51 protein-coding genes and 2 pseudogenes (1 of these 53 running past the window's edge) are annotated in these 57,671 nt (G+C 61.3%); 34 read left to right on the top strand and 19 right to left on the bottom strand.

The window, feature by feature from the left end; genetic code table 11:
* Window positions 1–668, bottom strand: the 5' portion of a protein-coding gene (locus K3A84_RS19765) for an NAD(P)/FAD-dependent oxidoreductase (protein WP_225011214.1). 484 nt of this gene lie to the left of the window's left edge; the window shows 668 of its 1,152 coding nt (coding positions 1–668); the start codon lies at window positions 666–668; its stop codon lies off the left edge, out of view.
* 67 nt (window positions 669–735) lie between these two features.
* Between K3A84_RS19765 and K3A84_RS19760 the strand changes: the two genes are divergently transcribed.
* Window positions 736–1,155, top strand: a complete 420-nt coding sequence (locus K3A84_RS19760; RefSeq protein WP_225011213.1) for an acyl-CoA thioesterase — start codon at window positions 736–738, stop codon at window positions 1,153–1,155.
* A gap of 183 nt (window positions 1,156–1,338) precedes the next feature.
* Window positions 1,339–1,515, top strand: coding sequence for a hypothetical protein (locus K3A84_RS19755; RefSeq protein WP_225011212.1), 177 nt, complete (start codon window positions 1,339–1,341; stop codon window positions 1,513–1,515).
* 107 nt (window positions 1,516–1,622) lie between these two features.
* On the opposite strand, the gene K3A84_RS19750 is transcribed toward K3A84_RS19755, so the two are convergent.
* The 4 genes and pseudogenes from K3A84_RS19750 to K3A84_RS19735 form a co-directional block, all read right to left on the bottom strand.
* The gene (locus K3A84_RS19750) at window positions 1,623–2,018 is read right to left on the bottom strand and encodes a recombinase family protein (RefSeq protein WP_318248342.1); all 396 of its coding nucleotides are present in this window, start codon (window positions 2,016–2,018) and stop codon (window positions 1,623–1,625) included.
* 32 nt (window positions 2,019–2,050) lie between these two features.
* Window positions 2,051–3,206 (bottom strand): annotated as a pseudogene (locus tag K3A84_RS19745) (IS3 family transposase).
* Between the two features lie 61 nt (window positions 3,207–3,267).
* Complete coding sequence (locus K3A84_RS19740) at window positions 3,268–3,402, bottom strand: Arm DNA-binding domain-containing protein (protein ID WP_318248341.1); 135 nt, start codon at window positions 3,400–3,402, stop codon at window positions 3,268–3,270.
* Window positions 3,403–3,974: 572 nt separating this feature from the next.
* The gene (locus tag K3A84_RS19735; protein ID WP_124809297.1) at window positions 3,975–5,066 is read right to left on the bottom strand and encodes an IS110 family RNA-guided transposase; all 1,092 of its coding nucleotides are present in this window, start codon (window positions 5,064–5,066) and stop codon (window positions 3,975–3,977) included.
* Between the two features lie 130 nt (window positions 5,067–5,196).
* On the opposite strand from K3A84_RS19735, the gene K3A84_RS19730 reads away from it, so the two are divergent.
* Entirely contained in the window at window positions 5,197–5,820 is a 624-nt protein-coding gene (locus tag K3A84_RS19730) for a S24 family peptidase (RefSeq protein WP_124809296.1), read from the top strand.
* 47 nt (window positions 5,821–5,867) lie between these two features.
* Here K3A84_RS19730 and K3A84_RS19725 read toward each other — a convergent pair whose 3' ends face one another.
* From K3A84_RS19725 to K3A84_RS19715, 3 genes are all read right to left on the bottom strand, one after another.
* Window positions 5,868–6,965, bottom strand: a complete 1,098-nt coding sequence (locus K3A84_RS19725; RefSeq protein WP_164975688.1) for a HigA family addiction module antitoxin — start codon at window positions 6,963–6,965, stop codon at window positions 5,868–5,870.
* A gap of 14 nt (window positions 6,966–6,979) precedes the next feature.
* Window positions 6,980–7,315: a killer suppression protein HigA gene (locus tag K3A84_RS19720; RefSeq protein ID WP_124809294.1), complete on the bottom strand. Its 336-nt coding sequence runs from the start codon at window positions 7,313–7,315 to the stop codon at window positions 6,980–6,982.
* 152 nt (window positions 7,316–7,467) lie between these two features.
* A complete protein-coding gene (locus K3A84_RS19715) occupies window positions 7,468–8,772 on the bottom strand; it encodes a DUF6946 family protein (RefSeq protein WP_225011210.1) in 1,305 nt (434 codons plus the stop codon).
* A gap of 247 nt (window positions 8,773–9,019) precedes the next feature.
* Here K3A84_RS19715 and K3A84_RS19710 point away from each other — a divergent pair, with 247 nt between their 5' ends.
* Complete coding sequence (locus K3A84_RS19710; protein WP_124809293.1) at window positions 9,020–9,856, top strand: tetratricopeptide repeat protein; 837 nt, start codon at window positions 9,020–9,022, stop codon at window positions 9,854–9,856.
* Between the two features lie 61 nt (window positions 9,857–9,917).
* Here the strand turns inward: K3A84_RS19710 and K3A84_RS19705 are convergent.
* From K3A84_RS19705 to K3A84_RS19680, 6 genes and pseudogenes are all read right to left on the bottom strand, one after another.
* Window positions 9,918–11,175 (bottom strand): annotated as a pseudogene (locus K3A84_RS19705) (IS701 family transposase).
* An 87-nt stretch (window positions 11,176–11,262) separates the two neighbouring features.
* The gene (locus tag K3A84_RS19700) at window positions 11,263–12,141 is read right to left on the bottom strand and encodes a helix-turn-helix domain-containing protein (protein WP_081663831.1); all 879 of its coding nucleotides are present in this window, start codon (window positions 12,139–12,141) and stop codon (window positions 11,263–11,265) included.
* A gap of 61 nt (window positions 12,142–12,202) precedes the next feature.
* A complete protein-coding gene (locus K3A84_RS19695; protein WP_051170537.1) occupies window positions 12,203–13,411 on the bottom strand; it encodes a CaiB/BaiF CoA transferase family protein in 1,209 nt (402 codons plus the stop codon).
* Complete coding sequence (locus K3A84_RS19690; RefSeq protein WP_029995528.1) at window positions 13,408–14,562, bottom strand: iron-containing alcohol dehydrogenase; 1,155 nt, start codon at window positions 14,560–14,562, stop codon at window positions 13,408–13,410. Before K3A84_RS19690 ends, K3A84_RS19695 begins: the two co-directional genes overlap by 4 nt.
* A 29-nt stretch (window positions 14,563–14,591) precedes the next feature.
* A complete protein-coding gene (locus K3A84_RS19685) occupies window positions 14,592–15,752 on the bottom strand; it encodes an acyl-CoA dehydrogenase family protein (protein ID WP_029995529.1) in 1,161 nt (386 codons plus the stop codon).
* Between the two features lie 20 nt (window positions 15,753–15,772).
* On the bottom strand, window positions 15,773–16,564 hold the full coding sequence (locus tag K3A84_RS19680) for an IclR family transcriptional regulator (protein WP_029995530.1): 792 nt from the start codon (window positions 16,562–16,564) through the stop codon (window positions 15,773–15,775).
* Between the two features lie 161 nt (window positions 16,565–16,725).
* On the opposite strand from K3A84_RS19680, the gene K3A84_RS19675 reads away from it, so the two are divergent.
* From K3A84_RS19675 to K3A84_RS19655, 5 genes are all read left to right on the top strand, one after another.
* Entirely contained in the window at window positions 16,726–18,180 is a 1,455-nt protein-coding gene (locus K3A84_RS19675) for an NAD-dependent succinate-semialdehyde dehydrogenase (RefSeq protein ID WP_029995531.1), read from the top strand.
* Window positions 18,177–20,246, top strand: a complete 2,070-nt coding sequence (locus tag K3A84_RS19670; RefSeq protein WP_223806615.1) for an FAD-dependent oxidoreductase — start codon at window positions 18,177–18,179, stop codon at window positions 20,244–20,246. Before K3A84_RS19675 ends, K3A84_RS19670 begins: the two co-directional genes overlap by 4 nt.
* Window positions 20,247–20,268: 22 nt before the next feature.
* On the top strand, window positions 20,269–21,474 hold the full coding sequence (gene pcaF, locus K3A84_RS19665; RefSeq protein ID WP_029995533.1) for a 3-oxoadipyl-CoA thiolase: 1,206 nt from the start codon (window positions 20,269–20,271) through the stop codon (window positions 21,472–21,474).
* 168 nt (window positions 21,475–21,642) lie between these two features.
* Entirely contained in the window at window positions 21,643–22,545 is a 903-nt protein-coding gene (locus tag K3A84_RS19660; RefSeq protein WP_029995534.1) for an alpha/beta hydrolase, read from the top strand.
* A 61-nt stretch (window positions 22,546–22,606) separates the two neighbouring features.
* On the top strand, window positions 22,607–24,250 hold the full coding sequence (locus tag K3A84_RS19655; protein ID WP_029995535.1) for a flavin-containing monooxygenase: 1,644 nt from the start codon (window positions 22,607–22,609) through the stop codon (window positions 24,248–24,250).
* Window positions 24,251–24,580: 330 nt separating this feature from the next.
* Here the strand turns inward: K3A84_RS19655 and K3A84_RS19650 are convergent, their stop codons facing one another.
* Window positions 24,581–25,951: an IS1380 family transposase gene (locus K3A84_RS19650; RefSeq protein ID WP_124809292.1), complete on the bottom strand. Its 1,371-nt coding sequence runs from the start codon at window positions 25,949–25,951 to the stop codon at window positions 24,581–24,583.
* Window positions 25,952–26,428: 477 nt separating this feature from the next.
* Here K3A84_RS19650 and K3A84_RS19645 point away from each other — a divergent pair, with 477 nt between their 5' ends.
* From K3A84_RS19645 to K3A84_RS19615, 7 genes are all read left to right on the top strand, one after another.
* On the top strand, window positions 26,429–28,942 hold the full coding sequence (locus K3A84_RS19645; protein ID WP_225011209.1) for a TonB-dependent receptor: 2,514 nt from the start codon (window positions 26,429–26,431) through the stop codon (window positions 28,940–28,942).
* A 272-nt stretch (window positions 28,943–29,214) separates the two neighbouring features.
* Window positions 29,215–29,967 (top strand): electron transfer flavoprotein subunit beta/FixA family protein, encoded by a 753-nt coding sequence (locus K3A84_RS19640; RefSeq protein WP_124809290.1) that lies wholly within the window; start codon window positions 29,215–29,217, stop codon window positions 29,965–29,967.
* Window positions 29,968–30,067: 100 nt separating this feature from the next.
* Window positions 30,068–31,000, top strand: a complete 933-nt coding sequence (locus K3A84_RS19635; protein ID WP_124809289.1) for an electron transfer flavoprotein subunit alpha/FixB family protein — start codon at window positions 30,068–30,070, stop codon at window positions 30,998–31,000.
* A gap of 482 nt (window positions 31,001–31,482) precedes the next feature.
* Window positions 31,483–32,184 (top strand): DUF4158 domain-containing protein, encoded by a 702-nt coding sequence (locus K3A84_RS19630; RefSeq protein WP_255631073.1) that lies wholly within the window; start codon window positions 31,483–31,485, stop codon window positions 32,182–32,184.
* Window positions 32,185–32,371: 187 nt separating this feature from the next.
* Window positions 32,372–32,710, top strand: coding sequence for a hypothetical protein (locus K3A84_RS19625; RefSeq protein ID WP_124809287.1), 339 nt, complete (start codon window positions 32,372–32,374; stop codon window positions 32,708–32,710).
* Window positions 32,707–33,351 carry a hypothetical protein gene (locus K3A84_RS19620; RefSeq protein WP_124809286.1) on the top strand — a complete coding sequence of 215 codons (645 nt, stop codon included), beginning with the start codon at window positions 32,707–32,709 and terminating at the stop codon, window positions 33,349–33,351. The genes K3A84_RS19625 and K3A84_RS19620 overlap by 4 nt, the downstream gene beginning before the upstream one ends.
* A 9-nt stretch (window positions 33,352–33,360) precedes the next feature.
* Window positions 33,361–34,167 carry a DUF7017 domain-containing protein gene (locus K3A84_RS19615; RefSeq protein WP_124809285.1) on the top strand — a complete coding sequence of 269 codons (807 nt, stop codon included), beginning with the start codon at window positions 33,361–33,363 and terminating at the stop codon, window positions 34,165–34,167.
* A gap of 844 nt (window positions 34,168–35,011) precedes the next feature.
* On the opposite strand, the gene K3A84_RS19610 is transcribed toward K3A84_RS19615, so the two are convergent.
* Entirely contained in the window at window positions 35,012–35,230 is a 219-nt protein-coding gene (locus K3A84_RS19610) for a helix-turn-helix transcriptional regulator (RefSeq protein ID WP_124809284.1), read from the bottom strand.
* On the bottom strand, window positions 35,223–35,711 hold the full coding sequence (locus K3A84_RS19605; RefSeq protein WP_124809283.1) for a hypothetical protein: 489 nt from the start codon (window positions 35,709–35,711) through the stop codon (window positions 35,223–35,225). Before K3A84_RS19605 ends, K3A84_RS19610 begins: the two co-directional genes overlap by 8 nt.
* Before the next feature lie 371 nt (window positions 35,712–36,082).
* Between K3A84_RS19605 and K3A84_RS19600 the strand changes: the two genes are divergently transcribed.
* Genes K3A84_RS19600 through K3A84_RS19515 form a run of 18 tightly spaced genes read left to right on the top strand, consistent with a single transcriptional unit; the run spans window position 36,083 to window position 53,798 of the window.
* Window positions 36,083–36,397, top strand: coding sequence for a hypothetical protein (locus tag K3A84_RS19600; RefSeq protein ID WP_066559731.1), 315 nt, complete (start codon window positions 36,083–36,085; stop codon window positions 36,395–36,397).
* Window positions 36,398–36,431: 34 nt separating this feature from the next.
* Window positions 36,432–36,719: a type IV conjugative transfer system protein TraL gene (gene traL / locus K3A84_RS19595; RefSeq protein ID WP_070157786.1), complete on the top strand. Its 288-nt coding sequence runs from the start codon at window positions 36,432–36,434 to the stop codon at window positions 36,717–36,719.
* Between the two features lie 12 nt (window positions 36,720–36,731).
* Window positions 36,732–37,295 carry a type IV conjugative transfer system protein TraE gene (locus K3A84_RS19590; RefSeq protein WP_129405225.1) on the top strand — a complete coding sequence of 188 codons (564 nt, stop codon included), beginning with the start codon at window positions 36,732–36,734 and terminating at the stop codon, window positions 37,293–37,295.
* A gap of 8 nt (window positions 37,296–37,303) precedes the next feature.
* The gene (locus tag K3A84_RS19585) at window positions 37,304–38,044 is read left to right on the top strand and encodes a type-F conjugative transfer system secretin TraK (protein ID WP_129405224.1); all 741 of its coding nucleotides are present in this window, start codon (window positions 37,304–37,306) and stop codon (window positions 38,042–38,044) included.
* Complete coding sequence (locus K3A84_RS19580; protein ID WP_225011208.1) at window positions 38,044–39,387, top strand: TraB/VirB10 family protein; 1,344 nt, start codon at window positions 38,044–38,046, stop codon at window positions 39,385–39,387. The genes K3A84_RS19585 and K3A84_RS19580 overlap by 1 nt, the downstream gene beginning before the upstream one ends.
* Entirely contained in the window at window positions 39,384–40,253 is an 870-nt protein-coding gene (locus K3A84_RS19575) for a DsbC family protein (RefSeq protein ID WP_129405223.1), read from the top strand. The genes K3A84_RS19580 and K3A84_RS19575 overlap by 4 nt, the downstream gene beginning before the upstream one ends.
* Window positions 40,253–40,876, top strand: coding sequence for a hypothetical protein (locus K3A84_RS19570; protein WP_129405222.1), 624 nt, complete (start codon window positions 40,253–40,255; stop codon window positions 40,874–40,876). The genes K3A84_RS19575 and K3A84_RS19570 overlap by 1 nt, the downstream gene beginning before the upstream one ends.
* Window positions 40,873–43,425, top strand: coding sequence for a type IV secretion system protein TraC (gene traC, locus K3A84_RS19565; protein WP_225011207.1), 2,553 nt, complete (start codon window positions 40,873–40,875; stop codon window positions 43,423–43,425). Before K3A84_RS19570 ends, traC begins: the two co-directional genes overlap by 4 nt.
* Window positions 43,425–43,808: a hypothetical protein gene (locus K3A84_RS19560; RefSeq protein WP_212608993.1), complete on the top strand. Its 384-nt coding sequence runs from the start codon at window positions 43,425–43,427 to the stop codon at window positions 43,806–43,808. The genes traC and K3A84_RS19560 overlap by 1 nt, the downstream gene beginning before the upstream one ends.
* The gene (locus K3A84_RS19555) at window positions 43,801–44,187 is read left to right on the top strand and encodes a TrbI F-type domain-containing protein (protein ID WP_212608992.1); all 387 of its coding nucleotides are present in this window, start codon (window positions 43,801–43,803) and stop codon (window positions 44,185–44,187) included. Before K3A84_RS19560 ends, K3A84_RS19555 begins: the two co-directional genes overlap by 8 nt.
* Complete coding sequence (locus K3A84_RS19550) at window positions 44,184–44,705, top strand: S26 family signal peptidase (protein ID WP_212608991.1); 522 nt, start codon at window positions 44,184–44,186, stop codon at window positions 44,703–44,705. Before K3A84_RS19555 ends, K3A84_RS19550 begins: the two co-directional genes overlap by 4 nt.
* Window positions 44,702–45,331, top strand: a complete 630-nt coding sequence (gene traW, locus K3A84_RS19545) for a type-F conjugative transfer system protein TraW (RefSeq protein ID WP_212608990.1) — start codon at window positions 44,702–44,704, stop codon at window positions 45,329–45,331. The genes K3A84_RS19550 and traW overlap by 4 nt, the downstream gene beginning before the upstream one ends.
* The gene (gene traU / locus K3A84_RS19540) at window positions 45,328–46,341 is read left to right on the top strand and encodes a conjugal transfer pilus assembly protein TraU (protein ID WP_030538253.1); all 1,014 of its coding nucleotides are present in this window, start codon (window positions 45,328–45,330) and stop codon (window positions 46,339–46,341) included. Before traW ends, traU begins: the two co-directional genes overlap by 4 nt.
* The gene (locus tag K3A84_RS19535; protein ID WP_212608989.1) at window positions 46,338–47,093 is read left to right on the top strand and encodes a type-F conjugative transfer system pilin assembly protein TrbC; all 756 of its coding nucleotides are present in this window, start codon (window positions 46,338–46,340) and stop codon (window positions 47,091–47,093) included. The genes traU and K3A84_RS19535 overlap by 4 nt, the downstream gene beginning before the upstream one ends.
* An 11-nt stretch (window positions 47,094–47,104) precedes the next feature.
* Window positions 47,105–48,835, top strand: coding sequence for a conjugal transfer protein TraN (locus K3A84_RS19530; RefSeq protein WP_404823191.1), 1,731 nt, complete (start codon window positions 47,105–47,107; stop codon window positions 48,833–48,835).
* A gap of 56 nt (window positions 48,836–48,891) precedes the next feature.
* Window positions 48,892–49,656 carry a conjugal transfer protein TraF gene (locus tag K3A84_RS19525; protein ID WP_225011234.1) on the top strand — a complete coding sequence of 255 codons (765 nt, stop codon included), beginning with the start codon at window positions 48,892–48,894 and terminating at the stop codon, window positions 49,654–49,656.
* Complete coding sequence (locus tag K3A84_RS19520) at window positions 49,646–51,082, top strand: conjugal transfer protein TraH (RefSeq protein ID WP_168853135.1); 1,437 nt, start codon at window positions 49,646–49,648, stop codon at window positions 51,080–51,082. The genes K3A84_RS19525 and K3A84_RS19520 overlap by 11 nt, the downstream gene beginning before the upstream one ends.
* A gap of 13 nt (window positions 51,083–51,095) precedes the next feature.
* On the top strand, window positions 51,096–53,798 hold the full coding sequence (locus K3A84_RS19515; protein WP_225011205.1) for a conjugal transfer protein TraG N-terminal domain-containing protein: 2,703 nt from the start codon (window positions 51,096–51,098) through the stop codon (window positions 53,796–53,798).
* A 2-nt stretch (window positions 53,799–53,800) separates the two neighbouring features.
* Here K3A84_RS19515 and K3A84_RS19510 read toward each other — a convergent pair whose 3' ends face one another.
* Complete coding sequence (locus K3A84_RS19510; RefSeq protein WP_225011204.1) at window positions 53,801–54,007, bottom strand: hypothetical protein; 207 nt, start codon at window positions 54,005–54,007, stop codon at window positions 53,801–53,803.
* 120 nt (window positions 54,008–54,127) lie between these two features.
* A complete protein-coding gene (locus K3A84_RS19505; RefSeq protein WP_225011203.1) occupies window positions 54,128–57,526 on the bottom strand; it encodes a TM0106 family RecB-like putative nuclease in 3,399 nt (1,132 codons plus the stop codon).
* Window positions 57,527–57,671 lie beyond the last annotated feature (145 nt).

Below are 57,671 nucleotides of genomic sequence, written 5' to 3'. Positions count from 1 at the left end.
TCGCTTGCCCACAGCCCCGCGCAGTTGATCACACGCCGCGCCACCAGCGCCGGAGCCTCCTCGCCGCCGACATGGATCGCCCAGTTCGCACCCGAACGCCGGATCCCGGTCACGTCGGTATGGCAGGCCAGCACTGCGCCATGCGCCTCGGCCTCGCCCAGCAGCGCCATCATGTAGCCGTGCGAATCGATGAGCCCCGTAGAGGGCGACAGGATCGCGCGCTCGCACAGGATGTCGGGTTCCAGCGCGCGCACGGCCGCGCCATCGACCCATTCCAGATCGTCCACGCCGCTCGCGCGCGCATTGCCCAGGATCTTTTCCAGCCCCGGCACCTGCGTGTCCTTCGTCGCTACGATGAACTTGCCGCAGCGCCGGTGCGCGACCCCGCGCTGCCCGCAGAAGGCGTAGAGCCGTTCGCGCCCCTCTATGCACATCCGCGCCTTCAGGCTGCCCGGCGGATAGTAGATCCCGGCATGGATCACCTCGGAATTGCGGCTCGACGTTTCCATGCCGAACTGCTGCGCGCGTTCGGCGATCACCACGTCCATGCCCGCCAGCGCCAGCGCGCGCCCCACGGCAAGGCCTATCGCCCCGGCTCCGATCACCAGCGCATCGACTTGCGCGTCTGCCACGTTCAATGACCCTTCTGCCAACTTGAAACGCTTCAAGTTTCGTCTAGATACGCCTTCAGATGGCCGGCACAAGCGGTTTCGGCCCCGGCGAAAGGGATAGGCAATGGCGCGCTCGGACTATGGCTACTTTACCCCGATCGTCACTCGCTGGGCCGATTGCGACGCCTATGGCCACGTCAACAATGCCCAGTATTATAGCTACTTTGATAGTGCACTGACGACGATGCTGATCGACCGTGGGGTGCTGCGCTCGACTGACTGGGATTCGATCGGCCTGTGCATCGAAAGCCAGTGCCAGTTCCACGCCAGCCTCGAATTCCCGGCCACGCTCGACGTCGCCGTGCGCATCGGCAAGCTGGGCGGCAAGTCGATCCGCTATGAACTGGCGATTTTCGAGCAGGGCGCCGAACAGCCTTCGGCCACCGGCTATTTCGTCCACGTCTTCGTCGATCCCGCCACGCGCCGCCCGGTGGAACTGACGCCGGGCCAGCGCGAAGCGGTGGCCGATCTCGTCACAGGCTAATCAAGCTGTGAAATGAGCCCCGATGAGGCATCGCAGCAGGCCCCCAAACATGCTGGGCTGGGGGCCTTTTCGGCACTCGTCTGTGCACGACGAAGGACGGGAACGCCCCGATATTCCGGGGCTTTCGCCCCGTCATGGTCTGTCTTGGAAAAAGAAATGGTGCCAGAAGAACACCCGCGTTCTGTGGCTGATCATTCTTATCCGACGATCCTGATGAGCCTGCGCTATGGTGGGGCTTCGTCATTCGAGGAGGCTCCGGAGATCGTGATGGAGGGCGGGGAACGCTGCGGCGACAACGACCATGAGGATGATCACGATTGCCCGCTGTGCCGGGGCGAGATGTCCGATGAGTTCGTCTAGATGATCAAGTCAGCGGCTTCTGGACCGGAGGGGCCGGGGATGACCTTCGAGGAGTTCAGCGAATGGCTGGACGACTTCGTTGCGAGCTTGCGCCCGGCAGATTGAGATCAGGCTGCCATTCGGGTTTTGAGCCGGTGAACGGTGCCGACGCCGACGTGGAGCTTCTTTGCCGTGGCATTGATCGAGAGGCCTGACTTCAACGCCGCTTCGATCCTCGCCACCTTGTCAGGATCGAGAGCTGGGCGTCCGGGCTTTTTCTGACTTCGAGCAAGGCCAGCCATGATGCGACTGCGGATCATCTCTCGCTCGAAGTCGGCAAAGACCGACAGCATACCGAACATCGCACGTCCGCTCGGGGTTGAAGTATCAAGGGCCTGCTGATGCAGGTAGAGATCGACACCCTTCGCGTTGATCTCATTGAGGAACCCGATAAGATTTTGGAGTGAGCGTCCGAGCCGATCAACGGCCCACGTCGCGACCAGATCGATCTCACGCCGTGCCACTGCCCTTGACCTGCCCCCGGCTGGTCCCGCGGTCATAACGAGAGTCTGCCGGTTTGATATTCGTGCTGCTCCACCGGCACAAGCGCGTCGGGTGTGACGCTTCCATCATGCAGGAACGCCCGACGCGCTTGTGCCGGTGTTCGGTTCCCCAGGGATGAGTGCGGCCGGACGTTGTTGTAGTCGTAGCGCCAGACGGCCAGCTTGCGCCGGGCGTCAGCCAAGCTGTCGAACAGTTCCTCGTTCAGGAACTCGTCGCGCAGCGACCCATTGAACGATTCAATGAACGCATTCTGCTGCGGCTTGCCGGGATCGATGTAGTGCCACTCGACCCGGTTTTCGCTGGCCCACTTCAGGATCGCCCGGCTGGTGAACTCGGTCCCGTTATCGCTGACGATGCAAGCCGGTTTGCCATAGAGCCGCACCAGCGTGTCGAGTTCGCGTGCCACCCTGACGCCCGAGATGCTCGTGTCGCCCACCAGGCAAAGGTTCTCGCGGCAAGCGTCATCGTTGATCGCCAGGATGCGCAGCCGACGGGAAGCGCCGAACGTGTCGGCCACGAAGTCCATAGACCAGCGGTCGTTCGGCCGCAGCGGCACCGGCATCGGCGTCCGGCTGCCACGAGCACGCTTGCGCCCGCGCCGACGGCGCGCACCGACAGACCTTCCTCCCGATACAGCCGGTAGAGCTTCTTGTGGTTCATGATGTGCCCCTTGCGTTCCAGCATGACGCCGACACGGCGATAGCCGAACCGCCGACGCACGCCGGCGATCTCGCGCATCGCCTCGCGGATCACAGCATGGTCAGGCGGACGTTCTCGCCGGACCGTCTTCGGATCGACGCCGATCAGCACGCAGGCCCGGCGTTGCGAGATCTCATAATCCCGCATCACACCGAGCGCCGCATCCCGTCGCTGGCTTGGCGTCGTCAGACTTTTCCCAACAGGTCCTTCAGGATCGCGTTGTCCAGCACACTCTCGGCCAGAAGCCGCTTGAGCTTGCCATTCTCATCCTCGAGCTGGCGCAGCCGCCGGGCATCGGACACCTCCAGGCCAGCGTACTTCGCCTTGAGCTTATAGAATGTCGCCGGGCTGAGCCCGTGCTTGCGGCACACCTCTACCGTCGGCAGGCCTGCCTCCTGCTCCTTGATCATCCCGATGATCTGTTCCTCGGAAAAACGGCTCTTCCTCATTCGTCTGCTCCTTCCTTGGGGCAGACTCTACATCAGATCGAGGGAACCAGCGGGGGGCAGGTCAGCGGTACTTCCACTTCCACAGCTTGCTTCCGCGTACGTTGACCAGAAGGTAGAGGCCATTGCCGTCGGCGAGCTTGTAATTTTTCTCGCGCGGCTTGGCGGTGCGACACTGTGTGTCGGTAAGTTTGGACATTTGGGGGCCTCCGGAAACGGAACAACGAAAGGCCCCGCCAGAGGCCCCCACTAGCCCAGTTCTACGTATGGAAAGCTGTGGACGCGCTCGGACGGAACGCGTATTTTTTAGCAGATTTCTGCGGGTTTCTGAAGCTTCCGGGGGCAATCCCGGAAGAACAAATGGTGCCAGAAGAGGACCCGCATCGAATAATTTTTTCTGTGTTATAACAGCAACATAGACGATGTGGTTTTTGCGAAGGCCCGCACAAAAGCCCGCATTTCGGTGTGGTTTAGAGGTTCGAGTCTTTTGCTAGGACTCGAATCTTCAAAAAATGGCGGATTTCCGCCATTTTTGCACCGTGAACAAAAGCAGAAAATCTAGCCTTGTAGGGACCGAAAGGCCCGCAGAAAACCGTTCATGAAGCGTTCCAACTTGGCCCGCGTACTCTCAGGCGATCTCGTCCAACACGCGATTGGAATGGATAGTCTGGCGGCTGTGATCGGCAGGCCTGGCCCAATTACCTACGCCGGGGTGAGAGCCCCAGAAAACGATGCGGGGTCCAGGCCTGCCCCTCCGTCAGGAGGAACTTGTCATGTGCGAGCCGGGTCAAAGGAGGATCCAGACTTCCACATGTGAAGCATGACGACCGCCAGCTTTCGAGCCACAGCAACCCTGGCTTTCGACAAGCCTACTTTCTTCCTCAGTGTCAGCCCCCATGCCTGCAGTGCGCTTTCCGTCTTTGTCGAGCACAGCAAGACGGTGGCAGCCGAAACCAGGTGAGTCCGCGTGAGCTTGCTACCGAACCTGCTGATCCGGCCGACCCGGGCGAGAACGCCCGACTGATGGATTGTTGGGGTCAATCCGAAATAGGGGCCAACATCGCGGGTTCGCTGAAAGCGCGACGGATCGCCGATGGCGCTGTAAAAGGACAAGGCGGTGATTGGACCGACGCCAGGGACGGTCATGAGGTTTGAACAAACCGGATGAGCAAGAGCTGCCGCACGGAGCCGCTTGTCCATTCCTGCAATATGCGAACGAAGGTTTTCCGCAATCGAAATGAGCGGCCGGACGTCGGCATCGACATCGAGCCCGTCCGCCCGCAGAATTTCCAGCTGATCTTCGATGCCGCTCGCGAGCCTGCCAACCCCGCTGCTCGTCTTCAGCTTTCCTCCGTGCAAACGGACGATGGACTGAACCAGGGCGTCGATCTTCATGCGCTGCTGAATGAGGTTCTTGCGGACATTGAGGAGGCTGCGCAAGTTCTGACAGTCGAGTGGCTTTACGAAGACCTCTGCCCCGATGGTGCGTCCGACGCGGCCGAGCTCCGCAAGCCCTCTCGCATCGTTGGAGTCAGTCTTCTGCCGCCGGATAGCGAGGAACTTGGAGGCACGACGAACCTCAGCGACATAGACGGGAAAGCCCTGAGCCTGGAGTTCACGCACCATGTGAGTGCCTACGCCCGCTTCGATGGTGATGCGCTGCACCGCTTCGACACCAAATGGGCGCAGGATATCCTTTATCTGGCCAGCATGCGTTTCTCGTTTTCCTTCGAACAGGATTTCACCGAATTCGTCGATGAGGCACACTGCTGTTTCCGCAACTCCGGTATCCAAACCAACCCAGTACCTCCGACCTGCCAACACTATCCTCCATGAAAACATAGCATTTTGGCGCGGCGTCATTTAATCTCGCGGCAGGAGCCCTGCAAACTTCCGACGTCCGCAAACCAATGTGAGGGTAGCAATCGGAAATGGATTCGCCGAATGGGATTGCTCCTTCGAATTACGAAACATGTTCTAGGAAATCGTAGGAATGGCCAAGCTCGATCCTCGCCGCGCGCTCGACGAGCTAATCAAGGAACGGGGCGAATCTTATTCGTCAGTCTCGCGCCTGCTGAGCCGGAATGCGGCCTACATCCAACAGTTCATCAAGCGGGGTAGCCCGGCGCATCTCGACGACAGCGACATCGCGCAGCTGTCGGTTCATTTTGGCGTCCCCGCCGCTGTCTTTGGCGGAGACGAGGTTCCGGAAAGCGCGGGGCTATCGACGATTGCGATCCCGGTTCTTGGCGCCACCGATGCTGACGATAGCCTTGGGCGTGTCCGTCTGGTCGACGAGGCATGGCTGCGCAGTCTCAGTCACAAGCCGACGGGAGTTTCGATCGTCAGAATCGAAGGCGACGCGATGTATCCGACATTGCGGGATGGCGATGAGGTGCTGATTCAGCGCTATCTCGCCAACGAAAATCCTCGCGACGGACTCTACGTCATCCGAGCCGATACCGGATTGCTGGTACGAAGGATCGCGCTCGAACCGGCGCGAAACCGCATCGCCGTACTGACTGACAATCCAAACTATCCCAACTGGGATGGACTAATCAGAAACGCGATACAGATCGTAGGGCGCGTCATCTGGATCGGCATGCAGCTAGCGTGAATCCGCCGGCTCGAGCGTTGCCCCGTCAGAGCGAGGCGCACGACCGCTCAATCCTCGGCGCCGGTTGACCACTTGAGGCGGATCTTCAGGCCATTCAAATGGGTCCAAGGCAAGATGCCGCTGTGTTGAAGCATGCCGACGACAATGCCTGGCGCGATACCCTGGCTGTCAGCAAAGTCGAGAACCGCCCGTTCGCTGCGCGGTTCGGTTGCGACGAACTGTCTCCACGCGGAAGTCGGAACGAGAGTGTTGCAGGCCCATGCATCGGCCTCCTTTTCCTCGTCGGTGCCATCGCGCGACTTGTCATCGACGAAAACGTTCTTCTTGCTGTGGAGCAGAATGTGCGCGGCTTCGTGAAAGAAGCTGAACCACAAATGGTCGTCTGATTTATGGCGTGCACTGAGCTGGATCACGGGCTTACGAGGCGAAATCCACCATGCGGCGCCACTAAGCGCGGTCTTTGCAAGCGGCGGCACTAAAGCGACTGCGACACCGGCCTCGTTGCAGAGCGCGCGCACAAGGGGAACGGCTCGCTCGACGGGTTCACGCGTGAGGGCACGGATCTGCTTCAACGCCAGCTTGAACTGCGTTTCGCTATAATCTGCACACTCCTGCTGCTCCGCATCGAGTTCGCCGAGACGCAGCCAGGTCGCGAGCGCAACTTCATTGCTTTTGAACGACGGTGAGTGCCGATAGGCAACCTTCGCCAAGCCGTACTGGCTATTCCAAGCGTCGAGCGATCCTACGCCGAAGAACGCAAGCAGCTTCGAGACCGCGTCGACGGGATTGACGGGCTTTGGGAAGCAGCGGCGCTTTACCAAGTCATTGATGGGGAATGTCTTCGACCAGGCGATAGCGTCCTTTGCCCGTGCTGCGTCAGCCTCACGGGCTCGATGGAGCTGGTAACCGGACTCGATCGAGAGCCACAGATCGGCGTCAACTCCGAGAACCTTCTCGAACTGGATTGCAGTTTCCGGTTCAAGTGGTGCCTTGCCGGCAATAATCTCGCTGATGAGCTTGGCCGAGCGCCCGCATCGCCGAGCGAACTCAGCTTGTGACATGCCATGGACTTCCAGGCGTTCTTCGAGGATCCAGCCGGGTGGAACGGCATAGTCCGGTCGGAACTGATTGGCTGCGGTCGCCATCGTTGCATTCTCCATCAGTGATAATCGACCACTTCGATGATCGTTATCGCTGTCACCTTGGTTAGATCGATTCCCCCGTCTTCGTTGCGAGGGATTGGATCATGGTTCACTTCAAAAATCAGTCGCTTGGGATGAACCAAGTCGACTGCAAACTGCTCGTCCCGGTGCTCGGTCAGCTGATGCCTTCGTTCGGGAGGCGTAACCGGCACCAGACTCAGGTCGCGCGAAGCACGAAGCACCGTCATGCGCTTCATGATCGCCTTGGCCATGGGTGTCCCATAGGCTTTGAGCAATTCTGCCTGCGCATTGAAGGTCTTCTCGAGCTTGCGCTTTCGAAAATCGATATCCAAGAGAATGGCTCATTTTCGTTACCTAATAGGTAACGCCTTAACGGAGGCTTGCTGATTGCGCAAGGGAGGGTGCGGTCGAGCTATTGCTGACTTGGCGTCGACCCGAGACAGGCGACCTTGCCTCCATGATTACGTCTGTTCGCTTTTCCATCTTAAGGCGTGAATAGGCCTGCCGGCTCCGCATAGCTTTTGATCGTCCGTTCGGGCCGCTCATGCCAGCCGATGTTGAACGCCCAATAGGTCGGAAAGAAATACAGCGTCGAATAAGGCAGATTCTCGTGAATCCATCGCGCCAGGATCCGCCAATCACCTGGCTCCTGATTGTTCGCCCAGAAACTGGGAACGACTACGCAGGCCATCGCCCCCAAGCAGCCTCCGGCGTCAAGGCGATCCCAAATGTGTCCGGCGTAGTTGCTCTCGTTGGACGCGCAGGTGTAGCCAGCCTTCTTCTTGCGCTGCATTTCGTTGCAGAAGCCGTTCACCTCGCACGAGCGGTAAGCCGAGCGGATCGCGATCCGCCCCCACTGATCCTGCAGTGGCTCGAGCAGGTCCTCGCACAGCCGCTTGCCCGCCTTAATGGCTAGGTCCGGGTCATCGGGCGCGTTGTTGAGCCCGTGGACCATGGCCACTTCCGAATAGAGCATGTCACGCATGAAGAAGGATTTCGACAGCTGTACCCGGCCCAATTCCGTGAGCGCAGGAACGGTTCGTGCCGTCCCGAGCCGCTTGATCGCCCCTCCGTTTGGCTCCGCTACCCATCCGATCCGCAGCGCAACGCCGTCGCAGACCTTTGCCGGAGTGATTGCGCCGACTGGCGCATCTGGAAAACCCATGGCCTCGGCAAAGGCCCGGTAGTCGTCAAACCAAGAGCGTTTCGGGCAAAAGCTCTGAACGATCATCGCTGCATCGCGCGCGCAATAGCGTTGGGCTTCGATGACTGCGGAGGCCGTGCGGTGAATGAGTTGGTATCGAATTTTCCCGACCGTCGCCGGATCGAGATCGAGATTTCGGCATAGCCGCTCCAGGCGTGCCGGGCGTGCGGTCGCATCCCCTTTTGCTTCTGAAAGCCACTCCTGGACTGTCGGGCCGAAAGTCTCGTCCACTTTCGCCTCGACGGCCAGAACACCAAGGTGCCTATTAAGACGAAGGATCGCCATGAGGTCGGTCTGACTCGGTCGCTGACCATCACCAAGGTCGACCGGGCGCTCAAAAAACGCATCGACCAATGTAGCTCCCTTGAACGCGGGGTCATGATTGAGAGCCGATTTCACTGAAGGCGGAAGCCCGTTCACAGAAAACCAGAGATCAGCCACCGATTTGGCAGAACGACCTGGCTGCCAATGCGTTGGAGATCCGAGGTGATGGATCACGTCTTCGGGTCGCAATACCGGGACATGCAGGCGGCGGATGGTCGATTCACTTTGCATGGCGCCGAGCTCCTTTTCTTCCAGCATCATGTCAACAGCAGGCAATAGGCTCACGGCCATACGACGAGCTCGCCTTGAGATGTTAAGAGATCCAAAAGGCCAGCGTGCCACATAGAAAGTCGCACGATGTCGGAAGTGAAGATATCCTCGGCGCGCAGGACCGCGAGCGTAAAATAGGGCAATGACACGATCTCACCACACGGACCTAGCGGAACGCTATTTTCTTGAGGACCTCCCCGGCGCCACTCAACTGGGCGCCCGGTTAAACGGGATTCTCTTGAGGATCGATGCAGGCGAGCAGGTGGCCACGCTACAGCGGCAGTTTCTCGCCACGACCGGCCTGCATGCACTCGTCACCTTGACGGACGGTAAGGCAACCCTGGGAGAGTTTCAGGCCGCGGCCGAGCAGGAGCAAGCCGCGCGCATTGAAGAGGCTTCGGTCAAGGCCGTGAAGGATGCGGCAGAATTGGCGGAACGCGCTGATGCCAGAGCCGCTGCGGTCAAGGCAACCTTCGCCGCCATGGCTAATGACCCCGCCCTCCGTCGAAATCGAGAGGCCAAGGAACTGCGGCAACGCTTCGGCGTGGGATATATCGAAAGCGAAGATTATCGGCGCGTGATGGCGCTACTCAGGCAGGTCGCCACCGGGCAACGCCTCACTGTCGAGGACCTCGCATGGCTCAAGACCGAGGCCGATTACTGCTGGACCGACGAACTGCAGAGAGCCTGGCATGCGTTGGAAGCCGAAGCCCTGACCAAAGCATGGGAAAGCAGCGGTGATCCCTGGAATGCCGTGAATGCGAGCGGGCATTGGCGTAAGGCTGGTGAACCGGAGCGAGCTTTGCGTCTGACCGACGCGGCCTTGGCAAAGGTCGGATCAAATCCCAAACTTAGGTCGGCCTTGGCGACAACGCGTGGCGGAGCAATGCGTGACCTGCGCCGCCTCGACGAGGCGAAGGCACTGGCAAGCGAAGCGCATCAACTGACCTCAAGCGACTATAGACCATGCACTTTGTTGGGCGCTGTCCACATCGAGCTTGGGGACCTCCCTGCGGGGCACGAATGGTATGCAAAGGCCGAGACCCTAGCACTACTTTGGCAGAAGTTTGGTTGACCTTGCGTTCAAGAGGCATCCGCAGCGAGGACATTGGGGCGGTGGAGAGCGTGACAGGTGGTCAAGAATGGCTTGGCGCACTGCTGGCAGTGTGGGTTGCGGCGGCGGGCCAAGGACTCTTTTTTTTCCGTCCCGCCTGAGCGATCCGGCGGCTTTGGAGGTAGGCATAGGCCATCATGGTCATTAAAGCGTGGCGGTGGAGTCCGGTCCAGGACCGGCCCTCGAAGTGATCCAGGCCGAGCTCTTCCTTGAGTTGCTGATGAGCTTGCTCGCATATCCAGCGCGCTTTGATTGCGCCGGCCAGGTCCTTGACCGGGGTGCCGGCGGGCAGGTTCGAGAGATAGCATTTGCGTTCGCCGTTCGAGCGATGCTCGCCCACCAGCCAGGCTTCCTCCCCCGGCATGTGCTGGGCTCCGGCGGAGCCGATCCGCTGGGGAGCTCCGTCGGCGATGCGCACACGCACGGCGGCAAAGCGTGCGGCTAGGCGTCCCTTCGTTCCCTTGCGCCAACTAACCTGACGCCACTTCGCGGCTTCGAGCATGGTGTGTGCGGCCCGGGATTTGACGTCCGGCACGTGCCGCACCCGGGGCCGCCCGCGACCAGCGACCGGAAAGATCAGTTGCACGTCGGCCGGGTAGATCTTCTGGTGCCGGGGGGATGCCGACGGCCCAGCACAGGCCGCGCTCGCTCAGTGCCTGCCGGAACGGAGCGGACAACCCATAACCGGCATCGGCCAGCACGCAGCCGAAGCGCACCCCGGCCGCGATAACGCGATCGATCTCCTCGATCGCGATCTCTGGCTTCGTGCGATATTCCTGCAAGGAAGCAGGCACGCCGGCCTTGTCCATCCGCCCAACATCGCTCGTCCAGCTTTCCGGTAGGAACAAACGCAAGCTCAGCATGAGTGGAACTTCGCCGGAGGCCAACGTCACTGACACCAGCGTCTGGCAGTTCGCGTTCTTGCCCAGCGCCGTGGCGTATTGGGGTGCGACACCCACTGACGCCTTGCCCTTCTTCGGCAGGGCGGTGTCGTCGATGATCAGCCAAGCGTCGTCACCGCCAACCAGTTCGTCCGCCTGGCTCCACAAGGTCGCTTCCAGCGGGGCGCTGTCCCACAGGCCGGCACCGATGAAATGATGCAGCCGGTCATAAGCGACCGCGTCCGACCGGGCCGCCATGGGCTGAATGCTCTTGCGATCACCCGGCCCAATCAGGCCGGCGATATAGGCCGGACACATCCGACGTCCTGTCTTGTTCCCCAGCCCCTCCAAATACGGGCCAAGCCACCGCTCCAAGTCTGCCTGCCAGTTCTCGCCCATCGCCAGCCTCCGTCAAAGCTGGCTCTCCATGAATCACGCATTCGACGTCAGGGGAATCCCCAAAATCACATTTCTGCCAAAGTAGTGCTAGGCAGATCGGCGATATTCCGCTGGTGTAATGCCTAACACCTTTCTGAATGTTCTGTTCATATGGCTTTGATCGGAGAAACCGCAATCAGCCGCAATCGCTTTCAAAGGCAGATCCCGTTTGAGAAGCAATGCCTTTGCTTTCTTAATTTTTCGTTGAATTACGAATGCATGTGGTGTCACGCCGAATTCGAGCTTGAACCTTCGGGAAAAATGAAACGGGCTTAATCCCGCGATCGATGCCAAATCCTCGAGATGAATTCGATCGCCTAGCGATTCCTCGATGTACTCTGAAACCACCTTCCGCAAATTTGATCCTAAAGTACCAATATGAGTTTCCTTTATTGCAATATCAGCATAGTTTCTGATCAGGTGGACTGCAAGTTGCGTTCGTAATGCATCAATGAAGAGGCACTCGCCTACTCCAAAACCACTGTATTCCTGTTCAAGCATATTTAGACAGAATTGGATCATATTATCCGTCGTACAAACACGGTCTGCAATATCGATGCTCGCGAGGTCCCGGTCAAATATTTGGGCAGCGGTTTCGCTGATCGCACTATGGCCAAGATAGATATGCCTGACGTTGATCGCATCGTCCCATTGCCACGTCGATTGTTCACCCCGTGTGAGCAGGGAAATGGAGCCCGGCCGAAGTTTCTCGGTTTGCCAAGGGCCATTGCAACGACGGCGCATGCTGGTATCGGCGTCTTGATAGACCACGATCATATAATCCCGCATCGGCGGAATCTCGACTTCGAGGCCAGCGTAACGATAACCCATTAATGTTAATCCGCGCCAGCCTTGTGCAGTGCTGTCGATCGTTTTGCGTCCAGGAATCCATTTCGTGATATCTTCTGGCGGAATTAGATCATTCATGGCTCACCCCCCAACCCAGAGCGCATGGTGATTGGAAAAATCTCAGTCGAGATCGGCCATTTCAAACCTGGCCAGTTTCGTTCTCTCCTGCACCAAACACTATGGCTTGCTCTTCCATCTGTGCAATTTGAGCTTCGCTGTACCCAGATTCAAGCAGAATGCACCGGCTGTCCTGCCCGAAGCTTGGCGGTGCACTGCGGATAGACCCGGGCGTCCGGCCGAACAGTGCCGGAATTCCCGTGCCGCTGTAATTGCCCATCTTCACCACCATGTTTCGGTGAATGGTATGGGGATGCGCCAGCGCCTCGCTCACGTTGCGCACAACGCCTGTCGGCACGCCGGCATTCAGCAGCATATGTTCGAGAGTTTCGGCCTCAAGCTCGGCAAGGCATTGCGTCAGCAACTCGCCAAGTTCCCTGCGATGCGCGATTCTTGCGGCATTATCGACGAAGCGGGCGTCCACGGCAATATCCGGGCGTTTCAAAACTGCACAAAGTTTGGCGAACTGGCCATTGTTGCCAACGGCAAGATAGATCTTTCCGGTGCGCGTCTCAAACATGTCATAAGGCACGATGTTCGGATGTCCGTTGCCCGTTGCTACCGGAATTTTGCCTGACATCAGGGCGTTGGCGGCCTGAGGATGCAGCATGCTGATCGCACAGTCGTAGAGCGGAACCTCGATTTTCTGGCCAAGCCCCGATCTGCCGCGCTCGATCAATGCGGCAAGGATTGCATTGCAGGCAATAAGGCCGGTCCCGATATCAACCACCGGAGTGCCCATACGGACCGGCCCGTTTCCGGGGTCGCCGTTGATGCTCATCAATCCGGTCATTGCTTGGACCACCGCGTCATAACCCGGATGTCCGCCCAGGGGACCGTCAGCGCCGAAGCCCGTCACATGACAAAGGACAAGCTTCGGGAACAGCGCTTGAAGCACTTGATCGTAGCCCAGCCCCCATTTTTCCAAAGTCCCGCTCTTGAAGTTGTGGACCAGCACATCCGCGCTCTCCAGCAGCTTGAGCACGACCGTGCGTCCTTCGGGCTTGCCAACGTCGATGCCGATCGATCGCTTGTTGCGATTTGCGCCCGAAAAATAGGCGCTGAGACCATCCTTGAATGGAGGGCCCCATCCTCGCGTCTCGTCTCCTTGAGGTGGTTCGATCTTGATGATGTCGGCGCCGTAGTCGGCGAGAACTTGCGTGCAGTATGGTCCGCCGAGAACACGGCTGAGGTCAACGACACGGATTCCTGTGAGGGGACCCGAGGTCATAGCACGTTTTCGTATAGTGACACGACATCATCATAAGACATGTCGCAAGGATTGTTGGCTATCAGGCGAGTAAGTCCCGTGGTGACTTCGCGCGCCATCGCCGGAACGGCATCGGCAGAAATGCCCAGCTGCGATAGCCGCGTTTCCAGACCGCTCGCTGCGAACATTTCCTCCATTGCCGAAATGAGACTATTGGCAGCCTCCGCGTTGCTTGCAAAGGTCCGATTCGGCAAGAATACCTTGGCAAGATGCGCGTATTCAGCTTCTGCGACTACCAGATTGAAGCGCATCACTGGTGCAGCAACCAGAGCATTGCCATGTCCATGCGGCACGTGAAAATGGCTTCCCAGCGGGTACGATAGTGCATGGATCGAACCCACGCTGGCGTTGATGAATGCCATGCCTGCAAGGGTTGCGCCCAGCAACATTGCTTCGCGTGCGGCTAGATCCGATGGGGTGTCGAGGACGCGCGGCAAGTTTTGCCCCAGGAGCGAAAGGGCCTTGTCTGCCAGACCGTCGGAAATCAAATTCTTGCGAGTCCTGCTCGTCGAAGCCTCGATGGCGTGGACCATGGCATCGAGTGCGGTCGCTGCCGTGATCTTGCGAGGCATGCCGAGTGTAAGCGCTGCGTCCAGCAGCGCAATGTCTGGAAGCAGTTGCGGCGCGTAAACAGCCAGCTTTTCCTGTTTGGCACTGGTCAAGACGGAAACCGACGTCACTTCCGAGCCAGTGCCGGCGGTTGTGGGAATCTGGATGAGTGGAAGCCTTTGGCCGATTGCTTTGCCGACACCAATCATGCCGTCGATAGTCTGGCCGCTCGCCGCTGCCAGCGCGACCACCTTGGCCGTATCGAGGGAGCTTCCTCCACCTAGGCCGATAATTGCGTCGGCTCCGAACGATTTGGCGAATCCAACAGCTTCCGAGACGATTGCCATGGGCGGATCTGCTGCTACGCGGTCAAAAATCTCGACCGCGATGCCTGCCGCACCGAGGCTGGACATGGCCTGTTCGGAAAATCCACAAGCCACAATGCCAGGATCGGTGACGAGCAGGACTCGGCTGCCTCCCAGCTCGCAGACGAGGTCACCGACTTGGGACAGCGATCCCGCTTTGCAAATAATGCGCGGACAAGACAGGAAGTTGAGGTCCATAAGTTTCTCCGGTGAGGAAGTTGCTCCGATCAGAAGGCGGCTTCCTTGATCATGTTTCGGGCGATTATCAGTTGTTGAATTTGGGTGGTGCCTTCGTAGATACGGAACAGGCGCACATCGCGGTAGAACCGCTCCACCGGGTATTCAGACATATAGCCCGCGCCGCCATGAATCTGGACTGCGCGATCCGCGACCCGGCCGACCATCTCGCTGGCGAACATCTTGCAGCACGCCGCGTCGGTTGACACGTCCTGGCCCGCGTCGCGCCGACGAGCGGTTTCCTCGATCATGCATCGTGCGGCAAAAGCCTCGGCCTTGCTGTCAGCCAGCATGGCCTGAATAAGCTGCTTTTCGGCTAGGGGTTCACCGAACTGCTTACGCTCCAGGGCGTAAGCGAGGCTTTCCTTGATCAGCCGCTCGGCGGCCCCGACGCATATAGCTGATATGTGTAAGCGGCCGCGATCAAGGACCTTCATCGCTGTCCGAAACCCTTTGTTTTCGAATTCAGGCCCGCCGATGATCGACGATTCATGCACACGCACATCCTGGAAGATCACATCGCAGGTCTGCGATCCCTTCTGTCCCATCTTGCGATCGCGTGCACCGAACGAGATACCAGGGGTAGTCCCGTCCACGAGGAAGGCGGTGACCCCGGAGGAACCTTTGGTTCCCGGCTTGGTACGGGCGAACACCGTAAATAACCCTGCCAGCGGAGCGTTGGTAATATAGCGCTTGGTGCCATTTATCACAAAGTGCTCGCTGTCCCGCTTCGCGGATGTGGAAAGTGAGCCAGCGTCGGAGCCAGCATCGGGCTCTGTCAGGGCAAAGGATGAAATCAATTCGCCCGTGGCTAGGCGAGGCAGGTAGTGCTCCCTTTGCTCAGGCGTGCCGTCAATGATGATACCCTGCGATCCAATGCCGTTGTTCGTGCCGAACAGAGATCGGAATGCGGGAGATGCTTGACCAAGAATAAATGCCGCCTTTACCTCTTCGGACATGGTCAGGCCGAGGCCACCAAACGCCTCGGGTATCGACATGCCGAAAAGACCCATGTTCCGGATTTCCTCGGCAAGAGCCTGGGGAATTGCATCATTCTCGGCCACCTCGGTTTCGCACGGAATGAGCCGCTCGCGAACAAAGCGATCCAGCGTGTCCAGGAACTGTGAAAGAGTTTCGTTGTCCATTGACATGAAATGGGCTTCCTAAAGGCTCAGGGCGAAATGGCGCTGACGTTGCGGACAAGTTCAATCAGCCGGGCAGCAATGTCGGTTTCGATCCAGTCGCGAGTCAGATGAGATGCCGCCCCGCCGCAATTGAAGGCCAGAACGGGCGCACCGTTTGCAGGGATGAAGGGCACGGCAACGGAGTTCACATCCGCCTTCCATTCGCCGATCGAGAGGCAGTATCCGTGTTTGGCGTAGGTCTCGAGAGCATCATTTATCCCTCTCTCGATTGCCGGCCATGCCTGACCCTCGTGGTGGCGGATGTCCTCGATAATTTCAGATCTGCGCTCTTCGGATATCCCCGCCAGAAAGGCGCGGCCCACGGCCGTGGTCGCCAGTTTGATATGGGCTCCCACGTCGATCGCGAGCGTGATCGGGTTCGAGCCGCGGCAACGCTCCAAGTATATCATCGTCAGGCGATCCCTGCCTGCCAGCGCAACAGGCATGCCCGAATAGTCTGCAAGTTCCTGCATGTACGGCTTGGCCAGATCTATGACCGGCAATCCGGCAAGGCATGAGAATCCCAGCGAAAGTACCGGCGGGGCGAGGCGGTATCGGGCTGTTTCCGGGTCGAAGCTGAGGTAGCCAAGGCGGTGCAGCGTATAAGTCAATCTCGATATGGTCGATTTGCTCAAGCCGGTCCGAGCGGCAAAATCGCCGTTGCCCAGCGCCTCACCCTCCCTGCGGAAAGCGCGCAAGACCTCGAGTCCACGCGCCAGGGCAACCACGAAATCGCGGTCCGTACCTTCCTGTTTTGAAAGCTCCTTGCGCGGTCGCACCGCAATACTCCTCTCACCCCGGCCGTTGCCGACTTGAAATGTCTCTACACTGGTAGTAAGAGGTTTGTCAATATTGCGGAATATATTTCCGCAGAGCGGAATAAAATCGGGTTTGTCCAGTTCCGCGTGGTTGCCAAAACTCGACGGTGAAGAGGATTGTTATGACTCAACATGACTATGCAGACATCGCACTGTTCATCGCAGGCACGTGGATCGGCCCGGAAGAGCGCGAAACCCAGCCCGTCATCAACCCGGCGACCGCCCAGCAGATCGGGCTTATCGCGAAAGCGACGCCCGATGATCTCGAGGCTTCGGTGAGATCGGCCCGCGTGGCATTCGAAGGGTGGCGGCAGCTTTCGCCGCTTGATCGCAGCGCCATACTGCGCAGGTTTGCCAATCTGCTTCGTGAGAACGAACAGGCAATTGCAGCCGCCATTACCCTCGACGAGGGAAAGCCATTGGCCGAAGCGATTGTTGAAGTGCGTTCTTCGGCCGATCATATCGATTGGCACGCCGAAGAAGGGCGTCGCATCTACGGTCGCATAATCCCATCGCGATCCCCTGCTGTACAGCAGCAGGTTCTGCGGGAACCGGTGGGCGTCTGCCTGGCAATCACGCCATGGAACTTCCCTTTGAGCCAGGCAGTGCGAAAGGTTGCCGCAGCATTGGCCTGCGGTTGCACAATGATCCTGAAAGGCCCTGCGGAAGCCCCGTCTGCGTGTATGGCCATCGCCCGCTATCTGCAGGAAGCGGGATTGCCTGATGGATGCCTCAATCTCGTCTGGGGCAATGCCGCAATGATTTCAGAAACATTGGTGGCCCATCCCGATGTTCGCAAGATCACCTTCACCGGATCGGTCGAAGTCGGCAAGAGCCTTGCCGAACTCGCTGGTCGTCACATGAAGCGCGCCACGATGGAACTTGGCGGTCATGCGCCTGTCCTGATTTTCGATGATGCAGACGCCGAGGCGACCGCAAGGGTGCTGGCCGGCAACAAGCTGCGCAACGCAGGACAGGTCTGCATATCGCCGACCAGGTTCTTTGTGCAGGCGAGCGTTCACAAACGCTTTGTCGCAGCTCTGGTTGATGCCTTTGCGACGGTCAAAGTGGGTGACGGCCTTGAGCCCGATATCCAGATGGGGCCAGTGTGTCACGCCCGGCGGATTGCCGAAATGGAACGCCTGGTCGACGACGCGCGCGCCGGTGGAGCCGCCATCCTTGCCGGCGGCACACGACAGGGGAATGCGGGCTATTTCTTCGCACCGACTATCGTCGATACTGCGGACGATCGTATCGCGCTGATGCGGGATGAACCTTTTGGCCCCATCGCCGTGGTTTCGCGCTTTGACGACATGAGCGATGCCATCGATCGGGCAAACGCATTGCCGTTCGGCCTGGCGTCCTATGTCTTCACCAACTCGCTTGAACGCGCGGACCGCGCTGCGGCATGCCTGCAGGCCGGCATGGTCAGCATCAATCATTTTGGACTGGCCTTGCCCGAAACCCCGTTCGGAGGGGTCCGTGACAGTGGATATGGCACCGAAGGCGGCAGCGAGACTTTCGATGGCTACCTCAACACGAAATTCGTTTCGCGTTTCGCAGGAGTTTGTGCGTGAGCGATGGGCAACTGGTGCGGATCGAGTGGCGAAATCGTGTTGCGCTTCTGACCATCGACAATCCTCCGCTCAACCTCCTGAAGGCTGCGGTACGTGCCGCCCTGCTTGCGGCGATACGCACGGCCGCCGCCAGCGATCCCGAGCGAATTGTCATAACCGGGGCAGGCAAGGCGTTCGTGGCCGGGGCCGATGCCCGGGAATTTGGCGATGCTCCGATAGAGCCGCATTTGAACGACGTGCTGCGGGAGATCGCGCAACTCTCCGTGCCGACCATCGCTGCGATCAATGGGAGCGCGCTTGGCGGAGGCCTCGAGATTGCGCTGGCCTGCCGGTGCAGGGTTGCCGCACCTTCGGCCCGGCTGGGCCTGCCCGAAGTGACGCTCGGGGTAGTGCCGGGCGCTGGTGGAACGCAGCGTCTGCCCCGTATTGTGGGCATCCCCCACGCGCTCGACATGATTGTGCACGGAAGGCTGCTGTCGGCACGGGAGGCGCATGATATCGGACTTGTCGATAGTGTTGCATCCGATCCCGTCGCCGCCGCTCTCGGCATGGACCGGAATCAACTCGATACCATGCTGGTCGCCGACCGGCGTCCCGCGCCAGCGGCACATCCAGATGCGGTGTCGGCCATTGCCAGGGATGCTGCCCGCCGCGCCCGAGGGCAGAAGGCCCCCGAGCGCGCGCTGGAACTGGTGGCCGGGAGTACCGACTGGGACCTTGATGTCGGGATGAATCGCGAGCGGGAGGCCTTCCTCGAACTTCGCGGATCCGATCAGGCCAAGGCATTGCGCCACATCTTCTTCGCCGAGCGCGCCGCTTCAACCCGGTCATGTTACCCAAGACCAGACCGTCCGATCGAACGGGCGATTGTCGTAGGCGGGGGGAATATGGGCGCGAGCATAGCCTACGCCCTTGCCCGAGCCTCAATCACGGTGACCTTGGTCGAGATGGATGCCCAGCGGGCAGCAGATGCCCGGCGGCGATTCTCGGGGCTGGTCGAACAAGGCACAAAGAAGGGGGTCCTGACCGAGAAAGAGGCTAACAGTATCAGCAGTTTGACGAACGTGGTGGTGGGGCTCGAAAATCTCGGGGCGGCTGACATCGCCATCGAAGCCGTGTTCGAGAATTTCGCTGTCAAAAAGGCTATCTTTGCAGCCCTTGGTGACAATCTGCCGCCTTCGACAATTCTCGCAACGAATACCTCGTACCTGGATGTCGATCTTCTGGCGGAAAGTGTTCCCGAGCCCGCGCGCTTCCTGGGATTGCACTTCTTCAGTCCTGCGCACGTGATGAAACTGCTCGAGATCGTGCGTGGTGGCAGAACGGCTCCGGAAACTCTTGGCGTGGGCATCGCGCTCGCCAGGATGCTAGGCAAAGTGCCGGTCGTGGCCGGTGTGTGCGATGGCTTCATCGGAAACCGGATACTGACCCGATATCGCCAAACGGCGGACATCCTTCTTGCCGAGGGCGCAACACCGTCGAGCATCGATGCGGCAATGCGGGGATTCGGCATGGCCATGGGCCCCTATGAAGCCCAGGACATGTCGGGTCTCGATATTGCATATGCCAATCGCCAGCGACAACGCCTGGACGGCCGCGCCGACGCAAGAATGCTTCCCATACTCGAGTGCCTGGTCGAAGAGCATGGTAGACTTGGCCGTAAATCGATGGCTGGCTGGTATGATTACGATGACGCGGGTCGGCTCCGGCCGTCCGCCTTGGTCGAAGACCTCATCGTGGCGATCTCGGCGAAAGAAGGCTTTGCCCGTCGGACTTTGAGTGAGGCGCAGATTGTCGATCGAATTATCACGTCCATGATCGTCGAAGCCTGCCTTATTCTTGAAGAAGGAATCGCCGCCTCGACACAGGACATCGATCTGGTCTTGGTTCATGGCTACGGATTCCCTCGCTGGCGAGGGGGACTGATGTATCACGCGGACACATTGACTCCGGCTTGCGTGGTTGCAAGGATCACCGAGTTTTCGTCCGCCGACCCTCTGGGCTGGAGAGTCCCTTCACTGATCACGAACCTGGTTCGCGACGCCAGGTCGTTCGCGGATGCCTGAACTTGAAGATAGGTCTGAAGACATGGCTGATGTGTTCATCTGCGATTTCATCCGCACGCCGATCGGCCGCCACGGCGGGGCCCTTGCCAGGGTACGCGCCGACGATCTGGCCGCTGTTCCGATCAGATCCCTGATCGAGCGAAATCGGTCGATCGACCTGGTCGAGATCGATGAGGTCCTGCTTGGCTGCGCAAATCAGGCAGGCGAGGACAACCGAAACGTGGCCCGCATGGCTGCCCTGCTCGCGGGCCTACCCGAGGAAGTTCCCGGCCTGACCCTGAATCGCCTTTGCGCCTCAGGTCTTGAGGCGGTTATCACTGGTGCCCGGTCGATACGGTGCGGTGAACTCCAGCTTGTGATCGCTGGCGGCGTGGAGAGCATGAGTCGAGCCCCGTTTGTTCAGCTAAAAGCCGAAACCGCGTTCTCACGCGCTGTCGCCATGGAGGATACGACCATTGGATGGCGATTCGTCAATCCGGCGATGCAGACGAGCTATGGCGTCGACTCGATGCCCGAGACCGCCGAAAACGTCGCGATGGAGTATTCGATCGGGCGGACCGATCAGGATGCCTTTGCCCTGCGGTCGCAGGCCAAGGCTGCCAGAGCAGGCAGCAACGGACGATTGGCGCGGGAAATCGTGGCGGTCAGCGCCCCAGTGAAGCGGGGGCAAGCCGCGATAATTGACGCTGACGAGCATCCGAAACCGAACACGACCATAGATGACCTCGCTCGACTACGACCAATCGTGCGTACCGACGGGACCGTCACGGCAGGAAACGCATCCGGGGTGAACGATGGTGCCGCAGCATTGCTGCTGGCGTCGAAGGAAGCTGTTCGTCGATATGGGCTGACACCCCTTGCCCGAGTGGTGACCGCTGCGGCAGCTGGGGTTCCTCCCCGGATCATGGGTATCGGTCCGGTTCCGGCGATCAGAAAGATACTCGCTCGGCAATCGCTGACGATGGGCGACATCGGCGTGATCGAACTGAACGAAGCCTTTGCCAGCCAGGCGCTGGCCTGCACGCGGTCGTTGGGTCTGGATGATGAAGATCATCGCGTAAATCCCAACGGCGGAGCGATCGCGCTCGGTCATCCGCTGGGCATGTCCGGGGCACGGATTACGGGCAGCGCAGCGATTGAACTTGCTCAAGGGACCGGGCGCTACGCCATTGTGTCTATGTGCGTGGGCGTCGGACAAGGAAGCGCGCTGCTGCTGGAGCGGGTCTAGGAGACCTGCCTCTGGGTGGCCGCAAAAAACGACAACGGAACGCGCAGTAAAATTCAAGACCTGAAGCCAAGCACGACATAGCTTCTCCACTGGATCAGCTCTCGGCCGCCCGAAGTTTCGGACAACGATCGATTGGGGCGTTCAAAAAAAGATGGATGGAGAGGCCAAATGGCGGACAATCGGGAAGCAGATTTCCTGCGCGAATTGTACGAGGATTGGAGCAGCCGGATGGCCGCCAATCCCGCAATGTCGATTGCCGATTTGCGCAGTATGTTCGACGAGTGGGGCAAACCAGCACGTGAACCCGAGGGCGTAAGCTACAAATCAGATGAAGTCGGCGGAGTCCCGGGAATATGGGCATTTCCGCAAGACGCCGATTCCGCGCGCGTCATTCTCTACACCCACGGCGGAGGTTTCGCCGTGGGATCGGCAGATAGTCATCGCAAGCTCGCAGGGCATCTTGCCAGCGCTCTGGGCGTAACTGCGTTCATTCCCGATTACCGGCGGTCCCCCGAATTTCCGTTCCCTGCCCAGATCGAAGACGGGATCGCCGCATATCTCGGTTTGATCGAAAGAGGTTTCCACCCTGGATTCATAACGACTGCGGGGGACAGTGCGGGCGGCAATCTCGCCATTGCCATTGCGTTTCGGCTCCGTGAGCTGGGCCGGCAACTTCCGGGCAGCATCATAGCTTTTTCTCCCTGGCTGGACATGGCGCTGCGTGGCGCGACACTCGAAGCCAACGCGGCGACGGACGCTCTTGTCGGGCGCCAGATACTCGAGGGCATGATCTCGATGTTTCTTGGCGGCACTGCGGACCCGCTGGATCCGCTGGCCAATCCACTCGAGAATGACTTTCAGGGCTTCCCGCCGCTTTATATCAATGCCGGTGGAGCCGAGGCATTGCTGAGCGATGCCGAGTCGTTGAGCGAAAAAGCTCGCAACGCAGGCGTTTCCGTCACCCTCTCGGTCGTCCCCGGAATGCAGCATGTCTTTCCGGCCCTTGCCGGGCGCGCGCATGAGGCGGACGACGAATTGCTCAGGATCTCAGCGTGGTATCGCGCACTTTGACCGCCGGAAAAACGCATCTTGCAACAATGGTTTGCGCGGAAATCCCGCGCTGGAGGTAAATATGATCAGAAATGTGACCGCGACAAAGACCCCTGGCGCGGACTTTGACGCAATTGTGATCGGCGGAGGCTTCGGAGGGCTCTATGCGGTCCACAAGCTGCGTAATGACCAGGGTCTCCACGTAAAGGCCTATGACAATGCGAGCGATGTCGGAGGGACCTGGTACTGGAATCGTTACCCGGGAGCGCTCTCGGATACCGAGAGCTTCTGCTATCGCTTCTCATTCGACAAGGAACTCCTTGATCAAGGCAGCTGGCAGACCCGCTATCTCACTCAGCCCGAGATTTTGGAATATCTCAACAATGTCGCTGACCGCTTCGACTTGCGCAGCAGCTATCAGTTCAACACCAAGATAGTATCGACCCGTTTCGACGAAGCGACTGGGCTATGGCATGTAGTAACGGACAAGGGTGAGACGGCATCGGCCAAGTATCTCATTACCGGCCTGGGACTTCTTTCGGCGATCAACAAGCCGACGTTCTGTGGCATCGACGACTATGCCGGTGACATTTACCATACAGGCGCGTGGCCTGAAGGGGTCGATCTCAGCGGAAAGCGTGTCGGCATAATCGGGACGGGCTCAACCGGAATTCAGGTGATCATTGCCCTGGCGCCCCAGGTAAAGCACCTGACCGTATTCCAACGATCTGCCCAATACGTCGTTCCGATCGGAAACTGGCCCGAAGACACTGAGACGATCGATACCTACAAGGCCAACTATGACGAAATCTGGAAGCAGATAAAGAGTTCGAATGTCGCCTTCGGTTTTGTCGAGAGCACCGTTGCGGGAATCGACGTCCCCGAGGCCGAGCGGGAGTGCGTATTCGAGGAAGCGTGGCAGCGCGGTGGTGGATTCCGCTTCATGTTCGAGACCTTCAACGATGTCGCGATCAGCGATGAGGTTAACACCTCGGCGGCAAACTTCATCAAGCGGAAAATTGCCAAGATCGTGAAGGATCCAGAAATCGCCCGGAAACTGACGCCCGGCGATATCTATGCCAAGCGCCCGCTGTGCGCGACGGATTATTACGGTGTTTACAACCGGAAAAACGTATCGCTGGCAGACGTCAAGGACGATCCGATCGCAGAATTCACGACAAGAGGCATCCGCTTGGCCAGTGGGATCGAACACGAACTTGACGCGGTGATTTTCGCTACAGGTTTCGATGCGGTCGATGGAAACTATACGAAGATCGATATTCGGGGACGCGGTGGCGTCACCATCCGGGACAAGTGGGCCGATGGCCCTCTGGGTTACCTCGGGATGATGGAAGCCGACTTTCCGAACATGTTCATGATCCTGGGCCCCAACGGTCCATTCACAAACCTTCCTCCCAGTCTCGAAAGCCAGGTGGAATGGATTTCCGACACGATTGCAACCATGGAAGCTGACGGCCGCTCCACTATCGAGCCGACGCAGGAAGCCGAAGATGCCTGGGTGGAAACCTGCCGGACAATTGCCAACATGACACTGTTCCCTAAGGCGGAATCGTGGATTTTCGGGGCGAACATTCCTGGCAAGAAAAACGCAGTGATGTTTTATCTCGGTGGTCTCGGCAATTACCGTTCAGAACTTCAATCGGTACGGAATTCGGGCTACGAATCGATGATATTCGATCGTCAGACTGCAACCACCGCGCTTTGATGACCATCGAAATTCGTTCGCGTCTGAACGACCGGACTGTTGCATTCCCCATCCCCCGCAAGGCCGTGACAGGTTCGGTCGTGCGGGGGACACGCTGCTTGTGGCCCGTCGATCGAGGGGTTGTCAGCAATCAAGGCTCGATTTCGCGGCATCGCCTCTAGCCCGGCTTATTCATGAGCCCGCTGCACTGGGGTGTTTAGGGTTTGGTGGGTCGGTTGCCGCGTGATCTGGGCGAGCGCCGGCGCCGGCGTTTTTCCCCGCAGCAGGAGCGATGGGCTTTTCGAGGTTGATGGACGAGGGCTCGGGCTTTCATCGGCACTGCCGCACTGGCTATGTCGGTGCTGGCCGGAGAATGGTGGCGATGGCTTTGAACACGCCGGCGTCCGGGCAGGCTGACGCGAAGGCGAGATGGATACGCGAGGAGGTTTCGATGACGCGGGCAGCGACCTTGAGCAGCCGCAGGCGTAGCGTTGCGAACTCGGCTGTGGCGAGCGCGGCTGTCTTGGGGATTTCCTGTTGGATGCGCCACATCAGCCAGTAGACAGCGGTGTGGAGGATGAGGCGCATCTGGTTGGCGTTGGCGGATCGGCACGAGGTGCGATCGCTAGCGAGTTGAGCCTTGTGGCGCTTGATCAGCCTTTCGGTCTGGCCGCGCGCGCAGTAGAGCGTGTCATAGATATGCTCGGCTGAGCCTTCGGTCAGTGAGGTGACGACATAGCGGATGTCCATGCCCAGCGTGCTGGCCTCGATCCGGGCGACGACGCGGCGCTGGCACTTCCAACTCTTCGCGCCGTAGTGCGTTTCGGCATAGTTGCGCAGGACCGGATACTGGGCCGTGGCCCGCTTGACCGCGCAGGCATCGACGATGGCAACGATGACCGTATCAGCACGCAGCGCGGCATTGGTCGGCAAGCCGAACACGTAATCGACGCGGTGGGCCTCGCAGAAGGCCTTGACTTCGGGGCGGCCATAATGCCCGTCGCCGCAGAAGGTGATGTGCGTTTCCGGCCAGTACCGGCGGATATGACGCACCAGGCGCCGGATGTGGCCGGCAACTTCGGCGCCCGACGGCGTCTTGCCGGTGCGCAGCAGAATCGCGACCGGACGACCGGTCGCGGTGTCGTACACATGGATCGGCAGGAAGCAGCGCTCACCGTGATGCCCGTTCCAGAAGGACAACTGCTGATAGCCGTGCACGACATCGCAGGTATCATCGAGGTCCAGCGTCACCGCCGCCGGTGGAGCCGGATAGCTGGCGCAGTAGACGCCGATCATCTCAGCCATCATCCTGGCCAGCTCACGTGTGGTCGGAGCATTCTCCCAGCGGCTCATCGTCGGTTGGCTGGCAAGCCCCGCGCCCGATCCCGGCAACTTGCCCAGCGCCAGGCGGAAGCCCGGATCGTCGCGCAGGGCGTCGAGATCATCGGCATCTTCATAGCCGCACGCGATCGCGAACACCCGGGCACGTAGGATGTCATCGAGGCGATGGATCACCCGCGTCGGGTCACGCGGGTCGGCGATGCAACTCGCAAGCCGCCGGCAGAGCCCCATCGCGCGCTCGGCCTGCGCAAGCAGCAGAACGCCGCCGTCCGAGGTTAGTCGGCCACCATCAAACGCGGCTGTGATCTTCTTCCCGCCGACCGCTGGGAATCGGAATGAGGTTGAGATAACGTCTTTCATGGCGGGTGTGGCCTGTGGCATTTTCTGCCCTGCAGCAGGGTCGGCGTAGACACCCAGTTCCTAATTCAGATCAGAGGCTTATGCCACTCCCGCCAACCCTTCAGGCCCCCGCCGGTGAATAAGACGGGCTAGCCACCCATCGGGCGCAACCGGAAGGGTGTCCCCCCATTGGGCTTGTTCCCCGTCGGATCGTGGCCCCTTCCGGCTCGACAAGAAGCGTGCCTTCTGCGCCGGCAGCCTTGATGCTTCTTGAGCGGAATGCAGGGTGATTGGGGCAAGCCTTCTTGGTGCACCCTCGCAGGATTGTTCAATCCTTGTTCGCAAGGATCTCCAAGACTCATGCGCCTCTTCGGCTTTACCCCCAACGGGAAACCAAGTCTGCATCTGGACACCTATGCGCAACTGTAACGGCGCGCACAGCCGAGCTTGGTAAGCAAGGGAGAGGGCAAAATGAATTTGAAAACAATATCGCGTCTCATGTGTGGCTGTACGTGGGCCTTGGCGCTGATCCCTGGGAATGTGAGCGCACAGGCTGTTGCGAGCAGTAATGATGCCCAGGCTGAACAGACTTCATCCGGAAGCGAAGTCGAGGAAATCATTGTTACCGCACGGCAGCAGAACGAATCCTTGAAGAATGTCCCGGCGTCGGTGGCCGTGCTGTCCGCAGACACGATCGAAAACACCAAGGCACGCGTCGCGGTCGATTTCGTGAACCTGACATCGGGTGTCACCATTCAAACCGCGACGACCGATCCATCCGACGTGTCGATCAACATCAGAGGCCTGAACAGCCCCCGCGATGCGGAGAACAACATTGCCTTGGTGGTCGATGGCGTGCTCAAGACGAGTATCGCCTCGACCAACGAGCCCCAGGGTGCGCTTGCACAGGTGGAAATCCTCAAGGGTCCGCAAGGCGCGATCTACGGGCGCAATGCGTCGGCCGGTGCAATCGTGATCACCACCAAAAAGCCTACGCCGGAATTGTCCGGGCAGATCAAGGGGCGTGTCGCGAACGACAATACGTACCTCATGTCCGGACTGTTGAGCGGCCCCATCACCGACAGTGTCGGGTTCGTACTTAACGGTGAGTGGACCAAGTCGGACGGCTATTATCGCAACACGTTTGTCGGATCGGATTTGCATCAGAGCGTCTATGGTTATCGCGGCAATCCGGCATCGGTAGACAGCTACAACAAGCTGAACCTCTTCGGGCGAATCCTGCTGGCACCTTCGGACGATACCGAAATCGACCTGAAGGCCAACTATGGCAGGAGCCACGGCGGCGCACTGAGCTTCAATGCGGTTTTCCAGATTCCTACGCTCGCCCAGGCGTTCAACGATCCGATATTCAACGCAAAGGTCAGCGATCACAAGTTCATCTTTACCGATGACACCGAGGCCAAGCACTGGCAGCGGACTTATGGCGCATCGATGAGGCTGCGACAGAATTTCGACTTCGGTTCGCTGATCGGTGTTGTCGCATATAACAACAACAAGAACGAATACATTGCCGGTGGGACCAGCGGCGCGTTCGGCTTCTTCAACAATGAACCGACCTGCCTCCGCAGCCGTGCGGCCACCGCAGGGGTTGTCAACCAGGCACCGTTCACGAAATACAATGCGGCATTCGGCTTTGCGATGCCCTATTCGCCTTCCACTTGCGACGGCATCCAGGGCAATCGCCGTACGCAGACAGACGTAATTTCCGAAATCCGGCTCATGGGTGGGGAAGGCTCTTCCTTCAACTGGCAGCTGGGTGGAAGCTACATCTTCATCGACAGGCGGGTTTGTGTGAACCTGACGCTTGACACGGGACTTGGCGGGACGCGTCAGTGCTTTACGATGGACCCCCGCTTCCCGACCGAAAACCTGACAGATGACAACTATCGGACCAATGTTTATGCCGCATTTGCGGCCGGAGACTGGGACGCTACCGACAAGCTGCGCCTCGGTGTCGCGCTACGCTATGATATCGAAGCGCGTGACCGTATCAACAATGTTCCGGTAAATGCTCGCACGCGCTGGGTTGGCAATCCGCGTACCGGGTATCCGATTGGAACCGCGACGACTCCCTCGAACTATTTCCTCAACCCCGGCCTTGATCCGGCATACAACCCATCTGGGGTGATCGCGCCGATTTCTTCAACCTTCAAGCAACTCCAGCCGAAGATAACGATCACCTACAAGCCGAACAATGATCTCACGATCTTCGGGAACTGGGGCATCGGCTTCAAGGCTGGCGGCTTCAATCCGGCAGGCACCGAGGCGATCATCAACGGCTACTTCAATCCACCACCGCCCGTGGGCATCAGCGCGGGAATCTCGGTTCCGGACCTGATCAAGAAGGAAACCAACAGCGCGTTTGAGATTGGGGTGAAGGGACGTCCGTTCAACGGCCTCAACTTCGAGGTGGCAAGCTTCCTGACCAACGTCAAGAATATGCAGTTCTTTGAATTCTTCGTGGGTGATTTCGGCTTGCTGCGCAGCACCTCGAACATCGACAAGGTGAAAATCTACGGAATAGAAGGATCGATTGACTACAGGATCTCCCCAATTTTCAAGATGTTTGTCAACGGGAATTATACAAAGAGCGAAATCAAGAAGAATTCCGGCCGCCCTTATACGGTAGGAAACAAATCTCCTGCGACGCCTGACTTTTCGATCAACGGGGGCGTTCAGATGAACGCCCCCGTCACGGATCTTGTCAATCTTGTCGGCCGTGTCGACTTCAGGGTTGTCGGTCCGACGCCATTTCACACGGTTCAGCGAAATACCACACCCACGATCTTCGGCTTACCGGCTACTTACGACAATTCCACACGCGATACTTTCGCGACGGTCAACGCAAGGCTGGGCGTCGATGTCGGCAGTTTTTCGATTTCGGCATTTTCTACCAACCTTTTCAACAAGCACTACGTTGAAGACGTTGTGATCGCGCCGGAATTCGGGGGCGACTTTATCGCAGGCGGCGCGCTGCGCCGGTTCGGCGTGGATCTCTCCTATAAGTTCTGAGGCGTGGTTCAGGCATTTTTTCGTAAGTAAAGTTCCACCCTTACCGAGGTAGCTACGGCGTCTTCATCAACCTACGGCTTCTTTGAACTGCGATTTTCTGAACCAGATAATTGCCAGTATCATTTGCCAACAATGTCGATGCCGATAGCTCCTCGGTCTTTTTATTACTATTGAGGAAATTCATCGGCGAACTTGGGTTCCGCTGTCTCCCATTCCTTTGAACGAACCCATCCGTGGTCGATAGACATCCTTGCCGTCGGAGATGTTTGCCCATGCAAGCCCTGGTCTGCGTGAAGCGCGTGATCGACTACAACGTGAAGCCTCGGGTGAAGGCGGATGGCACGGGGGTTGATCTTGCGAACGTGAAGATGAGCATGAACCCGTTTGACGAGATCGCGGTCGAGGAAGCGATACGCCTGAAGGAGAAGGGCGTGGTGACCGAGATCGTGGCGGTGTCGGTGGGCGTTGCGAAATCGCAGGAGACGCTGCGCACGGCGCTGGCGATGGGCGCGGACCGGGCGATCCTGGTGCAGGTCGATGACGGCGTCGAGGTCGAGCCGCTGGCGGTGGCCAAGATCATCAAGGGGATTGCCGACGAGGAAGCCCCCGGCCTGATCATCACGGGCAAGCAGGCGATCGACGATGACAGCAACCAGGTCGGCCAGATGGTCGCCGCGCTGCTCGGCCGCCCGCAGGGGACCTTCGCCAACGAGGTCTCGGTCGAGGGCGATGCCGTGGTGGTCAAGCGCGAGATCGACGGCGGTCTGCAGACGGTGAAGCTGGCTCTGCCCGCCGTGGTCACCACCGACCTGCGTTTGAACGAGCCGCGCTATGCCTCGCTGCCCAACATCATGAAGGCCAAGTCCAAGCCGCTCGCGAACAAGACGCCTGCCGACTACGGCGTCGACATCGCACCGCGCCTCAGGACGCTCAAGGTCACCGAACCGCCGGTGCGCAGCGCCGGGATCAAGGTGCCCGACGTCGATGCGCTGGTTGCCAAGCTCAAGGAATTGGGCGTAGCCTGAACACTCACCACCTCCTTTCGGCTCGAGCGAAGTCGAGCCACGCTCGCAGTGTCTCGACTTCGCTCGACACGAACGGGGTTGGGTTGAAAGGAATGATACGATGACCAAGGTTCTCGTTCTGGTCGAACACGACAACGCCAGCGTCAAGGACGCCACGCTCGCCGCCGTCACCGCTGCGGGCCAGCTTGGCGAAGTGACCGCGCTGGTCGCCGGCGCCAACTGCGATGGTGCCGCACAGGCCGCCGCGCAGATCGCGGGCGTGGCCAAGGTGCTCAAGGCCGACGACGCCAGCCTCGACAATGCGCTGGCGGAGAACGTCGCCCCGCTCGTCGCAGGCCTGATGGCGGATTACGACGCCTTCGTTGCGCCTGCCACCACCACGGGCAAGAACGTCGCGCCGCGCGTCGCAGCATTGCTCGATGTCATGCAGATCTCGGACATCCTCTCGGTCGAGGGGCCCAGGACCTTCACCCGCCCGATCTACGCCGGCAACGCCATCGCCACGGTCGAGTCCAGCGACGCCAAGCTCGTCATCACCGTGCGCGGCACCGCCTTTGCCAAGGCCGCCACCAGCGGGGGCAATGCCAGCGTCGAGACCGTCAGCGCCACCGCCGACAGCGGCCTCAGCAGCTTCGTCAGCGCCGAGATCGCCAAGAGCGAGCGCCCCGAACTGACCAGCGCCAAGATCATCGTCTCGGGCGGCCGCGCGCTGAAGGATGCGGCCACCTTCGAACAGATCATCACCCCGCTCGCCGACAAGCTCGGCGCTGGCATCGGCGCGAGCCGCGCGGCGGTCGATGCAGGCTACGTGCCCAACGACTACCAGGTCGGCCAGACCGGCAAGATCGTGGCCCCCGAAGTCTACATCGCCGTCGGCATCTCGGGCGCGATCCAGCACTTGGCCGGCATGAAGGACTCCAAGACCATCATCGCCATCAACAAGGACGAGGACGCCCCGATCTTCCAAGTCGCCGACATCGGCCTCGTGGGCGACCTGTTCACCCTGGTCCCGGAACTGACGGGCAAGCTTTGACGCTCCTGCAGAACCGGAAAAGCTGTGAGCAACCTGTCGAGGCAGTCGGTGGCGTCAGCGAACTGGTCGAAGCGACCGATCGGTTCCGGACCGGATTGAGGCAGGCACAGACTCATTCTTAGTAATTGCCAGCGATTACCGCGCGTTCACCGCCGGCTGACCTGCACCCGGAATCTTGGACCGTTCGGAGCTGGAAAATTCCAGTTATGAACGGAGGTCCAGGATACGGAGTGTGTGATGAAGAGATCAAATTTTTCGGAGGCGCAAATATGGGTTCTCGTAGCCATTGTGCAAAAAGTGCCACTAAGCAAGTTGCGGAAATATAAGATTTAACATCGATAGAAATCAGTAAGCCATTGATATTTATTGGCCGCCAGATTTTACGACCTTTTGCCTGCGGTGTGTAGGCTCATCCTAAGGAGGATCGAGTCGTGGGCGCACCACTTCGACAATATCTTGGTGGGGACCGGTTTCCAGACGACTTGACCGATTCTGAAATTGCGCATTTCTTCTCGTTCGCCGAGGATGAGCGGCGAACTGTCAACCGCCGACGTCGTCCATTGTACAGGTTGGGCGTGGCGCTGCAGATCGGTTTCCTGCGGCTCGCCGGAACGCCGCTCAATTCCGTTGAGATGATTCCAACGCGTGTGCTGGCTCATTTGGGCGCTGAACTCGAAATTGCGCCGCCGCACCTGGCTTCGATCCGTGCGCTGTATCGTCGACGGCGCACCCTTTTTGAGCACCAGGAGGTGGCCAAGCGGGCTCTGGGTTTGCGCGACCTCACCGAACATGGCGAACGCGCGCTAAACGGCCATCTGCGACGCGAGGCCGGCGACAAATTCCTGGCGGACGACTTAGAACGAGCTGCGCGTGCATGGATCGCTGACCATCGCTATATCCAACTTCCCTCGCGGCGACTGAGGAGTTCGGCAATAGCCGCCCGGCGCCACCATGATGCGGGGCTGTTGGCCGGCGTCATGACCGCAGTCGGAGCGGAGCAGACGAAGGCCTGGCTGCCGGGACTGTCGGAGACGATAACAACCGGCAAAACGCGGCTCGAATGGCTTCGAGACGGCCCATCCTCTCGTAAGACCAAAGGCCTCGCCGACCATATCGCGAAGATCGATTTCTTGAAAAGCTTGGTGCCGACAAGCTGGACCTCGGCTTGTCGACCGGAATGCTGAAAGCTCAGGCGCGATCGATGTTGTACCGCAAGCCCGCGACGCTCAGGCGGATGCGCGGTGAGCGCAAAATTCTCGAACTGGCGTGCTTCCTGCGACTGCAACTTTTGCGTCTCACCGACGATGGTTTGGGGATGATTGATTACCGGATCGCCGATCTTTGGCGACAAGCCCGGAGGCTCCAGGGTCGGTGTCAGACCGCCTCCTTGCCGGTGAGGCGCTGGACATTCTCGGCGAGGTGGCCGGGAAGAAAGATGCCATCCGGCCGGACGCATTCATCCAAAAGTTCCTCGACTTGATGGACCGTGCGCTGGCTGGGTCGCCTATCGCACGCACCGGCGTTGAATTATCTCCATATCGTCTGCGTGTCAGTTTTGCCGATGCTTCACGACGCGGGGATATCGACTTTTCGTTCAACAGCAAGTCGACCTGGACGGCCGCGCAGGAAGTTGGCGGTCCGGGCCGCACCAAAGGGCTTTACGAGGATGTGCAGAGGCTGATGTCAGCGGATGCAGCGACCAACCCATGACATCCGACACAATCTTTAAACTGCGAAAGCAGGGGCGTTCATCCGAGGCATTGGATGTGGCCAGACAAAATTACGAAGCGAATGCTCGCGATGTCTGGTTTCTGCGCGCATACGCCTGGGTGCTCTATGACCAGATGAAGGATGTGGTGGGGCGCTACGAGACAGGTCATTTGTCCGCCACTGAATTGAACAACCAATTCACGCCATCCATGCGGGAATTTGTCAAGTTCGCAGACCTTCTGCGACGCGATACCGCCTTTTCCCAGATGCTGCGTCTGGCGGGCAAGGTTTCGAAGGACTGGCGCGAGTTTCTCGGATTTGCGCGTTGGGCCGGGACAGATGATTTTTCCGATGATGATCGGCAGCCGTTCGTCAATGACAAAGGCAAAACAATCGACAGCCTGGAACAGCGCTTCCGACGTGCGATCTGCAGAGAAGCTGCAGCACGTCTTGCCGATGGTCAATCGTCTTCCGAGTTGATTGACTGGGGATTGGGCATTCTCGACAAATCATTAGTCGAAAATCCCAGCGATCAGTGGCTAAATTACTACCAGAGCAAAGCTCACCTGGCTCGCGGAGAAGATGAACTTGCGATCAAGCGCTTGGCACCGGTCTTACGGCGCCAGTCCCGCGCCGCTTAGACCTGGGCCTTGCTCGGCGAGATACTCGAGAAGTCACGGCCCGACGATGCGTTGATCTGTTTTGTGTACGCCACTCAACTCGCAAGAGAAGAGCAAGAGGTGGCGAAAATTCGCATCCATCTCGCCCATCGACTTGCGTTGGCAAAGCGCTACGCCGAAGCTGCCCGCCAAACATCGCTTGCGCTTAAATACCGCGAACAGTCAGGGTACAAGATCCCCCAGGAACTGCAGCAGTCAGCAAGCAGCGAGTGGTTTTCGCGCATCAATGGCGATGGCAGCATGCAAGATTTGCCCGATGCGAGTTCGGCGGCAACGGCACTTCTTCGCAGTTTGGATCGCAAGAGCCTTACCTATGTCCAAGGGGTCGTTGATCACGTTAACAAGGACAAGGCGCTCAGCTATATTGCCACGGGCGTAAATTCGGGAATTGCGCTGAAACACGCCAGGTTCCCCCAGATTGCCGACCTCGTAGCAGGGACAACTTTGGAAGTGGGGCGCGCAGAACCCGACGGTCCACCGTTGGACTGGCGGTCCTCACAAGCTGTCGAATTGCCGGGCTTGTGCGAAACAATGTCGGGGCGATTGGAGCGTCACGAAGGCAAGTCCTTCGCCTTCATCCGCACTCCCCGGGATGACATTTTCGTACCGCCTGATTTGGCAGTGATTTTCGCTACAGGGCAAAAATACGACGTTTCTTGCCTTGCGGTTAGACGCGCGGAAAAGACCGGCAAGACCGGCAAGACCGGCAAGACCGGCAAGATCGGTTGGCGTGCCGTGCGGGTCTCATCCGGCCCGAATGAAGCGTCAGTATTATAACGTTTTTTGTGAGCGATCGCACTGATGGCATGCTCAGGCATTGGTGAAAGCGCGAACTCGAGCCTGCAGGTCAACCTTGGCCTGCGAAATCGTGGCGGTGTTGGTCTTGGCTGAGCAGCGCTCTGCTGCTTTGTCGCCCAAGAAGTAGGCAATTCTCTCGGCATTGGCCCCGCTGGGATGCGGCGACCGACCAAGATGCGCCGTTCGTCGAGTAGGCCTTGAGCCGCCAAGGCCTGCATCGCCGTAGCAACTTTTGGACCAAGGGGCACGAGGATAGCGTCAGGCAAGGCGCGCAGTTCCTGACCAGTGTAAGCTTCCAACCAATGACGCAGAGTTGGTGTCTTCACCATATCGGGCGTGCCAGACCAATTCTGTCCGTCGACGAAAACCGGATAGCGAAGAGCCGAGGTAAAGTGGACCAGGTCATTCCGTTCGGACCATAGCGCGGCCGCGGAGGGCAGTCCCAGCCATTTCGCAAGGCCGATGGCGTCGAGCATGCGGATGAGGTTGGTCCGCATGGGTTCGCCCGAGAAGCTGGCAAAAGTCTTGGCGGCAGCCGCCGCCTCTTCGATTGGTCGACCTTGCACCAATGCAGTTCGCGCAGCGCGCAGTGCATTGGTGGCCTGAAACCGGCCCGGTATCATACCAATGATAACGACGCGGGCCGACGGGTTGATGTGATCGAAAGGAGCGTAAATCATCTCTACATGGCGCGCGCCGATGCGTTCGCCAGCCATCTGCAATTTTGGATCAGATTGCGGATGGTTGATTTCGGCATCGCTGAGCTGGGCGAGCACCGGAGCGAATTCCTTGAATATCGTCAGTGACATGGGGGCCTTCAGAATCAGATTTCGCGTTTATTGCAGATCCAATCGTCGATGTCCTCTTGCGCCCACGCGACGGCATATCCACCCAGCTGAACCGGTTTCGGGAACTTCCCTTCAGCCATCCACCGGTAGATCGTGGATCGGCCGAGACCGACGCGATGTTGGACCTCCTTTAGCCGGATGAGACGGGTGATTCGGCGTTGCTCAGTTGAAGCCAATGGTTCTGTTTCAGCCATGACGCCCTCCGAAGCCCGTACCGCCTTCACCCAGCAGTGCATCCTTGCGTTCGAGCTCGTCGATGTGGTCGGAAAGAAGCCTCGCCACCCGGTGGGCTGTTCCCTTGGCCCAACGGGGCTTCACGTCATGGACCTGGTTGCCAAGGACGCGCTCGAGCGCGGAGGGAAGTTCGCCGACCAGTTCCTCGAAGAATTGGGCGATGTCGGTCTGAAGCCACCGGGTTGCCTGGTCGCCGCCGGCCCCCAAGAACAGCAGCAGGTGAGCGTGCGGCGCCATGCCGGATGAGGCGAGGATGCGCAGCGCTTCGCCAAGGCTCGGGCTTCGTTCGCCGCACAGCGTCCGGCGTAGCGCGTCTTTATGAAGGTCTGCCTCACGCGCGATTTCGCAGCGGTTGCGACCGCTCCGTTCGACCGCCGTGTGCAGAAGGTGCGCGAGGTCGCGCCGGGTCTGGCTTTCACCAAGTACGCCCATGTCGATCATTGCTGTTTCTCCTCTGGCTTGAATGATCGACTCACCGGCTATCGGAAGAGGAAGGCTGTAGGAAAACGAAAAGAACATAAAAGGAACATTGAGGAAGGCGCGAATCAGTCGCGCTCAGCGATTCGCGCAGAGACCGACCGCTTCGGCGCAGACTCCGGCCCGGTTCGCGCGATCTTCGGCCAGATCGGCGCTCAAAGAGATCAAGGCAGCGCGATTCCCGGCTCACACACCGGTGGATGTCGCTTTTTGCTTAGTCGGCAGGCCTCGAACGACGGTCGCGATTTCCTACAGGCCCATCGAGGGATCACGAAGAACAGACAGCGAACGGTTCGCCGCTTGCTGTTCCTTCAATCCTCGAAAGGCCCTGCCTCATGAATACCCCTCTCCAGCTTCCCCGGCGTACCCAGCTCAAGGACTACATCCTGCCCGCGCTGGTGGCGCTCGCCGGTGCCGGCGCGGCTTATGCCGGCGCCGACACCACCTTCGATCCCGCTCTCGTGAAGTTCACCGATTTTCTCGAGGGCTCGGGCGGCAAGATCATCACCGTGCTCAGCCTCGCGGGTGGCCTCATCGGCCTCGCTTCGGGTCGCTTCACGCTCGGCCAGATCGCCGTCCCGGTGGGCGTCGGCATCGGCGTCGGCACCGGCGTGCCGATCGTCACCTCGGTCGTGACCGCGGTCATCTGATCAGCGGATCCGGTCACGGCGGGAGGGCGGCATCATGGCCGACAAGTACCTCGTTCCCCAACGGCTCGACGATCCGGAGCTCATCGGCTTCTGGACCATCGACGAGTTCGCGGGGCTGTTGATCCCCTTTGCCTGGGGGATCCTGGCGCAGCACATCTTCATCGGGATCGCTCTCGCCTTTGCGGCCTGGTTCGTCTTGCGGAAGGCGAAATCCGGAAACGCGGGCTCGGCGCTGGTGCATGCTGCCTACTGGTACATGCCCGGGGGTTTCCTCGGGCTGAAGGCCACGCCGCCCTCCCATTGCCGCCTCCTGGCCGGCTGAGGGAGACAAGCGATGCGCGCAGAATTCGCATACGAAGAGGCCCAGAAATACCTGCGCCAGCGCAATTGGCTGGCTCTGGTCGCCGGCGGTCTGGCTGTCACCACGCTGCTTAGCGTGGGGGCAGCGGCAACCCGGGACCGGGAGGTTGTGCTGGTCCCGGTGACCAGCGAACGGCTCTCGCTCTCCAGCGCCGGACCGGACGCGCACTACCTCGAGCTCGTCACCCGCGACACTGCGCTGATGCTGCTCAATCGGAGCCCGCAAGGCCTCGACTACTGGATGGCCGAGATCCTGAAGCTCGCCGATCCGGCCGCTCACGGCCGCCTCAAGGCCGAGCTCGTCAAGATCGTCGACGAGCAGCGCGGCTCGGACATCAGCCAGGTCTTCGTCATCCGCAAGATGGAGGTCGACCCGGCCGCCCTCACTTCGACCGTCACCGGCACGCTCAAGACCTTCGTCGGCGCGCAGGTGATCGCCAGCAACGATCGCAGCTTCCGGTTCCGCTGGAGCCGGCACGGCCTCGCCCTTGGGCTCACCGGCTTCGAGCAGCTGCAAGACCAAAGCCAGAAGGACTGAAGACGGCCATGAGCTATCTTACCCCCACGACCGCGCTTGGCGCCGCCCTGTGCGCCCTCGCGTTCAGCGTGTCCCCGGCCTTTGCCGACCAATTCGTCGAAGCGGCCGACAACGCCAAGATCGACTGCGTGCTCTCGCGCGGCGAGCTGACCCGCATTGCGCTCATCGACGATGGCTTTGCCAACGTCTCGAAGATCGCCAGCGCATATCCCTACAACGATTTCACTGTGACCCATGAGCCGGTCCGCGGCGACATTTACATTTCGGTCCCGCCGCAGTTTGCCGCCGACCGGGTGGGCTTCTTTGCCACGAGCAAGGCGGGCTACGTCTACAAGTTCGCGTGCCGGACGGCTGCCCAAGAGGCGAGCCAGATCTTCGTCACCAACCCTGCGCTGAAGACCCACGAGGCCGAAGACTGGGAGCAGGCGGCAGGTCCCGACGAGGCGGCGATCCGCCTGATCGAGGCCATGGCAGGGGATGCGGTCCTTCCCGGCTTTTCGGCTCGCGCCGAACTGGGGCTCCCCCGCAAGACCGGTGGGATCGAAGTCCAGCTGGTCGCGGAATACTCCGGTGCCGAGCTCGTCGGGCAGCGCCTGGTCTTACGCAACCTCGGCAAGGAGCCGCTTGACCTTGCGGCCGACCGGGAGGGTCCGGCCGGAACCATCGCCTTTGCCTATGGCCGCGATGCGCTGCGCCCTGGCGAGACGACCAGCGCCTTCCTTGTCTTCCGCAAGGGAGGGCTCGAGTAATGGCACAAGAAACCGAACGGTCAGGCGGTGAAACCGCAGCCGACAACGGCCAGGTGGCCGCCACCCCTGAGAGCCGGCGCGAAGTCGGACGCCGTAACCTCAATCGCCAGATTGCCCAGCGGCAGAAGGCTTTGCTCATTGGTGTCGGCGCCATCGCCCTCGTTGGCGGCGCGACGTTCCTGTTCAGCGGCGACAACGACAAAGGCTCGGGTGATTCCGGCGAAGCGGTGACGATCGACACCGGCGGGCTCGTCAACCGCAACCTGTCCGAACGCGAGTTTGTCGCGACCTACGGCAACCGGGCCGATGCCCAGGACCGCGAGATCAAGGCGCTCAAGGAAGGCCAGGTTTCGCGCCCCGAGCTCGAGCAGCAGCTCGCCGCGCTCAAGGCCGAAAATGCGCAGATGCGCACCGACGGTCAGCACGCGATCGATGCGATCTCGGCAGAGAACGCGGCCTTGAAGGTACAGCTCGACCAGACCTCGCGCGCATCGGCTGCACCGGTCATGCCGCCCCCAGCCTATGGCCCTGGTGTCACTCCGGGTGCTGGCAACCCGGCGCCCGGTGCAAATCGGCAGGCCGCCGATGGCCCGTCAGCGGATGCCAAGGTCAGCCTGATGAGCTTCGAGACCGGCGGTGCCGGACCCAAGAAGCCGGCCGGCGACACCGCCGCCCCGCAGCTCCTGCTGCAGGACAGCCCCGATTACCTGCCGCCCAACAGCTATGCGCCGGCGCGGGTCATTGTCGGGGTCGACGCCTCGACCGGTGTCGCCAGCCAGACCGATCCGCTCCCAGTGGTGCTGCGGATTACCGGCCCGGCACGCTCGGTCATGCGCGGCGGCAAGGTGCTGACGACCGACATCACCGGCTGCCTCGTCAACGGCGCGGCCCGCGGCGATCTCAGCAGCGAGAAAGTCTATGTGAAGCTGGCGCGCATGACCTGCGCGCAGCCGGGCGGCCGCTATGCGGTGAGCGAGGTCAAAGGCTTCATCAGCTTTGCCGGCAAGTCGGGCGTGCGTGGCCGTGTCGTCAGCCGCGAAGGCAGTCTGGTTGGCCAAGCCCTCCTTGCCGGCATCGTCGGCGGCTTTGGCCGGGGCTTCTCTGCCAATGCCAACGGCATCTTCACCGGTCAGATCGGGGCCGATGGCAAGCGGCAGGCACTTTCGCCGACCGACATTGTCACGGGCGGCATCGGCCAGGGCGCCGGCGAGGCCGCCGATACGGTGAGCAAGTACCTCATCGAACGCGCCGAACAATACCAACCCGTCGTCGAGATGCCGACCGGCATCGAGGTCGAGATCGTCTTTCTCGACGGCGTTCACGTCAGGAGCAACACGAAATGAATTACACGGATTTCCGGCCGGGTTTCAAAGCCCGCGCCGCAACGGCAGCGCTTGCCCTCACGACGGCCTTCGCCGTCGTCAGCCTCGGTCTCGCGGCGGTGACGTCTGCGCCGGCCCAGGCGAGCGACACCTCGAGCGCCGTGCGCGCTGCACTCAAGGCACGCCTTCCCAAGACGCCGATCGACGCACTCACTTGCGAGGGCTTCGGCGGGCTGTGCGAGGTCGTGTCGGGGAGCACGCTGTTCTACGTCGATGCGTCTGCCCGCTACCTCCTGGTGGGGCGGCTCTACGATATGGAGACGCGCCGAGATGTGACGGCAGCGCGCCTGCTCGAGCTCAACCCTGACCTCATCGCCGCCGGCGCAGCGCGCGCGGGCGCCGAGAGCAAGGCGCAGGACGAAGAGCCGGCGAACGCGGTCCCGACCAAGGTCGATCTCGCCAAGTTGCCCGCCGATGGCGCTGTGCGCTGGGGCAATCCGGCAGGTCCCAAGGTGGTGGTCTTTTCGGACTTCCACTGCGGCTACTGCCAGCGGCTGACCGGCGAACTCACGAAGGCGAACGTCCAGGTCGAGGAACGGCCGATCTCGATCTTCGGCGCCAAGAGCCGGGCGCTGTCTGAGGCCGTCCTCTGCGCGTCCGATCCGGCCGCCGCGCTCCATGCCGCCTATGCCGGTGAGGCGCCGAAGGCGCGACCGGGCTGCAAGCCCAAGGGCCTCGATGCAAACGAGGCTTTCGCCAAAACGAATGGCTTCAACGGCACCCCGGTGCTGGTGCGGGCGAGCGATGGCGCGGTTCTGCAGGGCTATCGCCCGGCGAGCGAGATCCGCCGCTTCCTTGGCCTCACCCCGAACAAGGGAGGCCAGTGATGCACCGCTCCGACAGACATTCACTCGCACCGCTGCGTCTTGCGGCGCTCGCTGCCCTCGTTGTCATCACCAGCGGCTGCACGGTGCTCGGCGGCAACGTCAAAGGGAGCTTCTCGTGCCGGGCACCGGAGGGCAATTGCGCGCCGACTTCGGTGATCGATGAAGCGGCCACCCAGGCTTCCGGCAAAACGCCCGAAGCGATGAGGCAGCCATCGGCCCGCATCCAGCCGGAGATATCCAAAGGACGGCTGCGCGTCGTGCTCGCGGCCTATCGCGACGCAGATGGGCGGACGCATGAAGCGCGGGTCGTCGAGGTGCCGCTGCCGACGAGCGCGGCCAGCCAGTTTCAGGATCCGGCGAGCCGCCGCGAAGTCGCTCGGGCACTCGCCCGTGCAGTGAGCGCCGCTCGTCATCCCGAGAGCGCGGCGGAGCCGCCGCGCCCGGTCGGTCCCCCGGCCGATCTTCCTGCCGATCCTACCACCACCGCCGTGCCGGACGTGCTGACTGCCCCCTTGCAGCACGCGCCGGCCGGGGGACCCGGGACTGCCTCCCTCCCGGCCCGGGTCCCCCACCCTGATGCACACCATGAGGAGCCCGCTTCTCAGGAAGGTCAAAAACCATGACTCTCTCGCTTGCCAGCGCGCGCGATGCGCTGATGGGCTCGCTGTTTGCGGACACGGCCTCGGCGGAAAAGCCGCGCATGAGCTTCGGCCTCGACATGTTCTCGGACTGGCTCCCGTACCGGGTCTTCGACGAGAGCGCCGGGCTTTACCGTAATGCCCGCTCCAAGGGCTTCATTCTCGAGGTGACGCCGCTCATCGGCGCTGATGAGCGCACTGGCGAGATCCTAGGTCAGTTCTTCTCTGAAGGGCTGCCCCAGGGCGCCTGCCTCCAGGTGCTCAATTTCGCGAGCCCCCGCATTGGGCAGGTCGTCTCGCCGTGGTTCGCACCCCGCTACGAGCAGGGCGGGATTTACGAAGCGATCGCGCGGGAGCGGATCGCCCGGTTCTACGATCTCGTCTGGGAGAGCGGGTCGGCGCACGCGCCCTTCCATGTCCGCAGCAGCCGTCTGATCGTCTCTTTGGGCGTGCCAGAAAGCGCGCATGTCGCCGATGCCGAACTCGCCGAATGCCGCGAGGGGCTCCTGGGTCTCATTCATTCGCTCGGCCTTGAAGCCCATGCGCTGCGGCCCTCGGCGCTGATCGGGCTGATCGACGAACTGACCTCGCCGACCACGGCCCGCGAACCCGAGCGCGAAAGCTGGAATCCGCTCGAGCAGATCGACGCCCAGGCGATCCGCAGCGACATCGAGATCGAGGTTGAAGACGACCGCATGGTGCTGCGAACCGAGCGGTTCCGCGAGATCGGCCGCGACCGCGCGGGCCATCCCGAAGTCGGCGAATGCCTGCCCGATAGCTTCGATCTGCGCCATTTTGCCGTGCGCGCGTTCCCCGAACGCTGGGCGCCTTGGGAATGTGCGCGCCTCATCGGCGACATGTTCACCGACAAGCTGCGTTTTCCTTGCCCCACCGCGACCATGCTGTGTCTGGTCTATCCCGACCAGGAAGCCGCCTCGGCGCGCGCCGGCTACAAGTTCATGCGCACCACGAGCCTGAGCCAGACCAAGAGTGCGCGTTTCCTGCCCAAGCTTGCCGACCAGTCTGCCGAGTGGCGGCACGTCCAAAACGAACTGCAGGCCGGCAAGAAGCTGGTGAAGCTGTTCTACGGGCTCACCAGCTATTCGCCGCTCGGCCAGGGCGACGCGCATGAACGCGTCATCAAGGCGATCTTCAAGGCGGCAGGCTGGGATCTCGCCGACGAGCGCTTTCTCCAGCTCCAGGGCCTGGTTGCAGCCTTCCCCTTAAGCCTCGCCGATGGGCTGGCCGACGACATGCTGCGCCTGAAGCGCATGCGCACCATGCTTTCGACCACGGCGGCCAATATCGCGCCGATGCAGGGCGAATATCTCGGTCGCGCCGTGCCCCATCTCCTGCTGGTCGGTCGCCGCGGCCAGCCCTTCTGGTGGTCGCCGTTCGAGAATGGGGCCGGCAACCATAACATCGCCATCTGCGGCAAGTCGGGGTCGGGCAAGTCGGTCCTGCTCCAGGAGCTTTGCGCGGCCCTTCGCGGCGCGGGCGCCAAGGTCGTCGTGATCGACGATGGCCGTTCGTTCGAGCATTCGGTGAAGCTTCAGGGCGGCCGGTTCGTCGAGTTCACGCTGGCGGCGGGCTTCTCGCTCAATCCCTTCTCGATGGTCGACGATGCCCGGGCGGCGGGCGATGAAGACTACCGGCTCGATTGCTTCGCGATGATCAAGGCGATCATCGGCCAGATGGCGCGGCACGATGACAAGCCGAGCGATACCGAGCGCGGCCTCATCGACCGAGCGGTGACGACGGTCTGGGACACGCTCGGCAGCGGCGGCGGCATCGACGATATCGCGGCGGCCCTCGAACAGGGCGGCGGCGAGCTCGGCGTCAATCTTGCGACCGCGATCGCGCCCTACTGCCGGGGCGGCAGCTATGGCGGGTTCTTTTCAGGGCAGGCCAGCTTCGCGCTCGACGATGATTTCACCGTCTTCGAGATGAGCGACCTTGCGAGCCGCGAGGAACTCAGGAGCGTGGTCCTCTCGGCGATCATGTTCATGACCGGCCAGGCCATGACGCGCACGTCGCGAGCAACGCGTAAGCTGCTGCTGATCGACGAGGCCTGGTCAATGCTGCGGGGCGGCTCGATGGGCGAATTCGTCGAGACTTATGCTCGCACCGCGCGCAAATATGGCGGCGCGCTTGCGACCGCCACCCAGTCCCTGAACGACTACTACAAGTCTGACGGCGCGCGCGCGGCACTCGAAAACAGCGACTGGATGCTGATCCTCCAGCAGAAGGCCGAGACGATTGCCGATTTCCGGCAGAGCGCCCGGCTCGACATGGACGATCGCACCGAGACCCTGATCCGGTCGCTGAAGCGCTCGGGCGCGGAGTATTCCGAGATCTTCATCAAGGGGCCTGAGACCGAGGCCATCGGCCGTCTGGTTCTGGATTCGCTCTCGGCGACGATCTTTTCGTCCGACCCCGACACTTACGCCGCGATCCAGGCGCTCGAGGCCCGCGGCATGCCGCTCGCCGATGCGATCCGAAAGGTTGCGGGCCTGCCGTTGGGAGAGCGCTGATGGCCTTCCACCAGACACCCTTCGACCACATCGGCGTGTGGTCGCCGCCTCAGCGCCTACTGCCGTTTCTGCAGGGGACATGCTTTCTCCTCATCGAGGCCTCGCGTTTTGCGGTCTCGAGCCTGCTGATTGTGCTCGGACTGCCGCTCTTTGCGTTCCTATTCCTCGCGGGCTGGGACCTGGGACTTCTCTTCTCGCAGCTTGCCAATCTTGCCGACCATTACCGCGAGGCGGACGCAATCCGGCGGATTGCCTTCTCGCAGGACCTTCAGGGCGTGTTCCTCGCGACCTCGCTTGGCGTGCTCGTGGCACGCGCACCGCGGTTCCTGAAGCGCCTCGAAATAGCGCTCGCTCCGGCATCCAAGGAGACCACCAATGGCTGATGCTCGACCATTTCAGTCCTTCAATCGTTCCCTTGTGCTCCGGCTTGGCGGCGTACTCCTCGCGGTCTGCCTCCTTCTCTGGGGCGCCTGGGTCAGCCGCGAAGTGGCGCGTCCCCGTGAGCAAATCGTCACCGTGCGCCTGTCTGAAACGATCGCGCGCTTCGTCGATGCCGAAGCGCGCAGCGGCAAGGCGCCCGAGGATGGGCAGGCTCGGACGCTGGCTTACCTTCAGGCCGCCGAGGCCGCTGTGCGCGAAATGGGCAGCAATGGTCGGGTTGTGCTGGTCGCCGAAGCGGTGCTCAGCGGTGACGTCCCCGATGCCACGGGCGAACTCGAGCAGCGGGTTGCCGCCAAGCTTGGCCGGGAGAAGCGGCCATGACGGATCTTGTCGCCCGCACGCTGCGCCGGGTCCGGCGTCCGTTGCTCCTCACCGGGATTGTCGCCCTGCCGTTTGCCTGGGCGCCGATCGCCGCTTTCGGTGAGGACCATGCATTTCTCATAAATGCGAGCCCGAGCCTGCCCAACTGGGCCTTCTGGCTCGACAAGTCGGCGCCGATTTCGCGCGGCAGCCTGATCTTCTTCGAGCCGCCAGCCTCGCCGATGCTCGAGAGGCATTTCGGGAAAGGTCCGCACCTTTTCGGCAAGCGCGTGCTCGGCCTGCCGGGCGACGTGGTGAGCCACGAGGGCGCCGAGGTCTTGGTCAACGGGCGCAAGGTCGGCGCGCGTCTGACGAAAACCCGGCTCGGGCTCAAGCTCAGCCCCGGACCCGAAGGCGTCATCCCGCGGAACTGCTTCTATGTCGGGAGCGACCATCCGCGCGGCTTCGACAGCCGCTACGCCGAAGTGGGCTTTGCCTGCCGTGGCCACATTCTTGGCAGTGGGAGGTCGATCCTGTGAGGCGCGCGCTTTTCCTTCCGCTCTGCCTCGCCTGCGTCCCTGCGGCCGAGGCTCGTGACTATGGTCAGCAAGGCGCGGTCTTCCCGGTGATCGAGCGCGATCTCCTTGAGCAGATCCATACGCGGCTGACCGCCATGGAAAAGTCGGGCGAGACCAAGCGGCTCAATCAGGAACTGCAGCAGCGCACGGCGACCCGGGTCAACCGGCCCGAACCGGTCGACGGGCTCGTCCGCGCGAGCGCCGCCCGCCGCTGGAGCTTTGATCCGACGATCACGCTCGAGACCGATATTCGAGGCGCCAAGGGCGAGCTCATTCATGCCCGCGGCACGCGCGTGAACCCGCTCGACAGCGTGCCACTGCGCGCCGAGCTCCTGTTCTTCGACGGCGACGATCCCGAGCAGCTCGCCTGGGCGCTGAGCCAGTCTAGGGCTGCGAAGCTCATCCTCACCAAAGGCGCTCCGCTCGAGCTGATGAAGGCACGGCAGCGGCGCTTCTACTTCGATCAGGGCGGCAAACTCATCCGCCACTTTGGGATCGGCGCGGTACCCGCGCGGGTGCGCCAGCAAGGCCGCGCACTCGAAGTCAGCGAGATCGTCCTTCCACCCCGTCAAGGAGTCCGCCCATGACACATCTTCGTCGTCTGGTAGCGGCTGCGCTCGGAGCGCTGGGCCTGATGCTGGCCAGTCCAGCCAGTGCAGATGCGGGCCCCGGCCGCTGCACCGGCAGCTTCGTCAACCCGATCACTGACATCTGCTGGTCCTGCCTGTTTCCGATCTCGGTCGGGGGCCTCAAGATCTGGCCGTCGAGCCGTCCAGATCCTTCCAACCCGACCCTGCCGCTGTGCCTTTGCGGTTTGCGGCCGGGCATCGCCATGGGCTTCTGGGAGCCGGTCCGACTTGCCGACGTCAGCATGAAGCCATGGTGCTTCGTCAACCTGGGCGGGATGAAGCTCGATCCTGGGTTCGATATCGGTTTTCGCTCGATCAAGGGGCCATCGGCGATCGGTGGGGCAAGCCAGAATTACTCGAGCTGGCACGTCCACTGGTATGCCTATCCACTGATCTACTGGATGGAGATCGTCACCGATTTCCTGTGCCTGGAATCGGGCTCGATCGACATTCTCTACATCTCCGAGATCGATCCGCTCTGGCAGGACAGCGAACTCACCGCGATCATCAATCCCGAGGCGGTCCTGTTCGCCAACCCGCTCGCGCTCGCCGCCTGCGCTGCCGATTGCGTGTCCTCGACAGTCCACCTGCCGGTTGACGAGATGTTCTGGTGCGCTGGCTGCCAGGGCTCGATGTACCCGATGAACGGCAACGTCTCGGCCTCGATCGGGCATGTCCAGGCTTCGCGGCTCGTGCTCTCGCGCTTTGCCTACAAGCTCCACCGCGAGCTCGTCGCCTGGGGCACGATGGGCAGCAAGGGACTCTGCGGCAAATACCTGATGCCGGTGATGCGCAAGCAGCAATACCGCTTCCAGGCCACCAATCCGAACCCGGCGACCAAGGGGCGCTATGCCTGCCCCCCGATCGGTGCCGCCACCACCTTTCAATCGGCCGGACAGGTCATCCCCGCGATCGGCGAGGACATGGGCTACCTCGTCTGGCGCAAGCGGAACTGCTGCGCACTATGAACCGGAAACTCCTTCTCATCCCGCTGGGACTGGCCGTACCCCTCGCGGGCCTCGCGCTCGCTCAGAGTGCCCCCGACGGCATCGACCTCGACGCCATTCGTGCCCGCTCGGCAGAGCATGCCGAGGACGCAGCCGCCCTGGCGGCGACAGTCCGCGGGCGGGCCGAAGCGCTGCACCATGACGCGCTCCAAACCCAGGACCGGGCCCAATCCGCTGGCGCACGCTATGCCGACAGCCTGCCACCTATGTCGAAAAGCACGGACGTCCTCGATTTCGATGCGATGGTTCGCGAGCGGGCTGAGGCGGAAAAGGCGCCGCTTGGCGAGAGCCCGCGCTTCATCGCCTTTGCCAGCCTGTCGATGCCGCCCGAGGCCTTGAAGGCCGTGGTGCGCGACATGGGCCGCGCCGGCGGCGTGACGGTGCTGCGGGGCTTTCCATCCGGCGATTCCGCCCGGTTCAAGGCGCTCCTGACCGAGATCTGGCAAGGCGAGGATGCCCCGCAGGCGCTCGGCATCGACCCGCGTCTGTTCCGCGCCTTTCACATCGAGGCCGCACCGAGCTTTGTCATGGTGGGGAGCGACTTCGCTCCTTGCGATGGCTTTGATTGCCAGGACGTTCCGCCGCCTCACGACCGGCTGACCGGCAATGTGACGGTCGGGCAGGTCCTCGAAACCTTCAAGGACGGTGCCGGCCCCGGGGCCGCGCTGGCGCGCCTCCATCTTGCCCGCCTCGAAAAGGGAGAGGATCGATGAGACAGATCCTGATGCTGCTTTGCGCCGGGCTGCTATCGGCTGGCGCGGTTCAGTCGGCCACGGCCCAATCGAATTCAGGGCAGACGACCGCGGACGCGAAGGCCGATGGCAAGGCATTCGGCAACGCGGTGATCGACCAGGTGAAGAATGCAGCGACGACTGCACCCGATGCCTCGCGCGTTCCCGGTTTCAACCCCGCCGGGACGCAGAGTCTGGAAGATCTGGCCGCCCATCCGGACCGGATCGAGGGCGCGGCGCGCAGTACAGCCACCGGCAACACGGCCATCCGCACGATCGAGGACTCGATGAACAATCGGGCGCGCTTCTCACCCCAGGAAATCAAGAGCATCCTCGCGCGATCGGGCAAGATCAGCGAGACCCCGCTCGACTACACCAGCGGCATGTCGGTTTCCGGCTCGAAGGGCAATTGCGTGCCGCTGCCGCCGGGTACCGGCTCTGTCGGGACTTACATGGCGACCTGCAACACCGGTTATACGGCCGAGCAGAAGTCCGCATCCTGTCCGATCACGCTGGAGGCCAGCGCGGCCCCACGACAAATCTATGGCTATTACTGCGTCGGCGGCAGCGGGGTCGATCCCGCCAGCATCTACGCTTGCAGCCATTATCCGGCACCGCAGTGCACGGTCACTCAGTCCTGGCCGATCAACCTCTGCGATCCTTATTTCGGGATCTACTGGGGCTGCAATTACGGCGACTTACGTGTCGACTTGGTGAGCTGCACCGCCCCGGTCGAGGGCGCCACGCCTTACACCACGACCACCGAAACCGTGGTGACGACCCAGCGCAATGAGAGCCAGTGCTCGGGTTTTGCGGGCGATGCCAATTGCTCGCAGGACAGCGAGGTCTGCACCGACAGCGATCCCGTCACCCGGATCGTCGATGGCGTGCCAGTGACCCAGCCATGTTGGGCCTGGCAGCGCAATTACACCTGCTCAGCCAGGATCGCCGGCAATGATTGCAGCGAGCTCGAGGCGAACGGCAGCTGCCATTTCGTGCGCGAGGATTGCCTGACGGGTGACAGTCCCTGCGCGACCGCCGAGCGCGTCTACGAGTGCCCGGTGCCACCGAGTGAGAGTTCTGGCCAGCAATATGTCTGCGATGGCGACGTCTACTGCATCGACGGCTCGTGCGAGACAATCCAGCGTGAAGCCAACGACGAATTCAAGGACGCGGTCGTCGCCTTGAGCGCGATGGACCAGGCGCGGCGCGAATTCGATCCTGAGACCATGACCCTGTTCAAGGGCGAGCGCGAGACCTGCTCGTCCAAGGTTTTCGGCGTGCTCAACTGCTGCAAGGGCAAGGGCTTCCCGCTCATCCCGGGCATCCAGCTGCTGGTTGCGCTCGGCTGCGGTCGCGAGGAAATTCTTCTCCATCAACGCGATGCGCAGGGCCTGTGCGCTTATGTCGGAACCTACTGCTCTTCGAGCTTCCTTGGCGTCTGTCTGACCAAGAAGAAGGTCTACTGCTGCTTTGAATCCAAGCTGACCCGCATCTTGCAGGAGCAGGGCCGCGCGCAGCTGCCCAAGCCCTGGGCCAAGCCTAAGTCCGAGCAGTGCCTGGGCTTCACGCTCGACGAGTTCGCCCGGCTTGACCTCTCCCGCATGGATTTCTCGGAAGTCTACGCCGAGTTCACCGACGCTGCGCGCCTCCCCGACGAGCTGCAGACCTCCGAACTGATCCAGCAGAAGATCCGCGACTATTATGAAAGGAGCAGCCAGTGAGCGCGCTTCGTACCTTTGTGACCGCCGCCCTCACGGCTGCGCTGGTCGTCCCGCCAATGCCGCTCGTCGCCCAGGACCATGGCTCGGATCAAGCCGTGACCGCCGGCGAGGCCGATGCCTTCTACTGCGGTGAGCGGCGTCTCGGGTACTGGTTCTACTGCGTGCGGCCCAAGCGGGCCGAACCGCGCGAGCAGGGATCGACGCCTCAGACGCAGTCGGCAACGGCCCAGCTGGAAGCCGTCACGGCCGAGCTACGCGAATTGAAGGCCCGTGCGATCATCGAGCCGACGCCTCAGAACGTGACCGCCTACATCCGTTTCCAGCGTGAGCAGCTTGATCGGGCCTCACTGTTTTCCGACGTCTGGCAGCGCGCGATCTGGCAGCAGCCCGAGCTTGACTACACGCTCGAGCGCCCGGTCGGCACGCTGGCCAAGCGACAATGGCAGGACGCCCGCGCCGCCGAGCGTGACACGATCATGGCGCACCTCGGTGACCGCTACGGTCTGTTCTATTTCTTCGCTCAAACCTGCGGTGCCTGCGAAGTCATGAGCCCGATCGTCAAGGCGGTCGCCGATCGCTGGCACCTGACGGTCCGGGCTATTTCGACCGACGGCGGTCCTTCGCGTCATTTCCCGCAATACACCGTCGAGAACGGGCAGCGCCCGCGCATGGGGCTGGAGCCCAAGATCACCCCGGCGCTGGTCCTGTGGGACAGCGAAGCGGGGCGCGCGATCCCGATCGGCTACGGCGTCCTGTCGGCCGACGAACTGCAGGACCGCATCTTTCTCCTGACTTCAAAGGAAGCCGGCCATGATTTCTAAGCTGCGTACAGCGGCGCTTACACTTGCCGCCACGAGCCTCGTTGCAACGCCTCTCCACGCCAATGTCGGCGACAGCATGGACCGCTTCATGAACGAGATGGGCGGAGCCGCTAATGTTACAGGGCCGAGCGCCTTCCAGGGCCAGTCGGCGGGCTATTACAGCCTCGGCAACGTCTGGACGCGCTTCCCGCAAAAGACAACCAACATCGCCAATCTCCAGCTGCCCAAAGCGCGGGCCGGCTGCGGCGGGATTGATATCTTCGCCGGCAGCTTCAGCTTTATCAACGCGAGCGAGATGGTCGCGCTCCTCAAGGCGGTTGCGAACAATGCCGTGGGCTTTGCCTTCAGCCTGGCGATCGACACGGTCTGCCCTGAATGTTCGAAGATCATGCAGGAGTTTGCGCAGAAGGCGCAGCTCATGAACAACCTGTCGATCAACTCCTGCGAGATGGCGCAAGGGCTGGTCGGCGGGATCTGGCCCAAGGGCGATCTGGCCGACAAGGCGATCTGCGAGGCGATCGGCAACAGCGAGGGCATTTTCACCGACTATGCGGCGGCCAAGCACGGCTGCGGCACGCGCGGGCAGCGAAGCTCGACCAACTCCGGGGCAGGTGCAAGCTATGCCGACGTGAACCCGGCCGTGGCGCGCAACTACACCTGGCACGTCCTCAAGAAGTCAGCCTTCTTCACGTCCAACGGGACATTCGACCGCGAGCTCGCCGAATATGCGATGACACTGATCGGCACGGTCATCTACGTCCCGCCCAAGGACGATGAGCCGGGCAAGTTCGTGCCGTTTGCGGGCGATGCATCCTCGACCCTGGTGACCGCGCTGCTCGATGGGACGCAAGGCCAGACCGTCCGGGTCTTTTCCTGCGACGAGCCGGACCAGTGCCTCAATCCGACGTTCCGGGACATGAGCCTCAGCTCCGCCAAGGCAATCCGGCCGCGGGTGGCTGCGCTGATCGGCAGCATGGTGACCGCGATCCGCTCGGACACCGCGATTGGCGATGCCGAGAAGGAGCTGCTCCAGGTCGCTTCGGTTCCGCTTTACAAGATCCTGACGGTCCAGGCCGCCTATGGCCGGGGCATGGCGACCGATGATCGCGACACGCTCGCCGAGATCACCAGCATCGACCTGCTCTACGCGGTGCTCGACCGGATCGTGTCCGAGGCTGGCCGCTCGATGGCGAGCTTTATCGCAGCCGACGAAGCCAAGCTCGCCATCTGGCGTTCGCAAGTCGCGGACGTCCGCTCGAGCCTCGCGCAGCGCCAGGCGACAGGGCAAGCCAAGGTCTCTGCCATCATGCAGATCATCGAGAAGACGGCGATGATCGAGAACATGCTGGCCGCCTCGATGTCGCCCTCGATGGCGGCATCGCTCGACTGGTCGCGCGCGCTCCAGTCCCGTTCCATCGTCCCCTAAGGCGAGACAAGTCATGATCGAGATCTTCACGGTCGGCGGCGGCGAGTACATCGTCAATGTCCTCAATGCCGTCGCCAACTGGACGGGCGCGGGTGGCTACAAGAGCCTGATCCAGGTGACCATGGTCATGGGGCTGGCACTGGCGGTCATCGTGCTTGCCTTCAACCAGGACTGGCGGGCCTGGCTCAACTGGTTCCTCGGCGCGACGCTCATTTACATGTGCCTGATGGTGCCGCGCATGGACGTCCATGTGACCGACCGGGTCAACCCGAGCCTTGCGCCTGCAAACGTCGCCAACGTGCCGCTCGGCCTCGCGCTCATGGCGAGTTTTACGAGCCAGGTCGGCGATTATCTCACCCGCTCGGCCGAGCTCGTCTTTGGCCTGCCCGATGATCTCAACTACTCGAAGAACGGAATGATCTATGGCGCTCGGCTGATGGAAGCGACGCGCTCCCTGCGCATTTCGGACCCGGAATTTGCCGCCAATCTCGACGAGCATGTCCGGCAATGCGTGTTCTATGACCTGCTGCTTGGCCGCTACTCGATGAAGCAGCTCGCCGAGAGCGATGACATCTGGACCACGATCGCGCCCGGAAGTGCGGCGCGGGCCCAGAAATTCCTGACGCGGCAAGCCGATGACAGCGTGACCGCGTCGATCGTCACCTGCCGCGATGCCTACACCGCGCTATCGAACCAGTGGGCGGGGCTGATCGATTCCATGGCGCTCAGCGCCGGACGGCAGCTTTATCCGCGTCAGACCGCGGCGCTCGCCAAGACCAAGCTGCTCGCGGACCTACCGGTCGCCTACCAGTATCTCTCAGGCGTCTCGAAGAACGCGAGCGACATCTTCCGCCAGGTCCTGACGATCAACGCCATGAACCAGGCGATGCACGGCTTCGCGGGCGCGAGCGGGACGTCGAGCGTCGATGTCTTCGCCCAGACCCGTGCCGACATTCAGACCGAGCGGACCTATGCCTCGATCGCCGAGAACGCGATGAAATGGGTCCCCATCCTCAACGTCGTGCTGACGGTCGTGTTCTACGCGATGTTCCCGGTGATCTTTCCGCTGTTCCTGATGCCCAAGACCGGGCCGATTGCGCTGCGCGGCTATGTGACCGGGTTCTTCTACCTCGCGGCATGGGGCCCGCTCTTCGTGATCCTGCACATGATCCTGATGTTCAAGGGCGCGAGCGATGTCGCGGCCGCCGGAGCCGGTACCGGCCTGTCGCTCGCAACCTTCGCAGGCATGACCGACGTCAACCGCGATATCGGGCTTCTGGCTGGCTATCTCGTGGCCTCGGTTCCGTTCCTGGCTGGCGGCGTCGCCAAGGGCGCGCTCGCGATTTCTGGGCAGGCAACTTCCTACCTCAACCCCTCACAGAATGCGGCCGAGGAAGCGGCGCGCGAGGCGAGCACCGGGAATGTCTCGCTCGGTAACAGCAATCTGGACAATTCGACGGTCTTCTCACGCCAGTTTGCCCAAGGGGCGCTCAATCCGAGCATCTCCTACGGCGCCCCGCAGACGCGCGGATTCAGCGATGTGGGCACCCAGACGACGAGCTTTGGCGAGGCCGAGTTCGCGACCGTGCCGAATTCGCAGTACCCGTTCACGCCAACGCTCGGGCAGGATTTCACGAGCAGGCTCTCGACCATGGCGAGCCAGAGCCGGGGGCAGAGCGAGACCTATTCGAACCTTGCCCAGCAATCGACCAGTTCGGCCGTCACCCGGTTCAACGAGATCCGCAACGCCTACAGCCAAGGCCACTCCTCGGAAACAGTCAGCGGCACTGGCAGCAACGACAGCATCGGTGCAGCCTTCAGCGAGGTCGACAATGCCTCCACCACCCTGCAGCGGCAGTTTGGCCTGTCGCGCCGAGCCGCCGACGACATCACCGTGTCGTGGTTCCTCAATGGTGAAGCATCTCTCGGCTTGAAAGGTGAAGCGGGCGTCGGAAGTGCATCTATTGGTGGTAAGGGAGGCCGGAATCAAAGCTGGACCGACAGCGACGTCGGCATTGCGTCTGAGGATCGCAACCGGATTTCCGGGACGCTGCAGCAGCTTTCTGACACGCGGAACTGGTCGAGCACGCGCGAAGGGTTCCTGCGCCAAACGAGCTCAAGTTCGAGTTCGCAGGTCTCGACCAGTGCCGCGGGTCTCAGCCGCTCGTTGACCGAAGCACAGACCTATTCGGTCGAAGCACGCCGCGCCGAAGAACTGGCGAGCCGACTTGAGAATCAGGCCTCCTGGTACGAAGGCGCGAACGCTGCCGGCTCGCTCAATCTCAGCCAAGCGTATCGGGAATGGGGCATGGCGGAGCTTGAAGCGAACCGCGACTATTATGGCCCAGTCCGCTTCGACGACATCAATTTCCAGATGAGCGCACAGGGCCAGCAGCTTCAGGCGCGGTTCGTGGAGAGCTACGCCGACCGGCTGCACGATGATATTGAAGGTCAATTGACGCTGCCCGAGTTCGCGCCGGTCAGCCGTCCTGCCGTTACGAGCCAGGGTGGCGTCCGCGCCCGTGGACCCAGCGGTGGTGGTGGATCAGGCAGTCTTGGCGCAGCTCCTGACACCTCGGGTATCAGCGAAGAAGTCCGCGCGGCACAGGCGCGCGGCCGCGGACGGATTGATCAATCGAGAGGCGGTCTAAACGCGATTACCCGCGGAGCCAAAGGGGCAAGCGAGGAGGCGGCCGACGAGGTGAAGGAATGGTAGAATCAGAGGATCAAATCGTTGATGACAACGAACGTGGCAAAAGCGGCTAGGCCGACGAAGATTGTGATCAACTTGATACGCCCCCAAGGATCAGCCCACGTTTTCTTCCACGTGTACGCAGTCAGGCGATTTTCCGCGATGGCCCGGTCGATCTCTTTGAGACCCTTCCAGTCCTCAGTCGCAACCGGGTCGTCGGATGACTTCAACATAGGGCACCTATTCAGCAGGCAGGCTGCTCCAAAATCGCTGCATTATCCCAGAAATCCGAGCTTAATGCAGCGATTCTGACACACAAAATCATGGGTGCCAAGCGATGTTCGGCGGCAGTTTCATGAACTGAGTTCAAGATACCGACAGAAGGCATTCGCAAGTTGCATCTGACGAGGCGTGCGGCATTCGGCCTCGAAAACTTGCGGAGAGCCGACAAGGATCGTGACGCATTTCGCGCGTGAAGTCGCAACGTTCAATCGGTTCAGGCTGTAAAGAAACTCCATCCCCCGCGGCGCATCGGCATGCGAGGAGCTGGCGAGCGAATAGATCGAAATCGGCGCCTCTTGGCCTTGGAATTTGTCCACCGTCCCGACCCGCGCCTGGGGGAGCCGGCGTTGGATCTCGAACACCTGCGCATTGTACGGGGCGATGATCAGTATGTCCGCGATCCCGAGCGGCTTTTCGTTCCCCTCGCGATCGATCCAGGTCGCACCCTGCGCCAGTATGTCGGAGACCAGTTCGGCGATAACGTCAGCCTCTTCGGTTGAGCAATTCTGATTGCCGGAATGCTCGACGGGCAGAAACCTCAGACCCGTGCCATCGGCGATCCCCTTGGCGTTCACCCGCTGCCCGGCCGCTTCTGCTTTCGCTCCGAGCTTGCCTTCGTAAAACAGCTCGGATGTGAACGCACAGATATCCGGATGCAGCCGCCACGTGACGTCGAGAAATAGGCCTTCGTCGGGTGCGATGGTTTGCTTGCCCGAAAGCAGGTGGTCGAGCGCAGAGCAGCCGGTGCCGTCCGGATGGCTGCCTTGCATGGGCTGGTCAAGCTGCTGCGGATCTCCGAGCAGAACCAGGGCTTTGGCCGCCTGCGAAACGGCGAGCACATTCGCCAGCGACATTTGCGCCGCCTCGTCGACAAAGAGAACGTCGAGACTTTCAAACGCATCCTCGGTCGACCACAGCCATGCCGTGCCGCCTGCAACGCTACAATCGGCTTTGAGCGCGGCGAAGATCTCGGCATTGTTCTTCTTTGCGAACCGGAGCCGGTCGGTTCCTTCTTCCTTGGACCCGCCTTTCGGCTTTTGGATGCAGACCAGCGGGGTATTGGTCTCCACGGCGATCTCGATGACCTTGTTCAAGAGGTTGCGGATCACTTCGTGACCATTGGCCACGATCCCCACCTTCTTGCCCTGGCGGACGAGCTCGCAAATCATGTGTCCACCCGTGTGGGTCTTGCCGGTGCCTGGAGGCCCCTGGATCGGCAACACGCCTGCTGAGATGAGCAGGGCGATGCGCACGCCCGCATCAAGGGGCTTTTCACCGTCGCGCCGCACGGCGCTGCCGTCTGCAATGCGCGGCGCGACGCGCATCAGCATGTCGCGCGCTGCTTGGTAGGTTTCTCCCTCGTCCATTCCATGCTCGCAGACATGGGTTGCCAGTCGGACCAGCGATTCCTGCATTGGTTTCGACGGCACATGCTCATGCACGAAGACCGCAGCCGGATGTTCGTCCGCCATCGCCGAGGCCTTCTTGATGTCGATGGTTCGCTGTTCCCTCGAGATATCCTCAACGGTGCCCAGCGTCTGACCGCCCTGCGTCCGCAGCCCTTTGCCGGCGCGGATATCGGCTTCCTGCACCGGGAAGGCGTAGCGGTCGATCGGGCACTTGGCTGTGCCACCAACCGTTTCCAGGAAGGTGAGACCAGCGAGGCCGGCGCGTTCGTCGATAAGCTCGTCTGCGGAGAGGTCACTCAGGCGGAAGTATTCCCACCAGGTCGCCTTTTCCTCGCGGCGATGCCACTCGAGAAGGTTGGCCAGGAGCCAGCGCGCATGCTGCTCGGCGGTGCGCTCTTCCGGATCGACAGGCACGTCGGCAGTCAGCTGCTCAATCAGCGGCGTGATCCGCTCGAGCCATTCGGAAAGGCCTTCGCTGGGTCCGCTCTCACCTGGTTCCGGTCTGGTTACCTCGATGCCTCGAGCAAAGAGCTTGGTGCGTTCGGCTTCCAGCCAATCGCGCAGAGCCTCGGTCGAGAAACAGTCGTCGCGGTTGTAGGCTTCGACGGTTTGCTTATCCTCCGGCAGAATTCCCGCCGCGTCGTTCAGTTCAAGGCTCACCTGCAGCCGGTTGAGCGCCAGGTTGGCATCGGGAAGACTGGCGTCACGAATATAGCCATAAAGCGGTTCGAGCTTCTTGATGGAATAGCTCTCGACGCCCGCCCGCAGCGAATGGCGGACGACACTCAGCAGATCAACGAACACGAGGCCACGCAGCAGCGAATCCAGTTCGTCTTCGCGCGTGCCATATCGCCCCATCAGCCGTTTCAGCGCGCCAGGCTCGTACCCGCCGTAGTGGTAGACGTGGAGCTGCGGGAAGACCTTCCTCCGCTCGAGCACGAAATCGATGAATGTCTCGAAGGCTGCCTTCTCGCCAGCCCGGTCAAGGGCCCAAAGCCCGCGGTACTGCGGATCACCCTTCTCGCGGAAGTGGAAGCCCAGAAGATATTCCAGCCCATGCTGGCCAACAAAGGAATCTCCCTCGAAGTCGAGAAAGACATCGCCTTCGCAAGGCTCGGGCAGGCAATTGAGACCGAAACCTGCCACCGGTGCCAGAAGTTCATAGCGCAGTTCGCCACTGGCTCTGGATTCGAGCTGGATCCTGGCCTGCTCGCGGACGCGGGTCAGAGATTCTTTCGAGCCACGCTCCGGCTTCCATTGCAGGGGCAGCGGCAGTTCCGCCAGCGCCGTCGCCGTCGTGACGCCGTGATCCTTGAGCTCTGCGATCTGCATCGAGGAGATACCCGCCACGAGGCAAAGATGATCGTCATCCCTGCGTTGCTTGTCGCAGCGCGTGCTCCAATTGCAGACATCGCAGTTTGACGTCGGCTCCGGGTAGGTCTGTCCGGGCTTGTCGGTTCCGATCGCTCCAAGCAATCCCTGCTTCACCTGACGGTGATAGGCGGCGAAATCGGCGAGCCGATACCGCTCCGGTTCAAAGTCGGTCCAGGGCGGGATGACGCTGGCGAAGACCGGCATTGTGCCTTGCACTCCGCCAATGAGCTCGGAGTAGAGGCACAGCTGGAGGACGGTGCCGCCTTTCGTTTCCCGGGCGAGCTTGGTGTCGGCAGCCTCATAGGACCAGTTGCCGAGGTCGCTTGGCGTATCAACGCGCTGCAGAATGTCGGCGCGGCCAACCCAGGATCCGCCTCTCAGCGCACCCTGGACGATCACATCAACGCCCGCCCGCATGGCGGCAATGGTTTGGGCGACGGCCTCGTCGCTGACGTCCACGCCTTCAATCACGACGCATGAAAGGCCTTGGGCGCGCAGATGGTCCACATAGGCCAGTTCGTGCTGCTTGCCGCGCTCCCAGAGCGCCTCGAGGGCTGGATCGAAGAATTTCGGGCGCGAAAGCTCACCGCGCGCTGCCGCATGCTCCAATTGCGTCAAATGCCGACAATTCAAATAACCTACCAGGTCAGTTGCGCTGAGGCTCAAAGCGCTCTGATAGATCTGCATGCAGTCGACTCTCCTTAGGGCTCTGTTGCAAAGATTGGCGGCAGTCAGAGGTAGGCTGTCGCTCTGCGCCGATCAGGCGGCTGCTGCGAAATGGTGGTTGAGCATGCCCATGGCCTCCGTCAGCGCCGAGGGCCCAATGCCAAAA

This window comes from Novosphingobium percolationis (assembly GCF_020179425.1).
Taxonomy (GTDB): Bacteria; Pseudomonadota; Alphaproteobacteria; order Sphingomonadales; family Sphingomonadaceae; genus Novosphingobium; species Novosphingobium percolationis.
Note: the sequence above shows the minus strand (reverse complement) of the source record. Positions and strands in the feature narration are given on the sequence as shown.

Excerpts from the sequence above, each read along its gene's own strand:
- K3A84_RS19555 (WP_212608992.1), top strand. The coding sequence starts at position 43,801 with ATGGCTGATGCTCGACCATTTCAGTCCTTCAATCGTTCCCTTGTGCTC.
- K3A84_RS19560 (WP_212608993.1), top strand. The coding sequence starts at position 43,425 with ATGGCCTTCCACCAGACACCCTTCGACCACATCGGCGTGTGGTCGCCG.
- K3A84_RS19700 (WP_081663831.1), bottom strand. The coding sequence starts at position 12,141 with ATGAATGATCTAATTCCGCCAGAAGATATCACGAAATGGATTCCTGGA.
- K3A84_RS19735 (WP_124809297.1), bottom strand. The coding sequence starts at position 5,066 with ATGACGCCGCGCCAAAATGCTATGTTTTCATGGAGGATAGTGTTGGCA.
- K3A84_RS19575 (WP_129405223.1), top strand. The coding sequence starts at position 39,384 with ATGAATTACACGGATTTCCGGCCGGGTTTCAAAGCCCGCGCCGCAACG.
- K3A84_RS19610 (WP_124809284.1), bottom strand. The coding sequence starts at position 35,230 with ATGGCTGAAACAGAACCATTGGCTTCAACTGAGCAACGCCGAATCACC.
- K3A84_RS19715 (WP_225011210.1), bottom strand. The coding sequence starts at position 8,772 with ATGATGCTGGAAGAAAAGGAGCTCGGCGCCATGCAAAGTGAATCGACC.
- K3A84_RS19650 (WP_124809292.1), bottom strand. The coding sequence starts at position 25,951 with ATGCCACAGGCCACACCCGCCATGAAAGACGTTATCTCAACCTCATTC.
- K3A84_RS19660 (WP_029995534.1), top strand. The coding sequence starts at position 21,643 with ATGGCGGACAATCGGGAAGCAGATTTCCTGCGCGAATTGTACGAGGAT.
- K3A84_RS19685 (WP_029995529.1), bottom strand. The coding sequence starts at position 15,752 with ATGTCAATGGACAACGAAACTCTTTCACAGTTCCTGGACACGCTGGAT.
- K3A84_RS19515 (WP_225011205.1), top strand. The coding sequence starts at position 51,096 with ATGATCGAGATCTTCACGGTCGGCGGCGGCGAGTACATCGTCAATGTC.
- K3A84_RS19550 (WP_212608991.1), top strand. The coding sequence starts at position 44,184 with ATGACGGATCTTGTCGCCCGCACGCTGCGCCGGGTCCGGCGTCCGTTG.
- K3A84_RS19580 (WP_225011208.1), top strand. The coding sequence starts at position 38,044 with ATGGCACAAGAAACCGAACGGTCAGGCGGTGAAACCGCAGCCGACAAC.
- K3A84_RS19600 (WP_066559731.1), top strand. The coding sequence starts at position 36,083 with ATGAATACCCCTCTCCAGCTTCCCCGGCGTACCCAGCTCAAGGACTAC.
- K3A84_RS19730 (WP_124809296.1), top strand. The coding sequence starts at position 5,197 with ATGGCCAAGCTCGATCCTCGCCGCGCGCTCGACGAGCTAATCAAGGAA.
- traU (WP_030538253.1), top strand. The coding sequence starts at position 45,328 with ATGACACATCTTCGTCGTCTGGTAGCGGCTGCGCTCGGAGCGCTGGGC.
- K3A84_RS19740 (WP_318248341.1), bottom strand. The coding sequence starts at position 3,402 with ATGTCCAAACTTACCGACACACAGTGTCGCACCGCCAAGCCGCGCGAG.
- traC (WP_225011207.1), top strand. The coding sequence starts at position 40,873 with ATGACTCTCTCGCTTGCCAGCGCGCGCGATGCGCTGATGGGCTCGCTG.
- K3A84_RS19605 (WP_124809283.1), bottom strand. The coding sequence starts at position 35,711 with ATGATCGACATGGGCGTACTTGGTGAAAGCCAGACCCGGCGCGACCTC.
- K3A84_RS19510 (WP_225011204.1), bottom strand. The coding sequence starts at position 54,007 with ATGTTGAAGTCATCCGACGACCCGGTTGCGACTGAGGACTGGAAGGGT.
- K3A84_RS19690 (WP_029995528.1), bottom strand. The coding sequence starts at position 14,562 with ATGGACCTCAACTTCCTGTCTTGTCCGCGCATTATTTGCAAAGCGGGA.
- K3A84_RS19640 (WP_124809290.1), top strand. The coding sequence starts at position 29,215 with ATGCAAGCCCTGGTCTGCGTGAAGCGCGTGATCGACTACAACGTGAAG.
- K3A84_RS19570 (WP_129405222.1), top strand. The coding sequence starts at position 40,253 with ATGCACCGCTCCGACAGACATTCACTCGCACCGCTGCGTCTTGCGGCG.
- K3A84_RS19520 (WP_168853135.1), top strand. The coding sequence starts at position 49,646 with ATGATTTCTAAGCTGCGTACAGCGGCGCTTACACTTGCCGCCACGAGC.
- pcaF (WP_029995533.1), top strand. The coding sequence starts at position 20,269 with ATGGCTGATGTGTTCATCTGCGATTTCATCCGCACGCCGATCGGCCGC.
- K3A84_RS19590 (WP_129405225.1), top strand. The coding sequence starts at position 36,732 with ATGCGCGCAGAATTCGCATACGAAGAGGCCCAGAAATACCTGCGCCAG.
- K3A84_RS19585 (WP_129405224.1), top strand. The coding sequence starts at position 37,304 with ATGAGCTATCTTACCCCCACGACCGCGCTTGGCGCCGCCCTGTGCGCC.
- K3A84_RS19655 (WP_029995535.1), top strand. The coding sequence starts at position 22,607 with ATGATCAGAAATGTGACCGCGACAAAGACCCCTGGCGCGGACTTTGAC.
- K3A84_RS19635 (WP_124809289.1), top strand. The coding sequence starts at position 30,068 with ATGACCAAGGTTCTCGTTCTGGTCGAACACGACAACGCCAGCGTCAAG.
- K3A84_RS19725 (WP_164975688.1), bottom strand. The coding sequence starts at position 6,965 with ATGGCGACCGCAGCCAATCAGTTCCGACCGGACTATGCCGTTCCACCC.
- K3A84_RS19525 (WP_225011234.1), top strand. The coding sequence starts at position 48,892 with ATGCCGCTCGTCGCCCAGGACCATGGCTCGGATCAAGCCGTGACCGCC.
- K3A84_RS19695 (WP_051170537.1), bottom strand. The coding sequence starts at position 13,411 with ATGACCTCGGGTCCCCTCACAGGAATCCGTGTCGTTGACCTCAGCCGT.
- K3A84_RS19675 (WP_029995531.1), top strand. The coding sequence starts at position 16,726 with ATGACTCAACATGACTATGCAGACATCGCACTGTTCATCGCAGGCACG.
- K3A84_RS19620 (WP_124809286.1), top strand. The coding sequence starts at position 32,707 with ATGACATCCGACACAATCTTTAAACTGCGAAAGCAGGGGCGTTCATCC.
- traL (WP_070157786.1), top strand. The coding sequence starts at position 36,432 with ATGGCCGACAAGTACCTCGTTCCCCAACGGCTCGACGATCCGGAGCTC.
- K3A84_RS19505 (WP_225011203.1), bottom strand. The coding sequence starts at position 57,526 with ATGCAGATCTATCAGAGCGCTTTGAGCCTCAGCGCAACTGACCTGGTA.
- K3A84_RS19535 (WP_212608989.1), top strand. The coding sequence starts at position 46,338 with ATGAACCGGAAACTCCTTCTCATCCCGCTGGGACTGGCCGTACCCCTC.
- K3A84_RS19760 (WP_225011213.1), top strand. The coding sequence starts at position 736 with ATGGCGCGCTCGGACTATGGCTACTTTACCCCGATCGTCACTCGCTGG.
- K3A84_RS19530 (WP_404823191.1), top strand. The coding sequence starts at position 47,105 with ATGCTGCTTTGCGCCGGGCTGCTATCGGCTGGCGCGGTTCAGTCGGCC.